The sequence below is a fragment of the Coprococcus sp. RTP21204st1_G4_RTP21204_210225 genome (assembly GCF_040915385.1).
Lineage (GTDB): Bacteria > Bacillota > Clostridia > Lachnospirales > Lachnospiraceae > Allocoprococcus > Allocoprococcus comes.
The window spans coordinates 1-57,671 of the sequence record NZ_JBCPDP010000014.1 but is presented as its reverse complement, the minus strand read 5'-3'; the positions used below and the strand labels follow the sequence as shown (position 1 = coordinate 57,671).

The 57,671-nt window shown below is 43.5% G+C and carries 56 protein-coding genes, 1 other RNA gene, 1 pseudogene, 1 riboswitch and 1 other annotated feature (1 of these 60 running past the window's edge); of the genes and pseudogenes, 6 read left to right on the top strand and 52 right to left on the bottom strand.

Translation table 11 applies throughout. The features are described 5' to 3' along the window. The 20 genes and pseudogenes from AB5213_RS12500 to AB5213_RS12405 all read right to left on the bottom strand — a co-directional run. Positions 1-78, bottom strand: partial view of a hypothetical protein gene (locus AB5213_RS12500; protein WP_180211098.1) — the 5' end (the start) only. Its footprint begins 306 nt before the window's first position; only the first 78 of its 384 coding nucleotides appear in the window; its start codon is at positions 76-78; its stop codon lies off the left edge, out of view. 291 nt (positions 79-369) lie between these two features. Next, entirely contained in the window at positions 370-3,183 is a 2,814-nt protein-coding gene (locus tag AB5213_RS12495) for a DNA methyltransferase (RefSeq protein ID WP_215634212.1), read from the bottom strand. Positions 3,184-3,438: 255 nt separating this feature from the next. After that, positions 3,439-4,047 carry a recombinase family protein gene (locus AB5213_RS12490; RefSeq protein WP_015526714.1) on the bottom strand — a complete coding sequence of 203 codons (609 nt, stop codon included), beginning with the start codon at positions 4,045-4,047 and terminating at the stop codon, positions 3,439-3,441. Positions 4,048-4,156: 109 nt separating this feature from the next. Then, entirely contained in the window at positions 4,157-4,456 is a 300-nt protein-coding gene (locus AB5213_RS12485) for a hypothetical protein (protein WP_243003885.1), read from the bottom strand. A 45-nt stretch (positions 4,457-4,501) separates the two neighbouring features. Next, positions 4,502-4,884 (bottom strand): annotated as a pseudogene (locus AB5213_RS12480) (TnpV protein). 13 nt (positions 4,885-4,897) lie between these two features. Further along, positions 4,898-5,125, bottom strand: coding sequence for an excisionase (locus AB5213_RS12475; protein ID WP_015526718.1), 228 nt, complete (start codon positions 5,123-5,125; stop codon positions 4,898-4,900). After that, complete coding sequence (locus AB5213_RS12470) at positions 5,115-5,384, bottom strand: DUF6462 family protein (RefSeq protein WP_015526719.1); 270 nt, start codon at positions 5,382-5,384, stop codon at positions 5,115-5,117. Before AB5213_RS12470 ends, AB5213_RS12475 begins: the two co-directional genes overlap by 11 nt. 245 nt (positions 5,385-5,629) lie before the next feature. Then, positions 5,630-7,561 carry a lysine--tRNA ligase gene (gene lysS, locus AB5213_RS12465; RefSeq protein ID WP_055156262.1) on the bottom strand — a complete coding sequence of 644 codons (1,932 nt, stop codon included), beginning with the start codon at positions 7,559-7,561 and terminating at the stop codon, positions 5,630-5,632. A 33-nt stretch (positions 7,562-7,594) separates the two neighbouring features. Beyond that, entirely contained in the window at positions 7,595-8,077 is a 483-nt protein-coding gene (greA, locus tag AB5213_RS12460; RefSeq protein WP_008370118.1) for a transcription elongation factor GreA, read from the bottom strand. A gap of 186 nt (positions 8,078-8,263) precedes the next feature. Continuing rightward, the gene (gene dusB, locus AB5213_RS12455; protein WP_173686186.1) at positions 8,264-9,232 is read right to left on the bottom strand and encodes a tRNA dihydrouridine synthase DusB; all 969 of its coding nucleotides are present in this window, start codon (positions 9,230-9,232) and stop codon (positions 8,264-8,266) included. Beyond that, entirely contained in the window at positions 9,229-9,567 is a 339-nt protein-coding gene (locus AB5213_RS12450; protein ID WP_008370111.1) for a DUF6145 family protein, read from the bottom strand. Before AB5213_RS12450 ends, dusB begins: the two co-directional genes overlap by 4 nt. An 11-nt stretch (positions 9,568-9,578) precedes the next feature. Further along, the gene (locus tag AB5213_RS12445; protein ID WP_055249061.1) at positions 9,579-10,559 is read right to left on the bottom strand and encodes a biotin--[acetyl-CoA-carboxylase] ligase; all 981 of its coding nucleotides are present in this window, start codon (positions 10,557-10,559) and stop codon (positions 9,579-9,581) included. A gap of 5 nt (positions 10,560-10,564) precedes the next feature. Beyond that, complete coding sequence (gene argF, locus AB5213_RS12440) at positions 10,565-12,613, bottom strand: ornithine carbamoyltransferase (RefSeq protein WP_270223529.1); 2,049 nt, start codon at positions 12,611-12,613, stop codon at positions 10,565-10,567. A 39-nt stretch (positions 12,614-12,652) separates the two neighbouring features. After that, positions 12,653-13,444, bottom strand: a complete 792-nt coding sequence (locus AB5213_RS12435) for a TrmH family RNA methyltransferase (RefSeq protein ID WP_368276790.1) — start codon at positions 13,442-13,444, stop codon at positions 12,653-12,655. Between the two features lie 31 nt (positions 13,445-13,475). Next, positions 13,476-14,165, bottom strand: coding sequence for a response regulator transcription factor (locus AB5213_RS12430; RefSeq protein ID WP_008370100.1), 690 nt, complete (start codon positions 14,163-14,165; stop codon positions 13,476-13,478). Beyond that, positions 14,158-15,315 carry a cell wall metabolism sensor histidine kinase WalK gene (locus tag AB5213_RS12425; protein WP_055156165.1) on the bottom strand — a complete coding sequence of 386 codons (1,158 nt, stop codon included), beginning with the start codon at positions 15,313-15,315 and terminating at the stop codon, positions 14,158-14,160. The genes AB5213_RS12430 and AB5213_RS12425 overlap by 8 nt, the downstream gene beginning before the upstream one ends. 169 nt (positions 15,316-15,484) lie before the next feature. Next, entirely contained in the window at positions 15,485-16,672 is a 1,188-nt protein-coding gene (metK, locus tag AB5213_RS12420; protein WP_008370096.1) for a methionine adenosyltransferase, read from the bottom strand. 139 nt (positions 16,673-16,811) lie between these two features. Beyond that, positions 16,812-16,911: riboswitch (SAM riboswitch) on the bottom strand. A gap of 102 nt (positions 16,912-17,013) precedes the next feature. After that, the gene (locus AB5213_RS12415) at positions 17,014-18,306 is read right to left on the bottom strand and encodes a UDP-N-acetylglucosamine 1-carboxyvinyltransferase (RefSeq protein ID WP_008370094.1); all 1,293 of its coding nucleotides are present in this window, start codon (positions 18,304-18,306) and stop codon (positions 17,014-17,016) included. Positions 18,307-18,574: 268 nt separating this feature from the next. Beyond that, positions 18,575-19,075 carry a shikimate kinase gene (locus AB5213_RS12410; RefSeq protein ID WP_008370092.1) on the bottom strand — a complete coding sequence of 167 codons (501 nt, stop codon included), beginning with the start codon at positions 19,073-19,075 and terminating at the stop codon, positions 18,575-18,577. Between the two features lie 66 nt (positions 19,076-19,141). Continuing rightward, entirely contained in the window at positions 19,142-19,537 is a 396-nt protein-coding gene (locus AB5213_RS12405) for a hypothetical protein (protein WP_270203718.1), read from the bottom strand. 411 nt (positions 19,538-19,948) lie between these two features. On the opposite strand from AB5213_RS12405, the gene AB5213_RS12400 reads away from it, so the two are divergent. Next, on the top strand, positions 19,949-20,188 hold the full coding sequence (locus AB5213_RS12400) for a hypothetical protein (protein ID WP_368276788.1): 240 nt from the start codon (positions 19,949-19,951) through the stop codon (positions 20,186-20,188). Between the two features lie 18 nt (positions 20,189-20,206). Continuing rightward, a complete protein-coding gene (locus AB5213_RS12395) occupies positions 20,207-20,866 on the top strand; it encodes a DUF2185 domain-containing protein (RefSeq protein ID WP_175305416.1) in 660 nt (219 codons plus the stop codon). Between the two features lie 167 nt (positions 20,867-21,033). Here AB5213_RS12395 and AB5213_RS12390 read toward each other — a convergent pair whose 3' ends face one another. The 16 genes from AB5213_RS12390 to AB5213_RS12315 all read right to left on the bottom strand — a co-directional run bounded on the left by AB5213_RS12390 (position 21,034) and on the right by AB5213_RS12315 (position 37,765). After that, positions 21,034-23,235: a DNA topoisomerase III gene (locus AB5213_RS12390; protein WP_368276787.1), complete on the bottom strand. Its 2,202-nt coding sequence runs from the start codon at positions 23,233-23,235 to the stop codon at positions 21,034-21,036. A gap of 20 nt (positions 23,236-23,255) precedes the next feature. Further along, complete coding sequence (locus AB5213_RS12385; RefSeq protein ID WP_055249044.1) at positions 23,256-25,211, bottom strand: diguanylate cyclase; 1,956 nt, start codon at positions 25,209-25,211, stop codon at positions 23,256-23,258. 233 nt (positions 25,212-25,444) lie between these two features. Beyond that, entirely contained in the window at positions 25,445-25,846 is a 402-nt protein-coding gene (gene atpC / locus AB5213_RS12380; RefSeq protein ID WP_008370075.1) for an ATP synthase F1 subunit epsilon, read from the bottom strand. Positions 25,847-25,858: 12 nt separating this feature from the next. Next, positions 25,859-27,250: a F0F1 ATP synthase subunit beta gene (gene atpD / locus AB5213_RS12375; protein WP_008370073.1), complete on the bottom strand. Its 1,392-nt coding sequence runs from the start codon at positions 27,248-27,250 to the stop codon at positions 25,859-25,861. Between the two features lie 30 nt (positions 27,251-27,280). Beyond that, positions 27,281-28,147, bottom strand: a complete 867-nt coding sequence (atpG, locus tag AB5213_RS12370; protein WP_022220234.1) for an ATP synthase F1 subunit gamma — start codon at positions 28,145-28,147, stop codon at positions 27,281-27,283. Between the two features lie 10 nt (positions 28,148-28,157). Further along, positions 28,158-29,669, bottom strand: coding sequence for a F0F1 ATP synthase subunit alpha (atpA, locus tag AB5213_RS12365; RefSeq protein ID WP_008370069.1), 1,512 nt, complete (start codon positions 29,667-29,669; stop codon positions 28,158-28,160). Between the two features lie 36 nt (positions 29,670-29,705). Further along, positions 29,706-30,251, bottom strand: coding sequence for an ATP synthase F1 subunit delta (gene atpH, locus AB5213_RS12360; protein ID WP_008370066.1), 546 nt, complete (start codon positions 30,249-30,251; stop codon positions 29,706-29,708). Continuing rightward, positions 30,239-30,754, bottom strand: a complete 516-nt coding sequence (gene atpF, locus AB5213_RS12355) for a F0F1 ATP synthase subunit B (protein ID WP_368276786.1) — start codon at positions 30,752-30,754, stop codon at positions 30,239-30,241. The genes atpH and atpF overlap by 13 nt, the downstream gene beginning before the upstream one ends. A 41-nt stretch (positions 30,755-30,795) precedes the next feature. Continuing rightward, a complete protein-coding gene (gene atpE, locus AB5213_RS12350) occupies positions 30,796-31,062 on the bottom strand; it encodes an ATP synthase F0 subunit C (protein WP_117557506.1) in 267 nt (88 codons plus the stop codon). A gap of 64 nt (positions 31,063-31,126) precedes the next feature. Beyond that, positions 31,127-31,846, bottom strand: coding sequence for a F0F1 ATP synthase subunit A (atpB, locus tag AB5213_RS12345; protein ID WP_022220233.1), 720 nt, complete (start codon positions 31,844-31,846; stop codon positions 31,127-31,129). Between the two features lie 14 nt (positions 31,847-31,860). Next, positions 31,861-32,256: an ATP synthase subunit I gene (locus AB5213_RS12340; RefSeq protein ID WP_118217401.1), complete on the bottom strand. Its 396-nt coding sequence runs from the start codon at positions 32,254-32,256 to the stop codon at positions 31,861-31,863. 20 nt (positions 32,257-32,276) lie between these two features. Next, positions 32,277-32,507 (bottom strand): AtpZ/AtpI family protein, encoded by a 231-nt coding sequence (locus AB5213_RS12335; RefSeq protein WP_022220232.1) that lies wholly within the window; start codon positions 32,505-32,507, stop codon positions 32,277-32,279. Positions 32,508-32,738: 231 nt separating this feature from the next. Continuing rightward, positions 32,739-33,236 carry a tRNA (cytidine(34)-2'-O)-methyltransferase gene (locus tag AB5213_RS12330; protein WP_117557510.1) on the bottom strand — a complete coding sequence of 166 codons (498 nt, stop codon included), beginning with the start codon at positions 33,234-33,236 and terminating at the stop codon, positions 32,739-32,741. Next, the gene (locus tag AB5213_RS12325) at positions 33,229-34,266 is read right to left on the bottom strand and encodes an AIR synthase-related protein (protein WP_368276785.1); all 1,038 of its coding nucleotides are present in this window, start codon (positions 34,264-34,266) and stop codon (positions 33,229-33,231) included. The genes AB5213_RS12330 and AB5213_RS12325 overlap by 8 nt, the downstream gene beginning before the upstream one ends. Positions 34,267-34,292: 26 nt before the next feature. Next, complete coding sequence (locus tag AB5213_RS12320; protein WP_368276784.1) at positions 34,293-35,801, bottom strand: VanW family protein; 1,509 nt, start codon at positions 35,799-35,801, stop codon at positions 34,293-34,295. Positions 35,802-36,004: 203 nt separating this feature from the next. Further along, a complete protein-coding gene (locus AB5213_RS12315; RefSeq protein ID WP_195255794.1) occupies positions 36,005-37,765 on the bottom strand; it encodes a B12-binding domain-containing radical SAM protein in 1,761 nt (586 codons plus the stop codon). A gap of 136 nt (positions 37,766-37,901) precedes the next feature. Here AB5213_RS12315 and ffs point away from each other — a divergent pair. Next, an RNA gene (gene ffs, locus AB5213_RS12310) (signal recognition particle sRNA large type) lies at positions 37,902-38,165 on the top strand. Positions 38,166-38,247: 82 nt separating this feature from the next. Here ffs and tadA read toward each other — a convergent pair. The 3 genes from tadA to AB5213_RS12295 form a co-directional block, all read right to left on the bottom strand. Then, complete coding sequence (tadA, locus tag AB5213_RS12305) at positions 38,248-38,769, bottom strand: tRNA adenosine(34) deaminase TadA (RefSeq protein ID WP_182450867.1); 522 nt, start codon at positions 38,767-38,769, stop codon at positions 38,248-38,250. Continuing rightward, positions 38,693-39,760, bottom strand: coding sequence for a hypothetical protein (locus AB5213_RS12300; protein ID WP_368276783.1), 1,068 nt, complete (start codon positions 39,758-39,760; stop codon positions 38,693-38,695). Before AB5213_RS12300 ends, tadA begins: the two co-directional genes overlap by 77 nt. Before the next feature lie 120 nt (positions 39,761-39,880). Beyond that, entirely contained in the window at positions 39,881-41,017 is a 1,137-nt protein-coding gene (locus AB5213_RS12295; RefSeq protein WP_195255796.1) for a hypothetical protein, read from the bottom strand. Positions 41,018-41,319: 302 nt separating this feature from the next. Here AB5213_RS12295 and AB5213_RS12290 point away from each other — a divergent pair, with 302 nt between their 5' ends. Together AB5213_RS12290 and AB5213_RS12285 are read left to right on the top strand one after the other, a co-directional pair. Further along, entirely contained in the window at positions 41,320-41,658 is a 339-nt protein-coding gene (locus AB5213_RS12290; RefSeq protein WP_008370035.1) for a P-II family nitrogen regulator, read from the top strand. A gap of 123 nt (positions 41,659-41,781) precedes the next feature. Then, positions 41,782-43,032: an ammonium transporter gene (locus tag AB5213_RS12285; RefSeq protein ID WP_368276782.1), complete on the top strand. Its 1,251-nt coding sequence runs from the start codon at positions 41,782-41,784 to the stop codon at positions 43,030-43,032. A gap of 282 nt (positions 43,033-43,314) precedes the next feature. Here the strand turns inward: AB5213_RS12285 and AB5213_RS12280 are convergent, their stop codons facing one another. From AB5213_RS12280 to proS, 13 genes are all read right to left on the bottom strand, one after another. Beyond that, a complete protein-coding gene (locus tag AB5213_RS12280; protein WP_195368323.1) occupies positions 43,315-45,357 on the bottom strand; it encodes a glycoside hydrolase family 13 protein in 2,043 nt (680 codons plus the stop codon). Positions 45,358-45,367: 10 nt separating this feature from the next. Beyond that, positions 45,368-47,185 carry an ATP-dependent zinc metalloprotease FtsH gene (gene ftsH / locus AB5213_RS12275; RefSeq protein WP_022220226.1) on the bottom strand — a complete coding sequence of 606 codons (1,818 nt, stop codon included), beginning with the start codon at positions 47,183-47,185 and terminating at the stop codon, positions 45,368-45,370. 19 nt (positions 47,186-47,204) lie between these two features. Then, complete coding sequence (gene hpt / locus AB5213_RS12270) at positions 47,205-47,726, bottom strand: hypoxanthine phosphoribosyltransferase (protein ID WP_044998745.1); 522 nt, start codon at positions 47,724-47,726, stop codon at positions 47,205-47,207. Beyond that, positions 47,677-49,119, bottom strand: a complete 1,443-nt coding sequence (gene tilS, locus AB5213_RS12265) for a tRNA lysidine(34) synthetase TilS (RefSeq protein WP_368276781.1) — start codon at positions 49,117-49,119, stop codon at positions 47,677-47,679. Before tilS ends, hpt begins: the two co-directional genes overlap by 50 nt. A 19-nt stretch (positions 49,120-49,138) precedes the next feature. Further along, a complete protein-coding gene (locus AB5213_RS12260) occupies positions 49,139-50,557 on the bottom strand; it encodes a SpoIIE family protein phosphatase (RefSeq protein WP_022220223.1) in 1,419 nt (472 codons plus the stop codon). A 72-nt stretch (positions 50,558-50,629) separates the two neighbouring features. Further along, positions 50,630-50,953, bottom strand: coding sequence for a septum formation initiator family protein (locus tag AB5213_RS12255; protein ID WP_008370019.1), 324 nt, complete (start codon positions 50,951-50,953; stop codon positions 50,630-50,632). 84 nt (positions 50,954-51,037) lie between these two features. Continuing rightward, entirely contained in the window at positions 51,038-51,382 is a 345-nt protein-coding gene (gene yabQ / locus AB5213_RS12250) for a spore cortex biosynthesis protein YabQ (protein WP_008370017.1), read from the bottom strand. A gap of 11 nt (positions 51,383-51,393) precedes the next feature. Continuing rightward, positions 51,394-51,684 carry a sporulation protein YabP gene (gene yabP, locus AB5213_RS12245; protein ID WP_008370015.1) on the bottom strand — a complete coding sequence of 97 codons (291 nt, stop codon included), beginning with the start codon at positions 51,682-51,684 and terminating at the stop codon, positions 51,394-51,396. Between the two features lie 121 nt (positions 51,685-51,805). Beyond that, on the bottom strand, positions 51,806-52,045 hold the full coding sequence (locus AB5213_RS12240; protein WP_022220222.1) for an RNA-binding S4 domain-containing protein: 240 nt from the start codon (positions 52,043-52,045) through the stop codon (positions 51,806-51,808). A gap of 78 nt (positions 52,046-52,123) precedes the next feature. After that, positions 52,124-52,399: an HU family DNA-binding protein gene (locus tag AB5213_RS12235; RefSeq protein WP_117557536.1), complete on the bottom strand. Its 276-nt coding sequence runs from the start codon at positions 52,397-52,399 to the stop codon at positions 52,124-52,126. Between the two features lie 172 nt (positions 52,400-52,571). Beyond that, positions 52,572-53,567 carry a CotS family spore coat protein gene (locus AB5213_RS12230; RefSeq protein ID WP_022220221.1) on the bottom strand — a complete coding sequence of 332 codons (996 nt, stop codon included), beginning with the start codon at positions 53,565-53,567 and terminating at the stop codon, positions 52,572-52,574. A gap of 77 nt (positions 53,568-53,644) precedes the next feature. Then, positions 53,645-54,973 (bottom strand): CCA tRNA nucleotidyltransferase, encoded by a 1,329-nt coding sequence (locus AB5213_RS12225; protein WP_055156192.1) that lies wholly within the window; start codon positions 54,971-54,973, stop codon positions 53,645-53,647. A gap of 12 nt (positions 54,974-54,985) precedes the next feature. Continuing rightward, a complete protein-coding gene (gene proS / locus AB5213_RS12220; protein ID WP_008370004.1) occupies positions 54,986-56,431 on the bottom strand; it encodes a proline--tRNA ligase in 1,446 nt (481 codons plus the stop codon). Between the two features lie 155 nt (positions 56,432-56,586). Further along, positions 56,587-56,788 (bottom strand) — a binding site (T-box leader). Between the two features lie 112 nt (positions 56,789-56,900). Between proS and AB5213_RS12215 the strand changes: the two genes are divergently transcribed. Then, entirely contained in the window at positions 56,901-57,599 is a 699-nt protein-coding gene (locus tag AB5213_RS12215; protein ID WP_368276795.1) for an RluA family pseudouridine synthase, read from the top strand. Positions 57,600-57,671 lie beyond the last annotated feature (72 nt).

The window sequence follows — 57,671 nt, the reverse complement described above, 5'->3', positions numbered from 1 at the left end:
AATACCATTACTTGTAATCGAAATATATGGTACACCCTCGCTAAAGTCAAACGTCTTAAAATTTGATAAATCAATCACTCTGCTCGCCTCCTTTCTGTTTTCTATATGATTATAACATATTCATCCATTCTGTTCAATCCTATTTATTTTCTTGTTTTCTTTTCGTCTTTTATTTGTTTTTTATTCATCTTTTGTTCTTCTATTATTTTATTATTTATTCACTTGTCATTTTGTACATTTGTATTAAAACTCATGCGAATACTTTTTATTTAAAAGAATTTAACTGAAAACAGATACAATTTTTATAGTATTCAAAACAAAAGGCACTAACCATTTGCGGGTAATGCCTTTTCGGTTAATCATTATTTTCTATTTTTCTTCTGTCAGCTTCTGATACATTTTCATCAATTCTGCCACACAATCGGCTTCCGACATTTTAGTGCTGAATCCATAAGCCTCCATCACAGCTCTGTTGTTTGCGTTATGTGCTTTAAGTAATTCCGGCGGCATAGTCAACGGGTCATAAAGATCTGCAAGACTGCTATTTGGATAAAGTGCTCTGGCATTTAAGATTGCCTGTGCAGTTTTCTTTATCTTTTCTTTTTGTTCATCCGTAGGTGACGACCATGGGAAATTATTGTAAACAATCGTATTAGAATAACTATAATCACTCTTTAATCTGCCACATACAACTCTTGTCCATGCCATATGAACATTCGACATCAATATACCAAACTCATAGCTTGTTGCAGATGGCATTGTAAAAAGTTTATCACCCGGAATAATTTCACCATCCAGATAATCCATTGGAATATATCTTCTGTTTTGTGATGACACCTTCGGTATCGCTATATACGGAGAATCATATTCAAGTATTGATGCAAATAATCCTGGAGTATCTGCAGCTTTTCTTGTATTATTTCTCGTGCTTGCCATTCTAAATTCACGAACTTTATCAATTCTTTCTCTAACAAGCGGACACCGTTTCAATAATGATGGATCTGCCCCAACCAGCCATATACAATATCTTGGTTTTCTATCAATAAAATCTTTTCCCATCATATAATGTCTGATGAAAGATATTGCCTGTGGCTCTTTAGATATCAATTCTTCTTTTTCTTCTTCCGTAAGTATCAAATATCCGCCATCTATTGCCTGTCCTCCTAATGAAATAGGTGGAACATCTGATAAAGGTTTCATTCTTTTTTCAATTGAAATATTATCTGCATCCAGCAGATAACCATTAATATTTTTTGCTACTATTATATCGTCCTTGGAATATATCTTCTTCTGATACTCTGCACCATTTTTTCTACTAAATCCTATAATGACACAATGTACATGTGCTTTGATTGAAGCCTCACTATCCCATATAAATGTTCTATATGCATAATCAATTTGTATTCCATCTTCAAACAGTGGTTTCCACAAAATGGAAACGCTCTCTCCCTGAGTAATTGAATTAGTCGATACAAGAGCTGCTCTGATATTTATATTTTCCTTCATGTAATCAGATGCCTTTTTATACCAGCAACTTACATAATCGAGATTACCTACACTTTTCCATCCAGCAAATATATCAGCAACATCTTCTTTTTGTTTTTCTCCCATCCACCTTGCACCAACGAAAGGTGGATTCCCCATTATATAAGATAATGACTTAGCCAAAACAACGCTGTTCCAATCTATCTTCAGTGCATTACCTTCTGCAATATTTACATACGTCTTCAACGGAAGGAAATCATCATTGAACCCATATACAATATTTTTTGTTTCCTCCATCATCTGTGATTCTGCAATCCACAAAGCTGTCTTTGCTACTGTCACGGCAAAGTCATTGATCTCAATTCCATAAAATTGTTGAATGGATACTCTGATTGGATTATGAACATCTCCCAACGTCATCTGACCACCAACTTTTTCACGAATGACTTCATTTTCTAACCGTCGAAGTGATAAATATGTTTCCGTCAGAAAATTTCCCGAACCACAAGCCGGATCTAAAAATGTCAGTAAAGCCAGTTTATTCTGAAATTCATCCAGACGTTTTACTTTTGTCCTCTGCACCTGTATTTTCAAAATCTCATGAAATTCCGTCTGCAATTTATCGAGAAACAACGGATCAATCACTTTATGTATATTGGAAATACTTGTATAGTGCATTCCACCGGATCTTCTCGTTTCTGGATTTAACGTTGACTCAAACACTGCCCCAAAAATTGTAGGGGATATATCACTCCAGTCAAAATCTTCAGAAGCTTTGGTCAAAAGTAATTCTTTGATTTCTTCTGTCAACGGCGGAATCTCAATAGTTTCATCTGAAAACAATCCACCATTCACATAGGGAAACTGTGCTAAATCTTCTTCTAAATATTCGTCTCTCTCAGAGACAGGTGTATCCAAGACTTTAAACAGTTCCAGTAATGCACGCCTACAGTCTTTCACTTCATATGCTTTCAGATAATCATGGAAAATATTCCGTTTTCCAAAAATCCCAGCATCCTCGGCATAAAGACAGAACACAATTCGAACACATAAAGCATTCAGACTTTTCAGTTTATGCTCTCTTTTCTCTTTTTGTTCAATGGTTTCCTCTTTCGCTTTTACTTCTGGAATCTTATACTGTGTAAGGAATGCTTCATAAAGCAGTCCAACAATATCTCCTGCTTTAATCGATACTTCCATCTCGTGAGAGATTTTCTGCACATCTTTCTTTATTAAAATATCAAGCAACGGATACTTACTCGGTATTTCATCCAATGATATTTTTACTGTCTCCGGTACTCTGGCATTCATATCATAAATCCATATATCAGAGAAATTGCTGGTAATGATCCAACGTGCCTTTTCATCATATGGGAGATTATCATTATATCGTTTTGCTTGATCATACGGCGTCAGTTCTATTGAACCAGAATTCATAATCTTATGGTCCAGTGCTTTACCAAGACTCTTTTGTTCAATCAATACATGCGTTTCTGGAATATACACATCAATTCTTTTTGTATTTCCATCTACCACAACTTTTTTCTCAAATTCCACACGATCTGTCACATTCTCCATTCCAAGAACGTTTGACAGAAAATCAATCCAATATGATCTTCCATCCTCATCTTCTCTTCCTCTCCCCTTCCATTTATTTGCAAATTGGCGGGCAGCTTCCCTCTGTTCTGCATCGGTCATCGTTTTTTCCCTCCTGCGTATCCGTAAGCTCTCATATTCATAATCTATTAACTCAGACAGGTAAAGTACCGATACTTATCATGTATCTGTATATCATCATTCATCTGCAAAAATGTGTACTTTTTGACAAGTGCTTTGGAGGTATCGTCAACGAACTTCTATCGTTGGAAGATAGGCTGTTTTATGATATTATGGAGTAGTAGAGAAAAAATGAGCATTTTACAGGAAAGTACACTTTCATGTAAAACACCCACCTTACAATAATTTGGCTTTTTCGTAAATTTCTGCACGATACCGAAAAGTTGATAAGGGCATATTACATTCTTTCGCAGCAGACGTTCCAGTTATTTTCCCGTTTTTCCACCGCTGATACACATCGTGAAAATTATCTGGCAATCTGCTTGGTGGTCTGCCGAACCGCACACCTCTGGCTTTTGCCGCTGCAATACCTTCTGCCTGCCTTTGCCGAATATTTGTTCTTTCGTTTTCTGCTACAAATGACAGTACCTGCAATACAATATCTGACAGAAACGTTCCCATCAAATCTTTTCCCCGGCGAGTGTCAAGTAAAGGCATATCAAGAACCACAATATCAATTCCTTTATCTTTTGTGAGAATTCTCCACTGTTCCAGTATTTCCGCATAGTTACGTCCTAAGCGATCAATACTTTTTATATAAAGAAGATCATCTTTCCGGACACGTCGAATCATTTTTCTGTATTGTGGGCGCTTGAAGTCTTTTCCAGACTGTTTATCAATAAAAATATTCTTTTCTGGGATAGCCAACTCCTTCAATGCAATCAATTGCCGATCTTCGTTCTGATCCCGACTACTGACACGTATATATCCAAATATATTTCCCATCCTTGTTTCCTCCTGCATAGTCTCTGATAGGTGAAAAGCTGTCTTCCCCAAAAGAAAGACAGCTCCCCATGTCTTCTCTGAACTTTTTCACTCTAAACTACTCTCTTATTCAGGACAATGCTTTAAGGATCTGTTTCATGCACTTTTTCAACTTCATCCCATCTTTTAATCCCAGTCGATAAAAGAATTCCTCTGTATCTGCTCCACTGTTGAATATAGCATCACAATATTTCGTAATCGCTTCTTCCTGCTCCGGCGAAAGTGAAGCTATTACTTTTTCATATTCTTCCTCGACTTTATCTGGTTCTGTATCTGTTTGCTGTTTTAATTTCCAGTCCGTATATGCCTTTCCCATGTGTTCTGTTATTGCCAGATTTAAAAATTCTTCAATTTCTTTTGTCATTTTCATAGATTCCCACCTGCTCTTTCTCAATCCTGTATCTCATTTGCCCTCCTATACATACACCAATTCGTTCAATACAATTTCCTGTGCACGATTCCTGATATTATTTGCCCTGCGAACCCATTCATAGGATTCTGTGCTTTCAAGTCCTCTGTTACGCCCTCAGCACTTCTCATCTGTGCTTCAATCAGCTCAAAGCGTTCCTGTGCCTGTTCATTCACATCTGCCAGATGACTGTCCAGCCTGGCGGTCAGAAGAAGACAGCTATACATTCCTGATTTATGTTCTTTCAGATATTCCTTCCGTAGCATCCCCCAGCAGCCAATCGGTCTGGTTTCTTCCGGTAAGGATAACACTGGCAGATAACAATCTCCTACCAGTACATAATCCAATCCATTATTATCATCATGTATCTTTTTTCTTAATTCGCTCATGTGCTTGCCTCCCTCAGATTTTCCTTTGCTCACGTAAATATGCTTCAAATATACTTCTTCGAATCAAAACTTTCTTTCCAATCTTATAGACTGCTCCAGCTTCATGTGCCATGCGAATAACAGGTTTCATTCCCAACCGGTAATACTCACACGCCATATTGTAGGTCACATAGTCATGGCTCATAAATTCCAGATCTTCATCGTCAATCTCATCTGAAAACATCCATACATTACCGCTCATCTGTCTTCTTCTCCTTATCTTTTCCTGTTGCCGGTTCATGGAAACGTTCCAGGTAATCATCAAAAATATCACGACGAATCAGTACCGTTCCATCAATTCTGTAAATAGCTCCTGCATCACTGGCAAGCTCTAAGAGTTTCTTATGAGAGATACTGTAAATAATCTCTGCCTGTTGATATCGCAGATACTGTCGGCGTAATTTTCTTAAATGTTCCGGAACTTCCTTCATACTTGTAATCGGTTTGTACTTTTCATTCATAATGCTTTCCTCCAAAATTAGATTTACTGTTTTACAGAAGTTGACTGCCGGAATATAACTTTTCCACGAAAAAAAGCACCTCTTAGATCAACTCTAAGAAGTGCTCTTGCTTCATTGCCAAACCCGTGTCTTTCCACCTGAAATTCGTCATGCTTCATAACGATTCATTATTATCCCAAATTTTGTTGTCAAATTGTTGTCAAATGCGGTCTGACATCATGGTTTTAGACATTTTATATTTAATTTTAGTACAGCTTTGCACCAGCCGGGATGTGGTTATCAACCATCAGAAGATGGAGCTTTTCTTCTCCCTCTTCCTCATGGATTGCACTGAGGAGCATTCCACAGGATTCAATTCCCATCATGGCTCTCGGTGGCAGATTAGTGATCGCAATTAAGGTCTTTCCAACCAGCTCTTCCGGCTCGTAATAAGCGTGAATACCGCTTAAAATCGTACGATCTGTGCCTGTTCCATCATCCAGAGTGAACTGTAACAGCTTCTTGGATTTCTTAACAGCTTCACACGCTTTAACCTTTACAGCTCTGAAATCTGACTTGCTGAAAGTATCGAAATCAACAAATTCCTCAAATAAAGGCTCTACCTTTACCTTGGAGAAGTCGATAACTTCTTCCTTCTCAGGTGCTGCTGTGGAAGTGCTGTTTTCTGACTTCGCAGACTTCTTGTCAGCGTCCAGGGACTTCATTGTCGGGAACAGCAGCACATCTCTGATCGCCTCAGCCCCTGTCAACAGCATACACATACGGTCGATACCGAATCCGATACCACCTGTAGGCGGCATACCAATTTCCAGTGCGTTCATGAAGTCTTCATCTGTTGTGTTGGCTTCATCATCACCCTGTGCAAGCAGTTCTTCCTGTGCTTTGAAACGTTCTCTCTGATCGATCGGGTCATTCAGCTCTGAGTATGCATTTGCCATTTCCCATCCGTTCATGAAGAACTCGAAACGTTCTACATAGTCCGGATTTTCCGGTTTCTTCTTTGTAAGTGGTGAAATCTCAACCGGATGATCCATAACGAATGTCGGCTGAAGAAGGTGTTCTTCTACATATTCTTCGAAGAACAGATTCAGAATATCACCTTTTTTATGTCTTTCTTCAAATTCAAGATTGTGTGCTTTCGCAAGTTCTCTTGCCTGTTCAAGAGTTTCTACTTCGTTCCAGTCAACACCTGCATATTTCTTAACAGCATCAACCATTGTGATACGCTCAAACGGCTTTCCGAGATCCATCTCGATTCCTTTATATACAATCTGAGTAGTTCCAAGAACTTCCTGTGCAACAAAACGGTACAGGTTCTCTGTCAGATCCATCATGCCATGATAGTCTGTGTATGCCTGGTAAAGTTCCATCAGAGTGAATTCCGGGTTATGTCTTGTATCAAGACCTTCGTTACGGAATACACGTCCAATCTCATATACTCTTTCCAGACCACCAACGATCAGTCTCTTCAGATAAAGTTCCAGAGAGATACGGAGCTTCAGGTCTTCGTTCAGGGCGTTGAAATGTGTCTCGAACGGTCTTGCAGCTGCTCCTCCGGCATTCTGTACAAGCATCGGAGTCTCTACTTCCATAAAGCCTTCATTTCCAAGATATTTACGGATTGCGGTAAGGATCTTGGAACGTTTAATAAAAGTATCCTTTACTTCCGGGTTCATGATCAGATCCACATATCTCTGACGATAACGGGTATCTGTATTTGTCAGTCCGTGGAACTTCTCCGGAAGGATCTGCAGACTCTTTGAGAGAAGCTTTACAGCAGATGCATGAATGGAAATCTCCCCTGTCTTTGTTTTGAATACTTCTCCTTCAAGACCTACGATATCACCGATATCCATCTTCTTGAATGCTTTATATTCTTCTTCTCCGATACTGTCTCTTGCTACATAAGACTGGATATTTCCCTGTAAATCCTGCACATTACAGAAAGATGCTTTTCCCATCACACGTTTGGACATCATACGTCCTGCAAGTACAACGTGTTTTCCTTCCAGTTCATCAAAGTTGTCTTTCACTTCCTGGCTGTGATGTGTTACGTCATATTTTGTGATCTCAAAAGGATTCTGTCCGTTTGCCTGCAGTTCTGCAAGTTTCTCACGGCGCACCTTTCTTAAATGATTCAAATCCTGTTCCTGTCCATTGTTCTGCTGTGTTGCCACTTTTTTCACTCCTTCTCTCTGCTGTATACCATCTTATACTGAACGATTGATCTTCAGTACTTCGTACTCAATAACTCCTGCCTGTGTCTCAACTGCTACTACGTCTCCGACTTTCTTACCGATCAGGGCTTTTCCTACCGGAGATTCATTGGAAATCTTACCTTCCAGGCTGTTTGCTTCTGTAGAACCTACCAGCTGAAATACGATTTCCTCTTCAAATTCTTTATCATATACATCTACTGTACATCCGATGTTGATGGTATCAAGATCCACGTCATCTTCTACTACAACTTCTGCATTCTTGAGGATTTTCTCAAGCTCTTCGATACGTGCCTCGATATCACGCTGCTCGTCCTTTGCTGCATCGTACTCAGCGTTCTCTGAAAGGTCTCCCTGTTCTCTGGCTTCTTTGATCTTTCCTGCTACTTCTTTTCTTTTCACAACTTTTAAATTTTCAAGCTCATCTTCCAGTTTCTTAAGTCCTGTATAGGTGAGTAATGTTTTCTTTGCTTCCATTATAATTCTCCTTACTTACCGACAAATCATTTTCTATTCAAGCCGCAGATACTGATTTTATCCGCATTTAAAGCTACTTTCACAATTTCATTATTATACATATTTCCGGCGGCTGTGTCAACAATTCTTTGCTGGTTTAATATATGCAAAAACGCATTCTCTCATGCGAAAGAACACGTTTTATGTCTATCCGATTTTTTCCATTAAAAGGTTCTCCAGTTCTTCATAACTTTCCACCTGATTGATCTCATCTCTGAGCTTCGCAGAACCCTGCATTCCCTTGGTATACCATGCCACATGCTTGCGCATTTCACGGATTCCGATATAATCTCCCTTGAACTCGATCTGCAGTCTTGCATGACGCAGCATTGTTTCCCGGATCTGGTCTGTGCCCGGTCTTTCCGGAATGGATCCGGTCTCTTCATATGCCAGTAATTCCCTGAAGATCCATGGATTTCCCTGGCAGCCTCTTCCGATCATCACACCATCACAGCCGGTCTGCTCAAACATATCCAGTGCCTTCTGTCCGCTTGTCACATCCCCATTTCCGATTACAGGAATCTTCACTGCTTCTTTCACCTTACGGATAATCTCCCAGTCTGCATTTCCGGAGTAATACTGTTCTCTGGTCCTTCCATGTACTGCGATTGCCGCTGCACCTGCTTCTTCTGCAACCTTCGCAATCTCCGGTGCATTGATACAGGTATCGTCAAATCCTTTGCGGATCTTTATCGTCACCGGTTTCTTGATTGCTCTCGCTGTCTTATATACAATATCATAGATTCGCTTCGGATCCTTCATCAACGCCGAACCTTCTCCATTGCGCACGACCTTTGGAACCGGACAGCCCATATTGATATCCAGGATCTGAAATGGAAGTTCTTCGATCCGCTTTGCCTGCTCGGAAATGATGTCCGGATCTTCCCCGAAAAGCTGAAGTGATACCGGGTATTCTCTTGGATCGATCGCAAGCAGCGCCTTGGTATTCTTATTCTTGTACTGGAGCGCCTTTGCACTGATCATTTCCATGCACAGAAGCCCTGCTCCCTGTTCCTTGCATAACAGACGAAATGGCAGGTCTGTTACCCCTGCCATCGGTGCCAGCACATAACGGTTCGGAAGCTCTACATTTCCTATCGTCAGTGTCTTTATCATTCAATCTCTTCCCCCAGAAAAAATACTTTGTAATAAAGCTGAAGCTGTGTCAGAAGCTCCTGCTTCTTCTCGTCTGTCTGAATCTCCTTGATCTTCAGACGGCTTCCGATCTCGTCAAACATCGGATCTCCCTCTGCAGAAGTCACTTCAAATTCCAGCTCCCCATTCTCCTCAAATACAAGTGTAAGGATTCCCCCGACATCATGTACATACAGCACACACATGATCTTCAATTCATCTTTGATGTGCTGTGGCAGATTATCAAAATCCGGATTCATATAAAATTTTTCTTCGTAAGAGTTGGCTCCGCATAATACGATCTTATCCTGATACATAAATTCTCCTTCTATACATACCCATAAATCCCACGTACCGAAACTTCTCCGGCAAAGACAGACTTTCTGCTGCCGTCTTCACATTCTACCTGCAATTCCCCGGTCTTGTCAATCCCCAGTGCCAGTGCATCATATTCATGTTCCGGTTCCAGTACACGCACCCGACGCCCACAGTTTACCAGCAGACGGTTATAATCTTCCATGATCGGCTCCAGACTTCCCGCCTCGCAGACCGCTTCGTAGGCTTTTTCAAAATGCTCCATGATCGCAGCGATCAGCTCAAACCTGCGAAATTCTTTGCCCGCTTCGATCCGCAGTGAAGTCGCTGTCTTTGCAATATCTTCCGGAAAGGACTCCATATTGACATTGATTCCGATTCCGATCACTACATGATTGATGTAATCGATCTCTGCGCTCATCTCCGTCAGTATCCCACTGATCTTCTTTCCACTCACGACCAGATCATTCGGCCATTTGATTCCTATATCCAACTCGGTCTTTTCACGCAAAGCTTTCGTTGCCGCATATGCCATGACAAGTGTCAGCATCGGTGCATCTGACGGATTCATTACAGGTCTTAACAGAATCGACATGGAAATACTGCTGCCCGCCGGTGATTGCCAGCATCTGCCGCGTCTTCCTTTTCCCGCCGTCTGCGTCTCCGCAACAAAAAGAGTTCCATCTGCACCTCCGGCCTCGCCAAGTGCTTTGGCCCGGTTATTAGTCGAATCGATCTCGTCATAATACTCCAGATTTTTCGCCATCCATTTTGTCTCCAGACAGCTTTTTATCGCATCCGCGGTAATCTGATCCGGAATATCCACAATGCGATAACCTTTGTTTCTCACGGCTTCAATCTCATAGCCTTCTTCTTTTAACTGATTGATTGCTTTCCACACAGCAGTCCTGGACACCTGAAAGTGGTCACAGAGCTGCTGCCCCGACAGATACCCATCGCTCTGCCGGAGCATCTTTAATATCTCCGCTTTCATGCTTATTATTCATTCTCTCCTAAAGTTGCAACCATAACTGCCTTGATTGTATGCAGACGGTTCTCAGCTTCATCAAATACTCTTGACTGTGGTCCTTCAAATACTTCTTCGGTAACTTCTTTTTCTTTGATCGCCGGCAAGCAGTGTGAGAAGATTGTAGTATCTTTTCCTGTACGTTCCATCAGAGCTGCATTTACCTGATATGGCTTTCCGAGACGCTCTCTTTCCTGCTCTTTCTTTTCTTCACCCATGGAAATCCATACGTCTGTGTAAATGACATCTGCTCCCTTTACACCATCAAGGTCATCGGTGATCTCGATAGTTGCTCCGGATTCTTTTGCATATTCGTCACATCTCTTCCACAGAGATTCCGAAGTCCAGAGTGGCTTCGGTGCAACGATTGCTACATCTACTCCGATTTTGGCGCATCCTACCAAAAGGCTGTTCGCAACGTTGTTGCGTCCATCTCCAAGGTATGCAACCTTCAGACCTTTCAGGTGTCCGAATTCTTCTTTCATGGTAAGGAGCATAGCCAGACATTGTGTCGGATGTGTAGTATCTGTCAGACCATTCCATACCGGAACTCCACTGTACTCTGCAAGTACATCTGCGTATCTCTGTTCAAATCCACGGAATTCGATTCCATCGAACATTCTTCCAAGTACACGTGCTGTATCTTCGATACTCTCTTTATCGCCTAACTGGATCTCATTACCTGCAAGGTATGTCGGGATTCCACCTTCATCCTGTGCTCCTACGGTAAATGCACATCTGGTTCTTGTAGATGGCTTTTCAAAAATAAGGGCAATGTTCTTTCCTTCCAGGCTGTGTCCTTTAATTCCTGCTTTCTTCTTTGCCTTTAATTCACCTGCCAGGTCAACGAGATATTCAATCTCTGCCGGTGTATAATCTTCCAGTTTCAAAAAACTTCTTCCTTTTAAATTCATCTTGTAGTCCTTTCTCAGCTTTGCAATCGCATGGACGAATTTCGGCAGTTTTTCTTTTCCCTCATCTGTAAGAGTCTCGTACTTTCTGCTCGTCTCATTCCACAGTTCATCTGCTGTATAAATATTATATTTTGGAATTCTCATGAGCTTCGCACTTGCCTCCAGCATTCCATAGAACAACTCTCTGTCTGAACAGCCGATCGGCAACTTGAGTTTGAAACGATATTCCGTCTTTTCAAGTTCGCTCAAAAGCTTCATTATTTCTACATAATAACACTCTTCTCGTGTTTCTTCAATATAGTAAATCGATCCAGTGAGCCCGTAAAGCGCTCTTTTTGCATCATAATAGCCAATTTTCAAATTCTGTCTGCTCCGCTTTGCCGAAAATTCAAGAATACTGCCAAGTCCTACTCTCGGTTCGATCTCCAACAGAGAGCCGTCTTCCGGAATCGTCGTCTTCGGCACTCTTCCCGGACCAAAGATCCTTACCTGGATCAGATCCTTATATCCCCTTTTTAGAAGAGACGCGGTCGGCACATTATTGACCGCACCACCATCAATATATGTCTTGCCGTGCAGCGGTTCATTTTTAAATCCAAGCAGATATGCGCTGGCAAGAAGAAAATCCTCCAGAAGACCTTCCGGTATATCTTCAATACTCAGATCCAGTTCCTTCATATCCGATACAGAAAATGTCAAAAGGCAGAATTCTTTTCCGCATTTCCTGATCTTTTCTTCGTCTACAACCTCATGGATCAATTCCTTAAGTGGTGTAATATCAATTCCACCATCTGCAAGCTTCTTCCAGAGACCTTTCAAAATCTCTCTTATGGACGCCTCTCCATCAAAGAACTGTTCCATCAACTCATCATCCACATCCATAACACGGGAAAATGCCATCTCTTTCCAGATATGTCCTGCTTTCTCCAGATCTCCCATACAAACAAGGGCGCCATTCAGGGCGCCCACAGAAGTACCCGCTACTGCACTGACCTTCACACCAGCTTCCGAAAGAGCCCGCCACGCACCGATCTGATACGCACCTCTGGCTCCTCCTCCATCGAATACCAATCCATATTCTTTATTTAAATCGATTATCGGTTTCATCAAATCACACTCTCCTTTGCGCTTGATTTCCCCTCATCACTACCGTCGCTGTCTTGCCGCCTCGAACATCAGAACCGAAGATGCAACCGCCGCATTCAGTGATTCTACCTCTCCACACATCGGAATCTTGATATAACACTCTGCTACATCTGCCACTTCATCCCGAAGTCCGTTACCCTCATTTCCAATTAAAAATGCTGTCCCTCTTGTGTAATCCTCCTGATCGTAGCTGTTCTTTCCTTTCAGATGTGCCGCATAGGAATGAATCCCGGCTTCTGCAAGTACTTCCAGAGTTTCTGGCAAATGCTCTACATACACAAACGGCATTCGGTAAACCGATCCCATCGTTGAACGGATCACCTTGGGATTGTAAATATCCACACAGTCGTGACTCATGATCACGCCGGTTACGCCTGCCGCTTCCCCCGCACGGAGAATGGTTCCCAGGTTTCCCGGATCCTGCAGATTATCCAGCACCATCAGAAGCGGTTTCCTTCCCTGCGCGTCCAGATCCAGCATCTCACATATCTCACAGCTCCTCTGCTCCATCACAAGCAGGATCCCCTGTGGCGTCTTTGTATCTGACACGTGGGAAAATACATGATCTGACAGGATTTCTATCTGTCTTCCCCTTGCCGAAAGTCCCAGCTCTTCTCCATATCGGCTGTAAAACTGCTCCGATACATAAACCTCTCTCACCTGCGCACGCGGAGCTTCCCGGTACATCCGGATCCCTTCTACGATATAGACGCCTTCTTCATCACGTGCCTTTCTCTTTTTCTGCCATGTAACAAGCTGTTTTACCCTGGCATTTCCTGTACTGGTTATCATACTGTAATCTCTTTCCTTTTATTCTTTTTCATTACATCTTGAAACGATATCCCACACCCCAGATTGTCTCAATATACTGTGGGTTTGAGGTATCATATTCAATTTTCTCACGGATTTTCTTGATGTGCACAGTTACCGTTGCGATATCTCCGATGGATTCCATATCCCAGATCTCGCTGAAAAGTTCATCCTTGGTATATACATGGTTCGGATGACTGGCAAGGAAGGTCAGCAGATCAAACTCTTTTGTTGTAAAATTCTTCTCCACTCCGTTTACCCACACTCGGCGTGCAGTGGTATCAATCTTAAGTCCACGGATCTCGATCACCTTATTCTCTTCCACGGCACTTCCGATCAGCCTCTCATAACGTGCCAGATGTGCTTTTACCCTTGCCACCAGCTCGCTTGGACTAAACGGCTTGGTCATATAGTCATCAGCCCCAAGTCCGAGTCCTCTGATCTTGTCGATATCATCTTTTTTCGCAGATACCATGATGATCGGTGTATTCTTTTCCGCACGAACCTTACGACAAATCTCAAAGCCATCCACGCCCGGAAGCATCAGATCCAGGATCACCAGATCAAAATCACCAAAAAGCGCCTTATCAAGCCCTGTCTGTCCATCATTTGCAACCTCTACTTCAAATCCACTCAGCTCCAGATAATCTTTCTCCAGATCTGCAATACTCTCTTCGTCTTCTACAATTAAAATCTTACTCACTTATCGGTACCTCCTGATATTTTCTGATTACAAAATACATCACTGTGCCAACACCTTCCCGGCTGGTCGCCCAGATTTTGCCACCGTGATCTTCAATGATCTTCTTCACGATCGAAAGACCGATTCCGCTTCCGCCCTTGGATGAATTCCTTGAAGCATCCGTCCGGTAGAACCGGTCAAATATATTCGGCAGATCTTTCGCTGCGATTCCTTTTCCGTTATCCTCAAGCTCTACCTGAATAAAATCACCTACGTCTTTTACCCGCAGATTGATCAGCCCGTGCTCTCGTTCCATGTATTTCAAAGAATTGCTGACAATGTTGTTGATCACTCTCTTTAACTGTTCCGGATCTGCAATGATCTTCTGATCACCCTCTACATAATTGAAATAACCAAACTCTACATTCTTTGAATCCAGCTCCATCTCAATATCTTCGGCACAGTCATTGAAATAATCGTTGACTGAAAGCGGTGCAAAGTTGTACGGGATCCGGTTTGTATCGATCTTCGCATATAAGGTCAGTTCGTTGATCAGCGTATCCATCTCATTCGCCTTATTATAAATGGTTCCGATATATTTTTCCATCTTCTCCGGCGTATCTGCAACCCCGTCACGGATTCCTTCCACATAGCCCTTGATCGCTGTGATCGGCGTCTTTAAGTCATGGGAAATATTGCTGATCAGTTCTTTGCTTTCCCGGTCACTCTTCAGCTTCTCCTCTGCATTATCTCTCAGACGGATCCGCATCTTTTCAAATGCCTGCATCAGCCGTCCCATCTCATCATCTTTTTCCGGCTTGATCTCAAAATTCAGATTGCCTTCTTCTACGTTCTGCGCTGCTTCCTGCAACTTGTGAATCGGACTGATGATACTTCCATAAATCCACACCATCATGATCATCGCTGTAAATGCCAGAATCAGGACTACTGCGATACATGCGCTTATAATAAACTGCTGGATCTCCGGCATATCTCCCAGCACTCTGATGGATTTTGCAAAATCTTTATATTCCTCACCGGTAATGCCATAAGTATGCTCAATGACTCCGATCTGATAACGCGCAATTCCAAATATAAATGCCGTTGTCAGGATAGTCGGTATCATGATCATCGTCACAAAAGAAATCACCAGTTTCGTCCTTAGTTTCATGCTATATTCATCCTCCATTCATCGTGCACGCCCGGTTATGAGGTCCGTATGGCGCTCACGCAAGTCTGCCTGATAACTAATAGCATATCATAAAAACGGGTGCTTCACATCAAAGCACCCGTAAAATTTTCTAAATTTTTTCTAAAACGATCAAATTCAGAACCTGTTATTAAAGATATTTCTTCAAAGTATCCACTTTATCCAACTTCTCCCATGGAAGATCCAGGTCGTTACGTCCAAAGTGTCCGTAAGCTGCTGTCTGTTTGTAGATCGGACGTCTCAGATCAAGCATCTTGATAATTCCAGCCGGACGAAGGTCAAAGTTTTCTCGAACGATTTCCACAAGCTTATCATCTGCAATCTTTCCTGTTCCGAAAGTATCTACCATGACAGATGTCGGCTGTGCAACACCGATTGCATAAGAAAGCTGGATCTCGCATTTTTTGGCAATTCCTGCTGCTACGATATTCTTAGCAACATAACGTGCTGCATAAGCTGCTGAACGGTCTACCTTTGTACAGTCTTTTCCGGAGAAAGCTCCACCGCCGTGACGCGCCATTCCCCCATAAGTATCTACGATGATCTTACGTCCGGTAAGGCCGCTGTCCCCATGTGGTCCACCGATCACAAAACGTCCGGTCGGATTGATGAAGAATTTTGTATTCTCATCTACCATATCTGCCGGAAGGATTTCATCAAAAATGTATTTTTTCACGTCTTCATGGATCTGTTCCTGTGAAACATCCGGATCATGCTGTGTAGAAAGTACTACTGCATCAAGGCGGGCCGGAACTCCATTTTCATCATATTCTACTGTTACCTGTGTTTTTCCATCCGGACGAAGATATGGAAGTGTTCCGTTCTTTCTTACCTCTGTAAGACGTCTTGCAAGTTTGTGTGCAAGAGCGATCGGATAAGGCATATATTCTTCTGTCTCATCAGATGCATATCCGAACATCATTCCCTGGTCTCCTGCACCGATTGCTTCCAATTCTTCATCTGACATCTTGTGTTCCTTTGCTTCAAGAGCTTTATCAACACCCATGGCAATATCGCTTGACTGTTCGTCAATTGCTGTCAGAACGCCACATGTGTCAGCATCAAATCCGTACTTTCCTCTTGTATAACCAATTTCGCGAACAGTATCACGAACGATTTTCTGAATATCTACATATGCATTTGTAGTAATTTCTCCCATTACCATAACAATTCCTGTAGTCGCGCATGTCTCGCAAGCTACACGGCTCATTGGATCCTGCTCCATAAGTGCATCCAGGATCGCATCGGAAATCTGGTCGCACATCTTATCCGGATGTCCTTCAGTTACTGATTCAGAAGTAAATAATAATCTCTCCATCTTTTTTCCTTTCTTTTCTTCTTTGTATCTGCCTCTCTTATCTCTGGAATAATGAAAATCGACAAACAGAATTTCTCTTCTGTCTATGCAAATTTAAAGGTCAGCCCCAAAGGACTGACCTGATATCTCATCATCAATCCTCTTATTGTTCGATTGCTCGCTCAGGTTGGCACCTTCCGGCTTACCGGGGTTGCCGTGGCTTCGCAGGTCCTTTGTACCTCCACCACTCTGAATAAGAGAAAGCGTATTTAATTGTTACCGCTACACATCATAACACTGTCCATACCTTCCGTCAATATACATTTTGGAAAATATGTTCTATCAAAACAGGAATTCCTGTCTTAACCTACTTTTAACTTGAATTTCTGGATCTCACGTTCTGTAGAAACTCTCTCGATCACTGCACCGAGACTTCTGAGCTTCTCTTCAAAACGTTCGTATCCCCTCTGGATATATACGATGTCATCTACGATCGTAATGCCATCTGCGGCCATTCCTGCAATCACAAGTGCTGCTCCTGCACGAAGATCCGGTGCGCTGACCCTTGCTCCCGAGAATTTATCTACGCCTTCGATAGTCGCTGCATTGCCTTCAACCTTGACATTTGCACCCATTCTTGCAAGTTCTGAAAGATATTTGAAACGATTCTCGAAAATACTTTCTGTAATCGTGCTTGTCCCTTTACAAAGAGCAAGTGTAACACCGATCTGCGGCTGCATATCTGTCGGGAATCCCGGATATGGAAGAGTCTTCACCTGTGTATTATGAAGATCTCCTTTGGACACAACACGCACTGCATCATCAAATTCTTCTACTTCACATCCGATCTCAACAAGCTTTGCAATCGTAGCTTCCAGATGTTTCGGAATGACATTCATAACAGTCACATCACCTCTGGTTGCTGCTGCCGCAAACATAAATGTGCCAGCTTCGATCTGATCCGGAATGATAGAATAATCTGTCTTATGAAGGCGGGATACACCGCGGATCTTGATCACGTCCGTACCTGCTCCACGAATGTTCGCTCCCATACTGTTCAGGAAGTTTGCCACATCGACAACATGAGGCTCTTTTGCCACATTCTCAAGGATCGTAAGTCCTTCTGCCATCGATGCTGCCATCATAACGTTGATCGTAGCTCCTACGCTTACCACATCAAAATAAATGTGCTTTCCGATCAGACGCTCTGCTTCTGCGATAATCTTGCCATGCTCGATATCCACATAAGCACCAAGCGCACGAAAACCTTTCAGATGCTGGTCGATCGGACGGCTTCCGATATTGCATCCTCCCGGAAGAGCGACTTCTGCTCTTTTATACTTACCAAGAAGTGCTCCGAGCAAGTAATAAGATGCACGGATCTTCTTGATGTAATCATATTCTATATCAAAATTTTCAATGTTGCTTCCGTTGATTCTGACTGTGTGCCGGTCAATACGGTCAACCTCGGCACCAATTCCACTGATTGCTTCCAGCAGAACGTTGATATCGTTGACATCCGGAAGATTATCGATAGTAACTGTCTCATCTGTCATAATCGCAGCTGCCAGAATTGCCAGTGCTGCATTCTTTGCTCCACCGATCTCGACTTCGCCGACCAGCGGATTGCCACCCTTAATAATATACTGTTCCATTTCGCACCTCAATTAACGATTTCTTTCCCTCTGAAATATATCCTGTTCTATACTTCTGTCAAACACTCTATTCATACTCTTTATTATTTCATGAATAAAAAACCTCATACTTTTTATTCTTTCCAGATCTCTCAGGATTTGTATGAAGCTTTTTGTAATAATCCTCTATATCACATATCAGTATAGCATATTTCTATATTCATTGCAAAATTATTTATCTTGCTTTCTTCATTTTCGTAAAACTTTTGTAATAATTTCTTTAAAAAATTTATTGATTTTCCAAAACTTCCATTACATTTTCAATGGTTTCTTCCAGCTCCAGTCCATCCTCTGAAACAGTAATATCTGCATATTTTTCAAATAATACTACTCTTTCGTCATATAGATCCTTCAGCGTCTGCCCGTCCCGAAGTGCTACTCCCCTTTTCTTTGCATTCTTCAGTCTGGAATTGATAACCTCAAATGACGCATGCAGATAAACAATGGTTCCGATCTCTTTGTAATGCTTCATTGCTTCTTCACAGTAAACTACGCTTCCTCCCGGGGAAATCACCGCATGTTCCGCTTCCACATCACGATTGACCTGATTCTCAATACTTAAGAATCCGTCCAGACCTTCTTCTGCGATAATCTCCCGCAAAAGTCTGTTCTCCTGCTTCTGAATCAACAGATCTGTATCAATAAACTCGTATCCAAGCCGCTTTGCGACTACCACTCCGACGGTACTTTTTCCAACTGCCGGCATTCCGATAAATATAATATTCTTCATATGTACCCTGGCCCACTCCTTACCGAAACTGTGTTTCAGATGCTGTCATTTTTATATCGGACGATATTATAGCACAAGTCCTGTGCATGAAGCAACTGTTTTTTCCTGTTGCCGCCTGCCTTTTCCTCTTCTTTCCATCAATTCCTGGTACATCAGGATTTCTACGATCTCCCGGATCTGTTCCGGAGTATAGGTCTCTTTTTCCCATTTTTCCTGTTTCATGACCTGTTCATACGCCCTACGACACATCAGGCACAGCTGGAGCTTATCCGGGTACTCATCATAGATCATGCTTCCTTCATATTCTTGGCGGTCGCATTCTTCCTGTATATATGGAAAAATCTTTTTTGCTGTTGCCGGATACATACTTTGCAGGTATTCCCGGTCGCGCTTCTGGATTTTGTCTTCGTCAAATGCGTGTGGAATCGGATACATCATATAATAAGGCAATCTCAGGTCCATGTCTGGCACTTCCATTTCTTTTTCCTATGCTTTAGTGTATGCGGTATGGGGGAGTGGGGTTCCTGGGGGTGGGTGTGGAAGGGGGACGATTTTCGGGCAATCCTGTTTCCGGGGCGGATTCGGAATGTAACAGGGAGGTAACGTTCCTGCATATGCCCTGGAAACAGGATTGCCCGAAAATCTGCGTGCTTCAAGACGGGAGGGGCGCCCCGGAACTCTACTCGCGAAGTTGAGTGTTGTTCAGGACGGGCGCCAGGCGGACGTTTGTCCTGTGGCTTGGGATATTGTGTGGGGATTTATTTTACTGGATTTTGGTTGTAAAAAGGACATATTCTATATTGAAATAATTGGGTTTATGGTATACTGAATTATAGGTATATATTTTTTCATGTTTTACGAAGGAGGATATATATGGATATAATTATCAGACCTGCGGAAACCAGTGATTTTGACAGTGTAGTACATATCCTGAATCAGGTTCAGGCTTTGCATGTGAACTGGCGGCCTGATATTTACAAAGAAAGTAAGGATTTTTTCTCTTTGGATGCTTTTCAGGATGCTTTAGGGAGAGAAACTTTTTATGTTGCCGCATATGAAATATACAAAAAATATGGCTTTACAGAAAAATCAATCAACATGGAATTATTATAAGTAGTGAGGTGCAAAGTTATGAATAATGAAATTGTGAATGCTATGGAGGAACTTGAAAACTGGTTGGCTGATCCGGCTGAGCTGGGGCGGAAACCGGCGAAGATTGAGTATACGGCTTCTTTTGAGGATGAGGATGGGATCAAATGTATGATCTTTAAATTCAAGAAATCTTTCTTTGGAAAATGGCTTCTTGGAATCGTCAGTGAATCCGGAACCTTCAGTGAGATGAAGGAATACAATTCTGCCACAGAAACAGAAAATGCAAAAGCATTGCTTCATATTTTAAAAGAATACTGGAAAAAAATGGCAGAAAAAGAGCAGGGATTTATCGAAATTCCGATTGAAAATCTGATCGAATGGGATGAGCCGAATGGGGAAGGTTGTATCGTTTCCGATAAGATCACAAAAGAAGGCTACAAAGTCGGCTACATGCTCCGCGAAGAGCCAACAGAAGGGAATCCGGACAGTGGCTGGAGATTCATGGCTGGTAATGAAGATGACGAATATATGGACAATCCGGATAATCATCATGTCTTTGCACTCAACACCATCTGCAATTACGACAGCGATATTATCCCTTATCTTCATGCCAAAATCGGATCTGCTTTCATACGTGTAGATGAGTCCCATTTTGAAAAATATCATGAATTTAAGCCTATGTTCATCCAAAAGCAATAAATAAGTAAAAATAAACTCTGTTTTTTCCACTTCACCACAACATCCCCGTCTGCCAATGCACAGGCGTGTGGAAGGTTTGACTTTCCGGTTCCGTTTTGTACTACAACCATCAAGTCAATGAGACGTACCAAAAAGCCAAACCTTCCACACACCATCCCATTCGCCACCTACAACTTAATCTTAGCCAGCGCATCCGCAAATGGATTATTCACCGGCTCATCCTTCTGCTGTCTTAAATATTTCTGCACATCCTTCTTGCTGACTCCCGCACCTTCTTTCTTCCGTCTCTCCTGGAACGATGTCAGCTTCTCCTTATGTCCGCAGACACACACAAAAATCTGTCCATCCCCTCTTCCTTTCAGCTGCATCTTCTTGTGACACACAGGACATCTCGCATTCGTTGTCCGTGATACTGTTTCGCGGTATCCGCACTCTCTGTCCTGACAAACCAGCATCTCACTGTTCTTTCCTTTCACTGCAAGCATTCTCTTACCACATCGCGGACATTTACTATTTGTCAGATTATCATGCCGGAACGTTCCAGCTCCCGCCTTAATCTCAGAAACCACCTGATCCGTATATTTATCAATATCCTTCATAAAATCCTTCCGCGAAAGCTTTCCCTTCGCAATCTGCGACAAACGCATTTCCCAGTCTGCTGTAAGTTCCGGCTGTTTTAACTCTTCCGGCACAAGTTCCAGAAGCTGCTTCGCTTTCGATGTAAGATAGATATCTTTTCCACGCTTTTCCAGCAAAAAGCTTTTAAAAAGTTTTTCAATAATATCCGCTCTTGTCGCAACCGTTCCCAATCCCCCTGTCTCACCAAGCGTTTTCGCCATCGCTTTGTCATGGCTTTCCATATAAGCCGTCGGGTTCTCCATTGCTGACAGAAGTGTTGCTTCATTAAAATGTGCCGGTGGCTTCGTTTTACCTTCTGTCAATGACAACACAAGTCCTTTAATCTCCTGTCCTTTTTCCAGTTCCGGCAGTGTCTGTCCTTTCAAACTCTTTCCAGACTCATATGCTTCTTCCTCTTCTTCATCCTCAGCCGAATAGACTTCCTCTTCATAAGCAGCCCGCCATCCCTGCGCTTTCACAATCTTTCCAGACGCAAGAAAAGTTTCACCGCCAACCTTCACCGTAACCTGTGTCTGCTCATACTCAAATGGCGGATAAAGCACAGCAAGAAAACGCCGCACAACCAGATCATAAATCTTCCGCTCTTCATTTGTCATATGACTCAGATCCACAAACTGCTCCGTTGGGATGATCGCATGATGATCCGATACCTTCGCATCATTTACAAAAGCGAGCTTTCCGCTCAGATCCTTTTTCTTCGCTGTCATTGCAAGCTTACGGTACGGTCCTGTACCACATGCCTCCAGACGGTCCTTGATCGTCGGAACAATGTCTTTGCTCAGATATCTGGAATCCGTTCTCGGATAGGTCAGCACCTTATGATTCTCATACAGTCTCTGCATGATATTCAGCGTCTCTTTCGCCGAATATCCAAACCGCTGATTGGCTTCTCTCTGCAGCTCTGTCAGATCATACAAAAGCGGTGCATACGTTTTTTTCGGTGTTTTTTTAATCTCTTCCACTACCGCTTTCTGTCCATCCAGCTTTTTCATCAGTCCGGTCATTTTCTCTTTATCGAATGAGCGATAACTCTTTGACTTCTGATCCTGCCAGGTCAGCATAATATTTTGTCCTTTTGCAGTCATTCCATAATAACCTTCCGGAATAAAACTACGGATCTTTTCTTCTCTCTTTACAATCATTGCAAGCGTTGGTGTCTGCACACGTCCACAGGAAAGCTGCGCATTATATTTACAGGTCAGTGCCCTTGTTGCATTGATTCCAACCAGCCAGTCTGCCTCGGCACGGCACATTGCAGCATCATAAAGCGCATCATACTCATGCCCGTTCTTCAACTTTGCAAAACCTTCTCTGATTGCTTTATCTGTTACAGATGAGATCCACAGCCTCTTGATCGGCTTTTTGCTTCCTGCTTTTTCCAGAATCAGCCTTGCTACCAGCTCTCCTTCTCGTCCTGCATCCGTAGCAATGATAATTTCATTCACATCCTTGCGGTGAATCTGTGTTTTCACCGCTGCGAACTGTTTTCCGGTCTGCTTTATTACTTCAAGCTTAAATGGAGCCGGCTTCATCGGAAGCACATCAATTTTCCACTCTTTATATTTTTTATCGTAATCTTCCGGATCTGCCAGGGTAACCAGATGACCAAGTCCCCAGGTTACAATATAACGCTCTCCTTCAATTGCTCCATTTATCTTTTTCCCACATCTAAGTACACGCGCAATATCACGCGCAACAGAAGGTTTTTCTGCAATTACAAGTGCCTTCATTCTGTCTTTTCTACTCCTTTTTATTCTTTTTCTGCTACTTCCATCATTGTCTTTAATTTATCCTGTGCTTCGGTCATACACTGGAGTAACAGTGGGTTAAATGTACCGCATTCACCATTTTGGATCATTTCCAGTGCTTTTTCATGCGAAAATGCCTTCTTGTAAACCCGTTCACTCACCAGGGCGTCATACACATCCGCCAGCGATACTACTTGTGCCGAAATCGGAATTTCTTCTCCGACAAGTCCGTCCGGATATCCCTTTCCATCATATCTTTCATGATGCCAGCGGCAAATCTCATGTGCAAGCTTGAGCAGCTTTTCATTCCGGTACATATCCAGATTATCCAGCATTTGTGCACCGATTAAGGTATGTGTCTTCATAATCTCAAATTCCTCTTTGGTAAGCTTTCCCGGTTTGTTCAGAATTTTCTCGTCAATTCCAATCTTTCCGATATCATGCAAAGCCGATGCTGTTGCAATCAATAATCTATCTTCCCATGAGAGCTGATATTTTCCTGTCTTTTTCACCAGTTGTTCCAGCAAAAGCTGTGTGATCAGATTGATATGGATCACATGCAGACCACTTTCTCCGTTTCTGAACTCAACAATCTGGCTCAGGATACCGATCATCATCCGGTTATTTCTCTCTTTTTCGTAAATCTGCCTGGTCACCAGATGGATCAGTCTCCTCTGTTTTGCATATAGCTTGATCATGTTCAGGACGCGTTGATATACGATTTTCGCATCAAACGGGCGGCTGATGTAATCTGAAACACCCATCTCATATGCCCGTCTGATATAGCTATCTGAATCTTCACTGGAAATCATGATTACCGGAATATCTTCAATCCAATGATTCTGGTTCATCGCAGCAAGGACTTCAAATCCATCCATTTCCGGCATCACAATATCGAGCAGCACCAGTGAGATCCCTGTTCCAGACCGTTCCAGTTGTTCCAGACATTCTTCTCCATTAGCCGCCTCCAAAATCCGGTAGTCCTCTTTCAGAATCTCTTTCAGAATCTCGCGGTTTATTTCCGAATCATCCACGATAAGGATCTGCTGTTTCAGTTTTTCTGATGCAGAATTTTCTTCCTTTTTCTTTCCATTTTCATCCCATTCTGTGACAACCATATTTTTATAATTTTTAGCTATATACATCTGTCTGTCAGCACTGGCAATAGCATCTTCAATATTGCCTTCGCGGAATATAGCTCCGCCGATGCTGACCGAAAGCTGCATTTTCTCATACTTCGGCACAACCGTATCGTGGATTTTTTCCCGGATCAGTTTTAGCTTATCTTCAAAAATATGTTTCTTAATCGAAGGAAGGATCAGTAAAAATTCATCTCCACCATACCGGATCAGAATATCCGTCTTCCGGATATATTTTTTGATAATGTTCGCAGTCGTTATAAGTGCCGCATCTCCCGCACTATGTCCATAAGTATCGTTATGAAGCTTAAAATCATCCAGATCGATCACTGCAATTCCAGCTTCATCCTCCATGTTTTTGATCTTTTCTTCAAAAAAACGCCGATTATATATCCCAGTCAGTACATCCGTATATAGCTTTTCATTATATCCTGACAGTTTACTGATCAGCTTATCATACCCCTCCTGATCAATCTGAATACTCTCATCAAGATTCTGAATCATTTCCATAACATAAGGTCTGCCATCAATCTCAACATAACGCGAGATCACCTGAAATACCTGCAAATCCAGAAATTCAAATTTTATCTTCTGCGTCTGTTCTTTCAGTGCCAGAAGAGAGCTACAGTTCTCGCATTCCTTGTCTTTTTTCCAGAAACTGTAACACTGACACGTTTCAGATAAATCTCCTGCATTTATCCGTTTTTCCCGATCCATCAGCATTTTCCCGTCTACCAGTCTGACAACCTGAAACACTTCCCTCAAAGATTCCATCTTTCTTTCCGCTTCCTGCATTGTCATTTGGTCCTGTTTGTTCATCCCTTTATCCTCTCAATTTTATCCTGCCATTCATACTCTTTTTTACGCTATATAATGATATAATGTTGGGGTCAAAAATCCTCTTGCAAGCAAGCTTGCATCGGCTTTCTGACCTTTTGACCCTGGTATCATCATATAATAAAATTATTATAGGCAAATTCCTCCTTATTGTCCAGTTTTCCTTCATTAAAAAAAACCGAAAATCCAACAAAGGATTCTCGGTTTTTAATGCTTTATGACTGAGCTGCTCCAATTCGGGCAACTGCTCTTTTCAGTGCCGCCTCTGCACGGCGCATATCTGTGCCTTCCTGCTTCGCAGCAATTCTGTCCTCAGCGCGTTTCTTCGCCGCTTCGGCACGTGCCACATCAATTTCATCCGGCCACTGTGCATCTTCTGCAAGCACCGTTACCCTCTCCTGCAGGATTTCTACAAATCCTCCGAGAATTGCCGCTTTCTTAATCTCCCCGTCATTGTGGATTCGCATCACGCATGGTTCAAGAATCGTCGTCAGCGGAATATGCTTTGCATAGATACCAAGTTCTCCTTCAGTACTTACAAATTCAAGGAATTCGCAGTCACCCTCCAGAAACTTCTTTTCCGGCGAAATAATGTTAAGTTTAAATTTATCTGCCATAGGACGTCCCTCCTATTTCACACGGGCAAGCACGTCATCGATATTACCTGCATTCAGGAAATATCCCTCCGGAATATCATCATGCTTTCCTTCGAGGATCTCTTTAAATCCCTGAATTGTCTCGCCAATTGGAACATAACGTCCTTCCAGACCTGTAAACTGTGTCGCAACGTGGAATGGCTGGGAAAGGAATCTCTGGATCTTTCTTGCTCTGGATACGACCAGCTTATCTTCCTCGGAAAGTTCATCCATACCAAGAATTGCAATGATATCCTGCAGTTCTTTGTATTTCTGAAGAATTTCCTGTACTCCACGGGCTACTTTATAGTGTTCTTCTCCGACAATGTGTGGATCCAGAATACGTGAAGTAGATTCCAGTGGATCTACAGCCGGGTAAATACCAAGCTCTGTGATCGCACGGGAAAGTACGGTCGTTGCATCCAGATGGGCAAATGTTGTTGCCGGAGCCGGGTCAGTAAGGTCATCGGCTGGCACATATACTGCCTGCACGGATGTGATGGATCCGTTCTTCGTGGATGTGATACGCTCCTGCAGCGCACCCATTTCTGTCTGCAGTGTCGGCTGATAACCTACCGCTGAAGGCATACGTCCAAGAAGCGCTGATACTTCGGAACCTGCCTGTGTAAAACGGAAAATGTTATCAATGAAAAGAAGTACATCCTTTCCACCTTTATCACGGAAATATTCTGCAAGAGTCAGTCCTGTAAGTCCGACTCTCATACGTGCTCCAGGTGGTTCATTCATCTGACCGAATACCATCGCTGTCTTTTTGATAACTCCGGATTCTGTCATCTCATAGTAAAGGTCATTTCCTTCACGGGTACGTTCTCCTACACCAGTGAATACAGAATAGCCGCCATGCTCCGTTGCAATATTGGTAATCAGTTCCTGGATAAGAACGGTCTTTCCTACACCGGCTCCACCGAACAGACCGATTTTTCCACCTTTCTGATATGGGCACAGAAGGTCAACAACCTTGATACCTGTCTCCAGCATCTCTGTCTGTGTTGCCTGCTCTTCAAAGCTTGGAGCTTTTCTGTGAATCGGTGCGTATTCAACATCCTTCGGAGCCTCTTTTTCATCAATCGGCTCACCCAGTACGTTGAAGATACGTCCGAGTGTTGCTTCGCCAACCGGAACTGAAATCGGTCCCCCGGTTGCTACGGCGTCCATGCCTCGCACCAGTCCGTCTGTCGGTCCCATGGCGATACATCTTACGATATCATCACCCAGATGCTGTGCAACTTCTACCACAAGTTTTCCTCCGTCCTTGCGCGTAATCTCAACCGCATCGTTGATCTCCGGCAAGTATCCTTCCGAAAACTTAAGGTCAAGAACGGCACCGATAACCTGGGTAATCTTCCCTATATTTTTATCTGCCATTTTCTCCTCCTTACATACAGAAACCTGTATTTATCCGATCGCCTCTGCTCCGGCAATGATCTCGGTAAGTTCCTGTGTGATCGCACCCTGACGTGCTCTGTTATATTTCAATTCCAAATCATCTATCATCTCTTCCGCATTGCTGGTTGCCGAATCCATCGCCTGCATACGTGCACCGTTCTCACTGGCAACTGCTTCCACAAATGCGCCATACAGAATGCTGCTGATATATTTCGGAACAAGAAGGCTGATTGCCTCTTCCGCTTCCGGTTCAAAGTTCATCGGTGTAAGCTGCGCCTTTGCATCCTCTTCTCCCGCTTCTTCCTGCACCTCTGCCGGAAGGACTTTGATCATCGTCGGAATGTGACTTACCGTATTTTTGAAAAATGTGTAGATCAGATAGATCTCACCAATCTCACCATTTTCAAAATCTGTCAGAAGTCTTTTTGTAATACTCTTCGCATCATCATAGGACGGTTCTTCGATCATCTCTGAATAATCAGCGACAATATCATATCCTTTGTGTTTCAGAAGTTCCAGTCCTTTTCCTCCAATTGCATAGATCCGGATATTCTCCTTCGTAAAGGCTTCGTTTTCAGTCACCATCTTCACTACATTGGAGTTATATCCACCTGCCAGTCCACGATTGGATGTTACAACAATGACTGCTTTCTTCTTCGAATCATCTGCTTTCAGATATGGATGATTGATATTCCCTGCCTTTGCAAGCAGAGAGGTCATTGTTGCATACATACAGTCAAAATACGGCTTTGATTCTTCTGCCCGGGTTCTTGCTTTCTGCAGCTTTACGGTAGAGACAAGTTTCATGGCTTTTGTAATCTGCTGCGTGCTCTGTACACTGGTACGGCGACGCTTGATATCTCTCATAGATGCCACTTTGTATCACCTACCTTGCCTGAAATTGTTCTTTATATTCTCCAATTGCTTTTCTGAGAGCTTCTTCTACTTCTTCTTTCAGCACTTTGTCATTCTTGATAGATTCCGGAATTTCCGGATATTTTGTCTTAATATAATCAAAAAGTCCGCTTTCAAAAGCCAGAATATCTTCTACCGCAATATCAAGAAGAAGCTTCTTAACTGCTGCATAAATGATAATAATCTGGTATTCTACCGGCATCGGCTGGTACTGCGGCTGTTTCAGGATCTCTTTGATCCGGACTCCCTGTGCCAGACGTTCGGAAGTCTCTGCATCCAGTTCCGATCCGAACTGTGCAAAGGATGCCAGCTCACGGTACTGTGCAAGATCAATACGGATTGTACCAGCGATCTTCTTCATCGCCTTGATCTGTGCCGATCCACCTACACGGGATACAGAAAGTCCGGCATTAACGGCCGGTCTGAAACCAGAGTTGAACATCTCTGTTTCCAGATAAATCTGTCCGTCTGTGATGGAAATAACGTTGGTAGGAATGTATGCTGATACGTCACCTGCCTGTGTCTCGATAATCGGAAGTGCAGTAAGTGAACCTCCGCCAAGTTCATCTGAAAGACGGGCTGCTCTTTCAAGAAGTCTTGAATGCAGATAGAATACATCTCCCGGATAAGCCTCACGTCCAGGTGGACGTTTCAGAAGTAAGGAAAGGGTACGGTATGCAGTTGCATGTTTGGACAGGTCATCATAAACGATCAGTACATCATCTCCGTTCTCCATCCATTCTTCTCCCATCGCACATCCTGAATACGGTGCGATGTACTGCAGTGGTGCAAGCTCACTGGCTGTTGACACAACTACAGTTGTATAATCCATTGCCCCAAAGGTCTCCAGAGTCTTAACAAGGGAAGCTACGGTCGAAGCTTTCTGACCGATTGCTACATAAATACACTTTACGCCCTGCCCTTTCTGGTTGATGATCGTATCGATCGCGATCGCTGTCTTACCGGTCTGTCTGTCACCGATGATCAGCTCTCTCTGTCCACGACCAATCGGAACCATGGAGTCGATCGCTTTAATACCTGTCTGAAGCGGTGTATCTACTGACTTACGGGAAATAACCCCCGGTGCCACACGCTCGATCTGACGATGCCTGGTTGCCTGGATTGGTCCTTTTCCATCGATTGGCTGTCCAAGTGCATTAACTACACGGCCAAGCATACAGTCGCCTACCGGAACCTCTACAACTCGTCCGGTTGTCTTTACAGTATCACCTTCATTGATATTCTTATGATCTCCCAGAAGAACAGCACCTACGTTGTCCTCTTCCAGGTTCAGAACCATTCCGTATACTTCTGAAGGGAACTCCAAAAGTTCACCCTGCATTGCATTTTCAAGGCCGTGGACACGCGCAATACCATCTGCCACCTGAATAACCGTTCCGACATCCGATACGTTCAGCTCAGAGGAATATCTTTCAATCTGTTCTTTGATCACAGAACTTATTTCTTCTGGTCTTAAATTCATGGAGCGAATCCACCTTCTTTCTACTAATTCTAACTGCTATACCTGAATTTTCTTCAGGCTCTTTGACAGTTCATACAGCTTTGTCTTAATACTTGTATCCACAACTCTGTCACCGATACGGATCACCATTCCGCCGATCAGAGAAGCATCTACCTGATAATTCATCTCAAAGGATTCATATTTTGTCGTCTGAAGAAGCCGCTGCATGACTGCTTCTTTCTGTGCCTCGCTCAGTTCTACTGCTGTAGCGATATATGCAATCCCGATTTTCTTTTCTTCTTTTACAAGTCCGATAAAATATTCAAATACAGAATCTATCTTGCTGTAGCGCCCTTTTTCGATCATCAGCTTCATCAGCTCTACAATCTCATTTGAAACACGTCCGCGGAAAATCGTCTCGATCATCTGCTCTTTGTCTTCACGCATAACTCTCGGATTTCCGAGAATCTTCTGAAGCTCTGCATTTTCTTCGAGGATCACTCCGATACTCTGTACTTCCTCGAATATCTCATCCATTTTTCCGCAGTCACGGGCAGCTTCAAACAGGGCGTCACCATATACCTTTGATACTAGCTTAGCCATGTCTGTTCTCCCATTTCTTTTAATGTCTCTTCGATCAGTTCATCCTGTACACTGGTATCGATCGAAGCTGCTACTACTTTACCTACCATTGCTGATGCAATGGAGATCATCTCCTGCTTCATATCATCAAGCGCACGCTTCCGTTCCAGTTCGATCTCATTATTGGCACGTGTGATGATCCTTGCTGCTTCTTCTTTTGCTTCTGCAACAATTTCATTTTCGGTCTTCATCGCTTTTTTCCGTGCTTCACTGAGAATAGCCTGCGCCTCTTTATCGATTTCTTTTAATTTCTGTTCGTATTCTTCTTTGTAAACGGCTGCCTCTTTCCGGTCATTCTTTGCTGACTCCTGTTCATCAGCAACTCTCTGCTTTCTGTCCTCCAGAAGTTTTCTTACCGGTTTGAAAAGCAGATATGACAGAAACGTGAACATGACAAGCATACTGAGTGCCATGACACAGGCATCAAAAAGAAGCTGCGCATCCAGATTAAACAAACGTTCCAAGGCGTTGCCTCCTTTCTCTTATTTTACAGGCAAAACCTTTTTTACAGCTTTCCAAGAAGCGGGTTTGCGAACAAGAGAATAAGTGCAATAACCAAACTGTACAGACCTGTTGTCTCTGCTACTGCCTGTCCTAAAAGCATTGTAGACGTGATGTCTGATCTTGCTCCCGGGTTACGTCCTACTGCAGACGCACCATGACCTGCCGCAATACCCTGTCCTACACCAGGACCAATACCTGCGATCATCGCAAGTCCTGCGCCGATTGCTGAACACGCTAAAACTAAAGCTTCATTTGAAATATTACCCATAATAATTTTCCTCCTTAATCACTGCAAACCTGATACTGTCTGAACTTAGATCCCAGTTTGCTTTTTACTCCGCTGACGGCATCTTGTCATTGATATATACCATCGTCAGCATGCAAAATACATATGCCTGAATTGCTCCCGAGAACACATCGAAATAGATGTGTAGAAATCCCGGCCATGCCCATGCGATCTTATACAGAAGACCATAGATAAGTCCCATGATTACAGTACCGGACAGCACATTTCCAAACAGACGAAGTGAGATGGAAAATGGTGCTGCGATCTCCCCGATCAGATTGATTGGGAACAAGAACGGCAATGGTTTGAACAGGCCTGTAAATGCCTCAATTTTGTTGTATTTGATGTTATTGAACTGAATCAGCACAAATGTGATAAGTCCAAGTGGAAGTGTTACACCATAATCTGCAGTTGGTGGCCGAAGCCCCAAAAGTCCCGAAAGGTTTGCCACAATCAAAAACAAAAACAAAGACCCGATATAATTCCGGAACGCCAGTCCGTTTTTCCCCATGCTTCCTTTTACCATATTGTCAAGCATCTCAACGATAAGCTCGGCAATATTCTGCAGGGTTCCGGGTTTGCCTTCGGCATCGCTCAGCTTAGCTCGGACAACCAACGCAAAAATCAGCAGTAATAACGCTACGATCAATATGCTGACATGTGTAGTGGTGAGCCATAACTCCTGCCCAAATAACTGGAATTTAACGAGACCGTGAATTTGAAAATCCGGCTCCTTAGCTGCCAGCATTCCTAAGCTGTTCCCCACGCGCTCTACCTCCTTTACTTAGATTTTTTGAATTTAGCGAAAAGCTTATGCATAATTGGCTGCAAATATGCCGCAAGCTTTAAACTCATAATTCCTGCAAACAGTGTAAGTACATTCACAATCCGAAGCCAGCTGACGGCTATAAATACTACAACTACAACCAGATATCTTATCGCGTAAGATTTCTGCATGTATCTCTGTGCTTCCTGTTCTCCATAAAGTACCGCCTCATCCAACGAGTTTTTCATATGGATTACCATGAAAACACCTGCAGCCACCCCGATCCAAAGCCCTGCTGTCATTCTCAGATGATCCCCTGGGATAATCAGACATACAATCTGTACGATTATTCCATACAAAAGCATAGTGATGATCATATCCTTCAGTACGGTATTGTCTGTCTTACTCATGTTGTTTCATTCCTCCCTGTTCAATTTTTGTTTTTGTCTTCCGGATCTTCATTCGCATGTCTCGCAAGTACCCATGCATTGCGCAGACCTGCCAATACACCCACTATCACCAAAGGGATAAAAACTGGAAAAGAAACCTTCTTTTCCAGCCATGTACCAAAAAAAGTGCATAGCAAAATGGGAACCAGTATACTGATGCCTAACTGACTGATGAGTGCAAAGGTTTTATATACGCTTTGTTTATATTTCATGATACTTATCTCCATTCTCTATATCACTCTCCGTTTATTATATCCTTTTTTATGAAATATGTCCACTGATTTACACACGATTGTATTTTTTCTTATACAATTTCCAAATATTGTCATCACTTTTACCAATAAATGCCATTAAATGCGTTGATTATTTAAAATATTTTATATAGTCATTTTTTTCACAATAGTAAAAGTGCTGCAAAGCGTTTTTAGCCTTGCAGCACTTTTTTATTCATCCCATTCCAGTCTGTGAAGATGTCCTTCTGTATTCATTCCGGCAAACCCATTCTGCCGGAGCGCTTCATATAACACGATCGCAACCGAATTTCCAAGATTCAGTGAACGGATATCTCCGATCATCGGAATCCGGATACTGTCTTCCTTGTGGTGACAGAGGATTTCTTCCGGAATCCCTGCGCTTTCTTTTCCGAACATGATATAACAGTCCGGTTCATATTTAACATCCGTATAAAGATTCGGTGATTTTGTAGTTGCCATATAGATCTTCGCTCCCGGATTTTTTTCCATAAAATCCCGGTAATCAATATAAGTCGTCACATCCAGATGTTCCCAGTAATCCATCCCTGCCCGTTTCAGGTTCTTTTCATTTAACCGGAAACCAAGTGGCTCGATCAGATGAAGTCTGGTATTCGTCGCCACACAGGTCCTTCCGATATTTCCAGTATTTGCCGGGATTTCCGGTTCAAAAAGTACAATATTAAGCATTTACATTCTCCTTCATTTCGTAAATTCGTGCCAGTTCGTCCGGCGCCGATCTGTCGAGAAATCTTTTTTCTCCCCCACTCCAGATGATTCTCTCGTTTCCTTCTGTTGTGTGTCCGATGATCTCTGCCGGAATACCTTCCCTTTTCAGTCTTTCCTTTAGTTCTTCACCCTTCGGTGTCACCATAAGAACCGCTCCTGTACTGGTAAGCTGGTAAGGATTCAGATGAAATACTTCACAGACTTCAATCGTTTCCTGACGTACCGTCATTTTCTTCATCTCTACCGAAAGACCAATTCCTGCACCTTCTGCCATATCCCAAAGTGCTGCAAGAATCCCTCCTTCTCCGATCGGATGCATTGCTGACACCCCGTTCCGGCCAGCAATCTCCATTGCCCTGTCACTGAAAATTTCATCTCTCATATCTTCCAACTTATTTAAGAATCCCGGCGCAAACCGCTCTGCCAGAGCCGCCCCTTCTTCCCGTATGATCCGTAAGGTTCCTTCCATACCAATCCATTTAACCAGGACAATCTCTTCGCCTGCTTTTGCCGATCTGCTTGCAAGCAGTTGTTCTTTTTTTGCCTCACCGTGTGCTGTTACATGAACAATACTCGTCTGGATCCCATTTACACTTTGCGCATCTGCAAAGAAAACCCTGAGACCTTTTTCTTTACATATCTCCGAAATCTCCACCATCATCGCTTTCAATCTGGACTCATAGGCAAACGTCGGGAGCATGATCCGGACACTGATTCCATATGCCCGCGCTCCTCTGGAAGCCAGCTGATCCACTGCCTGCGCTATGGCAAATACTCCAAGATCTTTTTCATTTCCGGCTAATGAAACATCCGTTGCGATTGTGATCCGCTCTTCACTTTCATTTGCTATATAACAGGTTTCCTCCTGTGACGGTCTTAAAAAATCTATACCTTCTATATTATTCTGTATCTGTTTTAAAACCGAACGCCGATAGACGGTCTGTGACACTCTTCCTGCTTTCATACTTTTATCCTCTTTCTGTTCTGCCATTCTTTCCAACAGCCGCCTGCTTTTTATTACTTAAGTGCAGATGCCTTGCTGATCGCCACATTAATCTTCTCCTGATCCTGGGTTGCAATTGCTTCCTCCACCAGCTTAGTTGCCTCTGCATTATCTGATTTTGTCCCGACTTTCACGGTAACATCAGAAGTCTGATAGGTGCTGTTATTGATTACTTCCCGGCTGACCTCTTCTCCGTTTTCATAGGTAATTTTCCAGAGCCGTGCCGTGCTTCCATCCATTCCGGCTCCCTCTGTTTCCTGTGAGCCAACCGCACTTTCCGTATCTTCTACATACTTTTTCGTATACTCTGTTGTCTCCAGAGTCTCACTTTCAAATTCCACGGAATGTCCTGCAGCTCTGGTATCTTTTCCGTAAATATAAAAACCAAGCTGGTTATTGCCATCAATATATCCTTCGATCAGGATCGGTGTATCGTAATTATTGACAAATTTAAAATCACTGATTCCTTCCGCTATCATTGCATCCCTTGATGGTTCTACATAGCTGACACTCATGGAATGCGGTGCACGCCGGGTGACCTCCAGTTCCGCATAAAGAACCGCATTATAAAGCGTCGTAGATACCTGACACAGGCCACCTCCGATACTCTCTACAATCTGTCCGTTCTCATAGGCACTTCCTGCCACATAGCCATTCTCTTCTGTGTAAGGAAGTGTGGCCTGTTCCACTGAAAATTCTTCTCCCGGCATAACAACAGTTCCGTTGATCAGCTCCGTTGCACGCCTGATGTTCTGCACGCGGTCCCCCCATCCGGCGTTTGTCGTATAAGAGCCAAGCTCATCCTGCAGGGATTCCAGATCTGTCTTTTTGATTGTCGGCGCTTCCGTATCCAGCTTTAACTCTACTTCTGCGTCCACGTAATTCCATTTTTTGTTCATGAAATTCTTAATCTTCTTCACAGATTTATCTACATCAACCGTATAACCTTCTGCTTCATCTGTCAGATCGAATCCGCTTCCGTTATAGGATGCCGATGCATTGACCGCTTTCTGTTCCAGCGGAACCGCACGTTCCTGAATCAGCTCTCTGAGTTTTGCTTCCTCAACTTTAAAGCTTTCATCTATGACATATTTCTTCTTATCTAAATTATGTATCTTCTGATAGCGGCTCCAGATGCTTCCATTTTTTCCGTATCCGACCGCCTTTTCTGCAAGCTTATCAATATTTTCTACTTCCGCTCCCATTTCCTCGATTGACACATCTGCGCCCTGATCTTTTACCTTCAGTACAAGTTGCTTGTTCCGATAATCTCCAAGTGTATTGTTTACCGCTTTCACTGCTTCTTCCTTGGTCATTCCGGATACATCTGTCTTCCCTATAAAAACATTTTTGCAGATATGCTCCTCATCCACCTTGCTCACATACCGCCATAATGTGAACTGAATCACGGAGAAAATAATCACGATGGCTGCAATAACCGTAATCCCTACATGCAGATTTCTCTGCCGGATACGCTTTTGTGCCTTTTCACTTAACTCTCTCTTTTTCTTTCGTGCCGCCATCAAAAAAATCCTCCTGATTTTATATGATATATGGAATAATTGATGTTGCTACCATTGCAACAATAACAACAAGAATAATCACTGCCGCTATCTTTCGTGTCTGTTTTGGATTAAACACTTTTTTTCACCTCAAATCACACATTTGTTTTCATTCTATACTCTTTCATTTCTTTTTTCAAGATATCCATTACTACTGTCAGATGTTACTGTTTGCATAATTCCCGGATTTCTTCTGTAACACAAAATACCTTTGCCTGATGATCCAGTGGGTTCCGGTTCTGGTAGTCAAACAGAAGCACACATTCTTCCTCTTTCATATCCCCCAGAACATCATAAGAAAACCTCTCGATGTGCGTCATTTTTCTAAGCTGCCGCTTCTCCATATTTTCATAATTTTCCAGATAACGCCTCTCTTCATCCTCACGGTCATAGAACAGGCGGAACTCTTCTTTTGAAATCCGCTCATCGCCTGCAAATAACGGACGGCTTTTTGCATTCTCCCTCAGATAAAAGTCCAGTGTCAGAAGCTGCTTATACGCCTCACATCTTTCTGCATCATAAAATCTTGCAAAATCATACAGGATCTCATATCTTGCCGTGCGTGCATGACTTAAAGTATCCAGTCCATTTTCTTCATAATACTCTGCCAGCTTTTCAAAAAGCGTAAATGGTCTTTTAAAGTGTCGGATCAGATAAGGAAGCGTGTAACAGAACTGCCTGCTGTTATAGTAGGTCTCCACCATTTCCTCGATCCCTTTCAGGCGCAGGGTATCCTCATATGGAAGCCACTTTGTATACAAAACTTCATACGGTGGCATTCCTTTATAAACCAGTCCGTAATCGTCTTTCTTCTCTTCCATATAAGAACCCTTCAGTACTTTCAGAAAACCAAGCTGCAGCTGCTCCGGTTCCAGTGCATAAACATCATCAAAGGATTTTCCAAAGCTTTCATAATCTTCATACGGCAATCCTGCGATCAGATCCAGGTGCTGATGTACATTACCATAAGAATTGATTCTCCTTACCACTTCTGCAACCTGTTCAAATTTCATTGTCCGGTGAATCTCACGTATCGTATCCAGGTTGGTAGACTGCACACCGATTTCCAGCTGGATCAGCCCTGGCCGCATGGTTTTTATCAATTCCATTTCTTCTTCATTCAAAAGGTCTGCCGCAACCTCAAAATGGAAATTGGTAATGCCGTTATCATGCTCTTTGATATAACGCCAGACTGTCATGGCGTGATCATGTTTGCAGTTAAATGTACGGTCTACAAATTTAACCTGAGGTACTTTATGATCGATAAAAAATTGCAGTTCTTTTTTTACCAGTTCCAGATCACGGAACCGCAGACACTTATCTATAGAAGAAAGACAATAACTGCACGAAAATGGACATCCACGGCTTGTCTCATAATAAATAATCTTATGTTCAAAAAGCTCCATGTTCTCATATACAAACGGAACCTTACTCAGATCCATGGTCTTGCGCCATTCATTTTCCACAATCTGCCCGGTCTGTTCCCGGTATACGATTCCTTTCATATTCTGAAGTCCGTCCACTGTCTTGTCCTGATAAAAGTGTAAAAGATCGCAGAAAGTCTGCTCCCCTTCTCCTTTCATGACGCCATCCACTTCTGGCAGACGCTCCAGCACCTTTACTCCATCATAAGATACCTCCGGTCCGCCTATCCAGATGATGATCTGCGGCATCACTTTCTTGATCTCCCTGCAGATCTCTTCAACATAAGTAAGATTCCAGATATAGCAGGACAGACAGAGCATGTCCGGCTTCCTTTTGTAGATATCCCGCAGAATCTCATCGAGCTGCTGATTGATCGTATATTCTCCAATACTGATCTCATCTGATGTATCACCATACTTTTCCGCATATGCTTTCAGACAGTAGACTGCCAGATTGGAATGTATATATTTCGCATTGACTGCACCTAAAAGTACTTTCATATCGTTTCCTTTCCGTTTCCAAAAAGTTTTATCTTTAGTATCATACTCCATTTTCAGATTGGCGTAAACCAAAATGATAAAATAAAATCTCCTCAGATACATTGACATTTTTACAAAAACACGGTAAAATAATGTTCTGTGCAGCCGGGGTGCTAGCGGTACCCTGTACCTACAATCCGCTATAGTGGGGGTGATGCTGTGCCGAGGGCTTTACTTGTCAAAGCTGCCTCTGGTTTGTGGCGTTGAGATTTGGGTCTTACGCGGCGGGACTCTGTGAACCGTGTCAGGTCGGGAACGAAGCAGCACTAAGCAGAACCTCTCGGGTGCCGTAAGGTAGCCTGGGTTGAGTTTACAGCCAGAGTAACGTTTGGTAGGCTTTAGTTCGACGCACAGCGCACAGAAAAAAGAAATTATAAAAGCTACGGATTTTGCTTCCGTAGCTTTTTTCATGCAAAAAAGCCTGCCTTTGACAGGTTCTTCGATTAAGGATTTTCTTCCGGCATATTTGCTGATTCCTGTTCTTTCTTTTTCATCTTCTGCTTCTTGCGCAGTTCCTTGAAAAAGCTCTTCATCATCTGTGAGCATTCTTCTTCCAGAATTCCTGTCGTAAGCTCTGCCTGATGATTAAACGCTTCCACCTGTAGAAGATTCAGGATGGAACCGGCGCATCCGGCTTTCGGATTCATACATCCAACAACCACTCGTGGAATCCTTGCCTGTACAATGGCTCCGGAACACATCTGACATGGTTCCAGCGTTACATATAAGGTGCATTCTTCCAGCCGCCAGTCACCCATTACCTTACTTGCCTTTTTGATTGCAGAAATTTCTGCATGTGCAAGGGGATTCTTATCCGTTGTCCGCCTGTTGTATCCTCGTCCGATAATTTTCCCCTGATATACGATCACACAACCAATCGGTACTTCCTCAATCTTCCATGCTTTTTTCGCCTGACGGATCGCTTCCTTCATGTATTTTTCGTCTTCGGTCAATATCTGCCGCATCTTCCTTCTCCTTTACTTCTTTTCGAATCACTGCCCCTACCGGTCTGCACCAGTAACCGAAATGTTCCTCATCTTCAATCTCATATTCTTCCAGATCCAGTTCACCATCAGACGGCTTCATGAACTGACTGAATCCAAATGCTCCTGCCGCCCGCTGCTCGCCCGAAAAATAAAGTCCCGGAACCCCAATCCAGCATTTCCCTTCTTTTTCAAATGATACCAGATGATGGTAATTATAATATCCATGGAGCAGAAAATGATTATTCGCAAGCTTCCATTCCTTTCGCGGAAGTCCGGCAAGCTCCTGACGGGTGATCTTATAGATGATATCCTTTGTGGTTTTTGGTGGTAAATCTGAATTTGCGTTCTGAGAGTTTCTTTCTTCCGGCACATTTGGGTTGCTTTTCGATTTCCTAACTGCATCTGTGTTTTTAGATTGTTCTGAGGTCTCCTGTTCTTCTATATTCTCAGATTTTCTCTGGCTTGTTTTCTCCTCAAGTATTTTCTCATTTCCTGGCTTCTCGTATTTTTCATTGCTTAGCACGTCTCCGCCATTTGCAATTTTTTTATTTTTCCCCGATTTGTTTAGCTTCCATTCTTCTTCCGTAATCATCCTGCTAACATCTACCGGTCTCGCCTCATCCCAGACTGCTCCATAATATCCTGCATCCGCTCCGTTTCCAGCCCGAAGGATCATTCCACCAATCCTGCCAAACTGTCCATCTCCTCCCACATCGTCTGTCGTATAACTCAGCTTGTAGCCAAATGCCGCCTGTGCGCCTCTGATCTCTCCCATCCGGATTCCAATACACTTGCCATCCTCTTCATAAAAGAGATATATTTCCAGTGTACGTCCTCCTGCCACCGGAAATCCTCTCCCATAAATCTGGATTTCCGCTGTATCTGTCTGTTCAAGAACCTTCACAAATCCTGTATTTCTTGTCCTTTTTCCATTCTGATATTCATATAAGTACCGGATAAATCTTTTCATAATCTAGCACCTGCACCTTCCTTCTAACTGCCTGTTCTAAACTATTCTGACTTTCCGGTAAAAATTACCATTTTTAAAAAATCAGAGCGGAATCTTCCGCTCTGACAAATAACTCATTGATTAATCCAGATAAATCGGTGGCTCGTAGTCTTTTCCCATCGTAGCTTTCTTTCGCTCTTCCACTCCAAGGAACGCCCACTCTGTCATGTCTGTCCACTTGTGATCTTTTCGGTCATATACCTGTACATAACCGATTCTGTGTGGATGCATACGCACACTGTTTGTCCGATACTCATGTCCGGTATATGGGTTCACATCTCCATTTACCAGATCTTCATCAATATCCTCCCGACGCTTGATCGGCTGGAAATCTTGCGGCCATCCGGAAGATTTCTTTTCTTTTTTCGGAGTAATCAGCTTTGTAAGTTTTGAAAATGGCGAATTTTTCTCCTCATGAACATCTTCAGTTTCCGCCTCTTCTACTACAGGATTTTCCTCTTTCTGACAGGTTTCCGGCTGATTCTCTTCATAAGCCGGCTGTTCCTGGTACGCTTCTTCCTGCGGTTCTGCCTCTTCCTGGTAAACAGCTTCAGAAGTTTCCTCCGGAATCTCCTCAGCCCCGGCTTCTTCAACCACTTCCGCTTCTATTTCCTGTTCGGGCTCCTGTAATTCTTCCTCAATCTGTTCTGCGTCTTCTGCAGATACTTCCACATCATCTTCTGCCGGTTCTGTGTACGGCTCTGTTTCTTCTTCAGTCAGAATATCCTCTTCCAAAGTATCTGAATCCGCAATGCTTTCCGTCTCCTTGGCAGCATGTTCTTCTGCATCAAGATCCAGTTCCATCTGTACAGCTTCTTCCTCCGGTTCTGCTGTGGTCTCTTCAAGTATATCTACAATCTCTCCAACTGTAATATCACGTTCTACATTCTTTTTTGCTTCTTCTCTTGCTGCCTTTCTTTCTTTTTTCGCGGTAAGCTTCTCAAGTTCTCTTCCCGTCGGCATCTCTTCTTCATCCAAAGCTTCCTTTTCCGAATCCGCATTACCCAGAATGCTGAGCTGGAACGGGCATCCAAGAATGTCTGCGATCATACGCATATCCTGCTCCTGAAAATTATCTCTGCCAAGCCGCTGTGTCAGATTCTGACGGGACATCTTTTTCCCGGTTCTTGCTTCGATTTCTTCTGCAAGCTCTTTAATCGTCATATCTTTTCTGCTTAAAACAATTTTTACCTGCTCTCCGAATGTGAGACTAATCATTTATTTTTCCTCCTTTTCTCCCCGTATAAATATATCTTCTTTTTAAATACAGACTTATTGCTTTGTTAACTTAAAACTTTCTTGATAAAGGAATCTTTTTCACTTATCTTTTATTCTAGCAAATGACATTTTATCCGTCAACACCTAATAAATGCACGAATTTTTTGTATTTTTTTTAAAAATAATTTGACAAATCAAAATCAGTCGCTATAATAAAGCGTATCAAGAACGACGGCGTTCCCTATTATCCGGGGAACGCCTTTTTTGTTCTTTTTTTTAAATCGAGAAGGAGGGACTCAGTTATGAAAAAACTAGAAATCATTATCCAGCCGGAAAAACTGGAAGCCCTGAAAGCAATCCTGGATGCTTCCAATGTCAGCGGTATTATGATCAGTAACATTATGGGATATGGTAATCAGAAAGGACACAAACAATTTTATCGCGGTGCTGAATACAGCGTAAATCTTCTTCCTAAGATCAAAGTAGAAACCGTTGTTGAACCGGAAGTTGCAGAACCTCTGATCCGAAAAATTGTCGAAGAGATCAAAACCGGTGCATACGGCGATGGTAAAATTTTTGTTTACGAAGTACAGGATGCTGTAAGAATCCGTACCGGTGAACGTGGCTCTGCTGCTCTTTAGCTAAAAATATATGTGAATTAGAATAGTGTTGAATATCGTTATCAAAGAGGATAACTACAAATGAACTGCCTGTAGATCATTCATTGTAGCTATCCTTTTTATTTGAAATGGAGGATGTTAAATATGGGATTATCTGATTTAATTGCGGGCGGAATGGATGCAACCGCTGCCACTGAACTACTGCTTAATGTTGTCTGGACAATTGTCGGTGCAACTCTTGTTTACTTTATGCAGGCTGGATTTGCAATGTGTGAAGCCGGATTTACCAGAGCAAAAAATACTGGAAATATACTGATGAAAAATATGATGGACTTTGTACTTGGAAGTTTGTTCTTTTTCATCTTCGGATTTGCGATCATGCACGGAACCGACTGGAATGGTATCATCGGTATAAAAGGGTTCTTCAATCCTACAACACTTGCCGATGCCGACGGACTTTTCAACGGACTGCCAATCGGAGTCTTCCTTATTTTCCATACAGTATTCTGCGCCACATCCGCTACTATCGTATCCGGTTCTATGGCAGAACGTACAAAATTCCTTGCTTACTTATTATATAGTGCAGCAATCAGTATTTTTATTTACCCGGTAACCGGCCACTGGATCTGGGGCGGTGGATGGCTCGCTCAGATGGGATTCCACGATTTTGCAGGTTCCACAGCAGTCCATATGGTCGGCGGTATCTGTGCACTTGTTGGTGCCAAAATCCTCGGACCTCGTATTGGAAAATATGATAAAGAAGGGAATGCCCGTGCGATTCCCGGACACAACCTTTCCATTGCAGCTCTTGGCGTATTTATTCTCTGGTTCTGCTGGTTCGGTTTCAACTGCGGCTCTACCACAGCAGCTTCCACAAACCTCGGTGATATCGCAATGACAACCAATCTTGCCGCTGCTGCCGCAACACTTGCAACCCTTGTTGTAACCTGGATCCGCTATGGAAAACCAGATGTATCCATGACATTCAACGGTTCCCTCGCCGGACTCGTAGCAATCACCGCCGGATGCGACACCGTCAGCAACTACTCTGCAATCATCATCGGACTGATCGCTGGTATCCTCGTCGTATTCTCTGTAGAATTCTTCGACAAAGTAGCCAAGATCGATGACCCGGTAGGTGCGATCAGTGTCCATGGCGTATGCGGTTTCACAGGCAGTATCCTCGTCGGAGTCTTCTCCCCGGAATACACCCTCAAAACCCAGGTGATCGGTGTCCTTTCAACCGTAGCCTACGTCCTCGTAATGGCAATCATCGTATTCACCACCATCGATAAAACCGTAGGTCTCCGCGTCACCAAAGGAGAAGAACTCGACGGTCTCGATATCCACGAACACGGCTGCTCAGCATATGCAGACTTTAACTTCCGTTTATAGCCGGGCGAAGTAAAATAAAAAGATACAGCCTCTGGGATGCTTGCATTTCAGAGGCTGTATCTTTTTATTTTAATGAGCGGCTACGCGACTGAGGAAAGTTGCCAGACTTTCCGAGGTTCGCCCGGCGGACGTCTCGAACTACCTTTATCATTCTACAACCTCTGGGATGCTTGCATTTCAGAGGCTGTATCTTTTTATTTTAATGAGCGGCTACGCGACTGAGGAAAGTCGCCAGACTTTCCGAGGTTCGCCCGGCGGATGGCTTGTACTACCTTTATCATTCTACCACTTCTTATTCTTCAGCACGATCGCCGATTTCTTACCCATCATCAGTGAAATATTTCCCTCTTTCACGATATACTCTTCGAATTCTCCAATATACCCATCTTCATAAGAATACATCACTCGCGCCATATTATGTCCTTCGGCAACTTCTGCCTGCCATACCGGAACCCTTACTTCCTTCAGATGATCGGAATTATTGATAATAACCACGATCTGCTCATTCCCCCAGAATCTTCCATAGGCCAGAAGATCCGGTTCTGCTTTCAGCATCTTGATTGACCCCTTTCTGAGAGCCAGAGACTTTCTGTGGATTTGGATCATCTCACGGTAGAAATTGATCAGATCCCGTTTTTCTCTTCCCCACGGATAAGTTCTCCGGTTATCCGGATCCGTGAAACCACAAAGTCCTGCTTCGTCTCCATAATAAAGGGTCGGTGCTCCCGGCCAGGTCATCTGCATGATGATCGCTTCCCGCATAACTGCAAGGCTTACCCCTTCTTCTGCCGCACGCGACCCAAGCTGTCCCACACGGCCAACCTTGTGGTTGGTACGCGTCAGGAAACGGGAATGGTCATGGTTTGACAACTGGTTCATCGCCGTCTGAAGTGACGGTGTCATCATATTTGCCATATGATGCTTCATCGCATTCATAAAATGGTCTGCATTTCCGAGAAGATCGCCGCGATATTCATCACTGTGTTTCTCCATCCCGGTCAGAAACCAGGTGACCGGCTCCATAAATGCATCGTAATTCATAACGCTGTCCCATTCATCGCCCTGCAGCCAGTCACTCGGATCTCCATAGTGCTCGGCAAGGATCAGTGCATGTGGATTTGCTTCTTTTACTGCCTTACGAAATTTCTTCCAAAATTCATGATTGTACTCATTGCTTCTTCCAAGGTCTGCCGCAACATCCAGTCTCCATCCGTCTACATTATACGGCGGTGAAACCCATTTCTTTGCGATACCAAGAACATACTCTTCCAGTTCTTTTGAATCTTCATAATTCAGCTTTGGCAGCGTATCGTGTCCCCACCAGCCGTCATAGCTTCCATTGCCCGGCCATTCATTCTCCCCGGTACGGTGGAATAGAAAATAATTCCGGTACGGACTCTTCGGTGACACAAAAGCACCTACTTCGTAACCATCGGCGCTCTCGTAGATCAGCTCTCTGTCCAGCCATTTATTGAAAGAACCACAATGGTTGAAGACGCCGTCAATGATGATTCGCATTCCCCTCTTATGGAGTTCTTCTACCAGCTTGATGAACAGCCGGTTACTTGCTTCCAGATTCTCTTTTCTGGTAGTTCTTGTCCGGTAACGGTCCGCATGGATATTGTTATTTTCTCCCGGATCTAGAAGCCTTCCTTCATCGACTTCAATTTTACCGACATGCGGATCAATATAATCGTAATCCTGTGTGTCATATTTATGATTAGATGGTGATACAAATAGTGGATTACAATAGACAACTTCTACTCCAAGTCCATGCAGGTAATCCAGTTTATCAATGATCCCCTGGATATCTCCTCCGTAAAATTCCCGTACATCCATCGGCTGCGGATCCCGGTACCAGTCATCTACATGCTGAACCTGTTCTCCAATATAAAAGTACTCTCCCGTCTGTACATCATTATCCGGGTCGCCGTTACAGAAGCGGTCTGTATAAATCTGATACATGACCGCTCCTTTTGCCCAATCCGGTGCCGTAAAGCCCGGCACGATTTTAAAATCATAATAATCCACAAGTTTGCTCTCTGCTCCCCATTTGTTATAGTAGCAGATCTCATTTCCTGATCTGATCTTAAAATGATACCGGAATGGTTTATCTTCTAATTTGTATTTCACTTCATAAAAGTCAAATGCCTTATTTGAGATTACTTTGTTCATTGGAATGCATAGTTCGCGGTTTTCCAGATAGACTTCATCTACGTCGTGAGCTGCTGTACGGAACCACAACTGAAGTTCATCTCCTGCCTCCGGTTCCGGCGGACTCACATACGCCTCTGTTCCATCACAAAACAATGCTTCTTTTTTCATAGTCTAGCCTCTATTCTTCAAATAATGCTTCAAATTCTTCTCTTGTAATCTTCTCTTTTTCAAGAAGCAGATCTGCACATTTATAAAGAACAGCTTCATGCTCTTTAATAATGGTCTTTGCACGGTCATAACATTCGTCAATGATCCGCTTCACTTCACTGTCGATCGTTGTGGCAACCTGTTCACCATAACCTCTGGAGGTATGACCAAAATCTCTTCCGATAAATACTTCATCATTATCATCTCCATAGCTTACAAGACCAAGTGCTTCCGACATACCGAACTTCGTTACCATGGATTTGGCGTATGCTGTTGCCTGCTTGATATCCTGGGATGCCCCGGTTGTAATATCATCAAAGATCAGCTCTTCTGCCACACGTCCACCTAGTGATACGGTAATATCCTGCAACATCTTTCCTTTGGTATTGAACATCTCATCCTTTTCAGGAAGCGGCATCGTATATCCGGCTGCCCCTACACCGGTAGGAATGATCGACACGCTGTACACCGGTCCTACATCCGGAAGTACATGGAATAAGATGGCATGTCCTGCTTCATGGAATGCAGTGATCTTCTTCTCTTTATCAGAAATTACACGACTCTTCTTCTCTGCACCGATTCCGACTTTTACAAATGCTCTGCGGATATCCTCCTGTTGCAGATACACTCTTCCATCCTTTGCTGCAAGGATCGCAGCCTCATTCAGAAGATTTTCCAGATCAGCTCCGGTAAATCCTGCCGTTGTTCTCGCAACCTGTTCCAGATCCACATCATCCCCAAGCGGTTTGCCCTTGGCATGAACCTGAAGGATTTCCAGGCGTCCCTTTACATCCGGTCTGCCGACCATGACTTTACGGTCAAAACGTCCCGGTCTTAAGATCGCCGGATCAAGAATATCGACACGGTTGGTTGCTGCAAGTACGATGATTCCTTCATTCGCGCCAAAACCATCCATCTCTACGAGGAGTTGGTTCAGCGTCTGCTCTCTCTCATCATGTCCGCCGCCCATACCGGTTCCACGACGTCTTGCCACGGCATCGATCTCATCGATAAAAATAATACAAGGTGCATTTTTCTTGGCATCCTCGAAAAGATCTCTTACACGGGATGCTCCGACACCGACAAACATCTCCACAAAATCAGAGCCTGAAATGGTAAAGAACGGGACACCTGCTTCTCCCGCAATTGCTCTTGCAAGAAGCGTCTTACCTGTTCCCGGAGGTCCTTCAAGAAGGACACCTTTCGGGATTCTGGCTCCTACCTGCGTATACTTCCCGGGGCTCTTGAGGAAATCCACGATCTCCGCAAGCTCTTCCTTTTCTTCCTGCAGTCCGGCAACCTGCGCAAACGTCACATGGTTTTCTTCCTGCGTGCTCATCTTTGCCCTGCTCTTTCCGAAGTTCATCGCTTTTGCATTCGATCCGCCCTGACGATTCATCATCATCACAACAAATACCATGATACCTGCCATCAATATGATCGGAACCAGTGTTGTTGACATCCAGCTGTCTTGCGGGACATTGTCCACACTGTAGGAAATGTCATAAGATTCAAGCAGATCCTCTGCACTGTTGACATCGGATACATGAAGCTGTTCGATATCATCATTCTTCAGCCGGATCTTCAGTGTCCCGGTCGGTGCGACTTTGTTCTGCTTGACCTCTACACTTTCTACCTTCTCTTTTTTCAGATCTTTCTGAAAATCCTGATACGTGTATGCTGTCTGCTGCACACCCGACTGGCTCATAAACCAGTACACACCTGCCAGCACCAGAACACAGAGTAGAATCGAAAGACCACTGATTCCTCTTGTCTTATTATTATTCAAAACCTGCTCCTTCCACCTGTTACATCTCTACACTTCCGATGTACGGTAAGTTTCTATATTTTTGTGCATAATCCAGACCGAATCCTACCACAAATTCATCCGGGATATTAAATCCGACATAATCTACATGTACATCGCGCACACGACGATCCGGTTTATCAAGAAGTGTACAAAGCTTCATGCTCTTCGGTCCTCTCTTCCGAAGGATGTCAAGCAGATAATAAAGAGTACGTCCTGAATCTACGATATCCTCAACAACAATTACGTCTTTTCCTTCCAGAGACTCATCCAGATCTTTTGCAATCTTAACGATTCCACTGGACTGGGTTCCGTCACCATAGCTGCTGACACTCATAAAGTCCATTGTTACCGGCACTGTAATCCTTTTTGCCAGTTCACACATAAAGAACACTCCACCCTTTAAAACACAGATCAGATGAACCTGCTTTCCCGCATATTCTTCACTGATTTTTTTTCCAAGTTCTTCAATTCTAGCATTTACTTCTTCTTCCGGAATTAACATTTTCACTTTCTCGGCCATTTAAAGTTCCTCCATTTATCGTAATTTCTAATATTTTCGTTGTCTGCTCTGTCACCTGGTATGCCTTGCTCTGCCGGCAGCCCACAATCCATAAAATCTCGCTTCCCTCTGCAATCAGAGGAATTCCGGCACGTTCTGCCACTGGTATTTTTTTATTGATAAAATAGGATTTCAGCTTCTGCCTTCCTCCGCTTTCATCAATTACAATAAAATCGCCAGCCCTTCTGGTGCGTACAGCGACACTCTGTTTTATTATATCATAATCAAACCATTTCGTGTACGTTTTTTTCGGGATCTGGCATCTGCATTCTTCTTTTTCAAAAATACGGTAGGAAATTTCCCATTTCCCGTAAGATATCTTTCCCGAAACCTGCTTCAGATCCAGATTTTTCTCTTCTTCTGCCAATTCCGTGTCCTTCTTTTTCCGCTTCAGTTCAATCCCTTCATAGGTTCTGCATGCACAGACCCCATAAGGAAGATCCAGTCTTTTTCCAACCTGCTTTTCAAACAGTCCCTCCAGCTTTTCTACATGAACCTGCTCCAGATCTTTTTCATGTTCTGCCACCAATGCCAATGCTTTCCGGAGAATCATTTTCCGGATCAGCCGTTCCTGTCGGTGATATGCATCTGCATGGATGCAGATTTTTTCTCCATTTTGGTCAGTACAAATCTGATATGCACTTTCTGTCTGCCGTTCCATATAATCCCAGATCTCCCTAAGCTGATCCATAGACCGGTTCATATGCTCCACGGTTTTTTCATTGATATTTTCTTTAAAATACGGAATCACATGGTTACGGATGCGGTTTCGCATATATGCGTCTTCCATATTTGTCGCATCAATGCAGTAAGACATCTCCCGTCCCTTCAAATAATCCTCGATTTCTTTTCTCCCCACGCAAAGAAGCGGCCGTATATACATCCCATTTACCGGATATATACCGCCGAGTCCCCGAAGTCCGCTGCCGCGGGCCAGATGCAGGAAAAAAGTCTCTGCATTGTCATCCTGATGATGTGCCAGTGCGATCCTTGTTCCTCCCCATTCTTCCGCTGCCTGCTCAAATATTTCCCTTCGTGCAGTCCTTCCCGCCTCTTCTTCTGACATCCTGTATTCCGCTGCCATTTTCGGAATATCCACCGAAACACTCCTGCATGGGATTTCTTTTTTCTCACACAGTGTCTTTACAAATTCTTCATCAGCTTTTGCCTCTTCCCCACGGATCCCGTGATTCACGTGTACCGCAAGGATCTCAAATCCGATCTTTTTTCGCAGCTCTTCCAGTATCAGAAAAAGGCATACAGAATCTGCCCCTCCAGAAAGACCAACGACAACTTTATCTCCTTTTTCAAGCATCTTCCACTGCCTGATATAGTTCTCTACTTTTTCTAACATGGTAAATTCCTCTCGTCTTTTATCTACTGTAACACATCTTCCAGATTCCCGCCACAAGGACTGTCATATCATCTCCTGCTTTTCCGGCCGCCAGCTCCAGCACCTTATCCAGAATATAATTCGCCAGTTCCTCCGGATTCTCCAGCGGACTTCCCCCAATCATCAGATCCAGTAAATGCTCCTGCTCTCCTGCCGGAAGCGCATCCAGGATCCCGTCCGATACCATGACCACCACATCTCCGGATTCCAACTGTCTGGTTTCCTTTTCACTTTGCTGTCTCTGGATTACCCCCAGCGGAAGACTTTCCGAACGGATATGCTCCACCCCGTCTTTAGTCCGCAGAAATGTCACTGCCGCTCCTGCTTTTACAAACTCACATTTTCCATTATAGAGATCAAAAATGCTCATATCAACCGTAGAAAAGCGAACCTCTTCCCGTCCCATAACAAGAGCCGTATTGATCATGGAAAGTGCAGTTTCCACAGGAAATCCTGCTCCAAGAAGCTCTTCCAGCATTTCTACCAGCATCCCGCTTTCCTGTAGCGCTCTCTCACCAGATCCCATTCCGTCTGACAAAATTGCCGCCTCTTTTCCACCTGGAAGTGTCTTCATAAGAAAACTGTCACCAGATATCTTTTGTCCGTTTTTTCCCATTTTTGCCACACCCTGCAGCACATAATATCCCGGTCCTTCCACACATACAATAGTTTCATACTCCTGTCCCAGAACCTGCCTCTCGTTCTGAGCCGGGCACATCCTTCTCTTAGTACATACTGATAAAAGCTCTGCCGCTTTTCTGGTTGGGATACAGTTTCCCTTCTCACTTTTTACCGTTACATGAATTTCATATCTGCCATGCTCATCCACAAAAAAAACGGAACTCAGCATCCGGATCCCTGCCTTTTTGAAATGCTGCGCAACCTTTTTTGCAAGCGGCGGATCCGTAAAAATACTCGCATCCAGATCTCTCGTCACATGGCAGAGCATGTCCGCAAAAGAATCCAGCTGTGCCGCACATCCCTCACGGCTCTGTACCATCTTATTATTCCACACCAGAATCCTTTTTGCCTCCTGGAAAGTTTCCAGTGATTCTCGTAAAAACCGTGGTGCCTGAATACACTCCCTCTGAAGATGCTGTTTCATCTCTTTATTCAGTTCTGCACCATATCCTTCAATCGTACACAAAAGATCATAAAAAAGCTGCCAGTGTTCTGCCTTCTTTCTCTCCAGACACTCTGATTTCCTGCTGCATCCTCTGCACACCTTTTCCGTAATCCGATCATACATTTCTGTCATTTCTTCGGGTGTAAAACACTGCTTTTTCGGCTCCATTTTCAGAAACCTGTCTGCCAGATGCCGAAGCGACACTGCCATTTTATCTGCCTGCGTTACATATGGACTTGTGATCACTTGCTCCTCTCTGTATTTAACCTCCATTTGCCACCACCCTCTAAATTTCTATGAATGAAAAAAGCTTCGGGATATTTTCTTCCCAAAGCTTTTCTTACGTTACTGCTGTGCGCGGAACAGAATCTCATTCTCCTTTACAAGTCCCAGCTTCTCTCTGGCGACTTCCTCGATGTATTCATCTGTTCCTACATATTTTTTCAGTTTATTAATTTCTTCTGAGCGTTCTTTTTCCGCATCGATCTGTGTCTGCAGTTCTTCTTCCTGCACCTTATATGCATCATTGCTCTTTTTGAGCGCCATCCCATGTACAATAACCATGCCGCATAATAATATAATAACTGCGGTAATCGCAACAATACTTCTTTTGTGCTTCTGAAGCCCGCTCCCCGGACGCTTTTTCCGGTTCTTCTTTAAGCTTCCCATCTAATCTATTCACCTTTCGCTATCAGTTGATCTTGTATAGCTTCTTACTACCAAACCCATTTAGTCTTCTACAGTGTACCGTTTTTAATCAGATTTATCAACTCTTTTTACTCTTTTTTCACAAATTCGTGTAGAAATCTTTTTGTAAGCTCTTACAAAGACAGCTGAAAGCAACGCCATCCCGATTGATCCGAGCGCAATCCCCAGTCCGATATACCACCGCAGAACACCATCACTCGTATGATAGATCTGCACAAAAGTATAAACGGAAATTCCTGCCCAGTAACAGGCATCCTCCAGATTGATCAGCCACAGTCTGTGAGCAACCAGTCTGCGCAAAACCCTGATCCACAGATAGACTGCCACAATCAGGACACCGGTCAGGATTGCGTAGCAGAAAACCCTGATCTCAGTTCCGATACCAGACATTTTTTCTCCTCCTACCGAAACAATTTTGACAACAGATTTTCTCCGGCTTTTGCTCCCGAATGGATATCCGAATAAGAAATATTGTCAATATTGCCTGCCAGGTCGACCTCCCCTTTTTCAAGATTCAGCCGGTTTACATGCATGTCCGTACCTTTTACCATCAGCATTCCCTGCTCTGTCTCAAGCAGGATTTCATTTAAATCAAAAGAAAGAACGTCCAGCACTCCCGTTACTGTACCTGTCTTCCGGTTATTGATAACCAGCCTGTGATTCTGAGGTTTTACCAGCTGTCTCTCTTCCATACAAATCCCAACCTTTCCTATACTGTCTTTCTAGTTATTGTATGAATAATATCTGGTAAATATGCCTCGGATCCGCTGCCGGAACAATCTCAAACCACATCTTTTCAGATGTTCCGGAACTTTAAAGATAACGAAATAAATCTGCTGCCTCTTCTTTTTTAGTCGTATCTCGCAGATCCAGAACCTCTGCCTTTACAGTCTTGGTTCCAAACTGGATCTCAATGATATCACCTTTTTTTACTTTCGTGGAAGCCTTCGCCACCGCCCCATTGATCAGGACTCTTCCTGCATCACAGGCTTCATTTGCAACGGTACGCCGTTTGATCAGGCGGGACACCTTTAAAAATTTATCAAGTCTCATTTTGATTTTCCCTTCCCGTAATATGAATAAAGCGCAGCCCTTTTCAGACTGCGCCATTTTTCAAAAATGTTCTACAAATTATGCATTAACAGCATCTTTTAAAGCTTTTCCTGCTTTGAATTTCGGAGCCTTGCAAGCTTCGATCTTCATAGTTTTTCCAGTCTGTGGATTTCTTCCTTCTCTTGCAGCTCTTTCGCTTACTTCGAAAGTTCCGAATCCTACTAACTGAACTTTTTCACCTTTTTTCATTTCTTCTGTAACAACATCAACAAATGCTTTTAATGCTTTTTCTGCATCTTTCTTTGAAATATCTGCCTGTTCTGCAACTGCAGCTACTAATTCTGTCTTATTCATGACTTACGTCCTCCTGTAAAATATACTCCCGGAACACCCCGGCATTTTGTCTTTTTGCTAGGTTTATTCTGCGTATCCACGCGGTCTGACACGCCCCTTACCCTACATATGTTATACAGGTTTTTACCTTCTTTGTCAAGTCTAAACCCTTAAAATCTAAGAAAACCGAACGCTATATCTGAAACGCAAACAGATTCCGCAAAAACCGCTTTTTTTCTTCTGTCTGTGCGACAGAAAGTGAAAGTTTTTCGACATTTTTTGCAGGAATCCATGCCTTTCCTGAGTGGTAATACGAATTGGTGATCTTCCAGAATTTTTCCGGATAAGCAAGACGGATTGCAAGGTAATCCCGTTCTTTTTTCCCAAGATTATTCACCGAATCATACGCTCTCATCATCCGATATCCAAGCCGTTCATCATAATGATGCTTTTCCATACATTTGCGCAGGAAATAATACAGATCTTCCATCTGAACATCCCGGTGTGCATGTTCAAATCCAGTCACCGCCATGCCCTCCTGACAGACCAGAAGATTATGATAATTATAGTCTCCGTGGACCATATGATTTTCTGCCTCCGCTTCTTTAAAAACACTGTCCAGATCCATATTTTCCAGTATTTTCAGCACTCTGTCTGCCCAAAAATACATCTGGTCGTATCCCTTTAAAAATGCGATCTCAAACGGGCTTTTCACACTTCTTCTGCAGACAAATTCCCGAACCTTTCTGAGTTCTCTGTTATGCCTTGCATACTCCTTGATCACCGGATTTTCTTCTCTTCCTGCAAATCCGTTTTCTTCCCCAGCCAGACGCATGCATAGATGGATCCGGGCAAGATTTTCCGCACCGGCGATCAGTTCATTTTCACGTCTGACATCACACTCACGTCCCTGAAACCATTTCTTTAAGATATAGCCTGTTCCATCCTCGGCTTTACTGACATAAGCATCCTCTTTATTAAGCAGAGGCGTATCTACCCATTCAAATCCATTCGCATTTAACTGCTCATATATTTTTGCAAGCGCGCAGATCCGACTCTCCTCCATGCGCGTCTCCTTCAAGAGGAGCAGCCCCTTATCTGTATCGCATAAAATAGCACCCCTTACTTTATGGGTGCCGAATACTTCCATCTGATATTGTGTCAATACACTGATTCCATAATCTTTCATGGCTTCCCCCTGCCGCTTTGTTTTACCGGTCTTTCTAATGTATGCAGGGGGAGACTTAAGTCATGCATGATTTTTGATTATTCCAGTTCTTTTATTCTGGCAAGTAAATATTCCCGTGTATTTTTCTCCGGTTCCTCGATCACTTCCTGTAAAAGTGTCTGGAGTGTCTGACCAATTTTCGGTCCTTTTTCAATACCTGCCGCGATCAGATCCTGACCGTTTACTTTCAGTTCTTTTAAAGAAACACATTGCTTTTTCTCCAGAATCTCCTGGTAGCACTTCTCGATACCAGCCAGATTTTCCAGCTTCTTATCACGCTGATAATCACTCTGTGCCAACGTATCAGCCATCCGTACCTTCATATAATACGGGAACAGTTCCGCACTGATCCGGTTCATTGCGCGGCGTACATGCTTCATCGTTGCAGGCATCCGGTCATCATGATACAGCACCAGCTTTGACACCTTACGCAGCGTATCATTATCGAATTTCAAGCGATGCATGATCGACTTTGTGAGTTCTTCGCTGACGTATGCATGCCCTTTAAAATGTGCCGTCCCATCCGGATCGACCGTCTTTCGTGCCGGTTTCCCCGTATCGTGAAACAGCATTGTAAGACGCAGCACTTTATCTGCCGGAATATTCATCAGCGCATGGATCGTATGCTCACCTACATTATAACAGTGATGCAAAGTTTCCTGTGTTGTTTCCATCATTGCGTCGAATTCCGGGAGGATCACCTTTGTGATCCCAAGCTCATATGCATCCTGGATCTTTTCCGGATGATCGGAGACCAGAAGCTTTACAAGCTCTGTCTGGATACGTTCTGCACTGATATAGGAAAGATTTGGTGCAAGTTTTCGGATTGCCTGTCTGGTCTCTTTCTCAATCTCAAATCCAAGCTGCGCCGAAAAACGGATCGCCCTCAAAATCCGCAGGGCATCCTCCGAAAAACGTGCCTCAGCATTTCCCACACAACGGATCACACCTTTTTTCAGATCCTCCATCCCATGAAACAGATCTACCAGTCCGTCCTGTTCATTGTACGCCATCGCATTGATCGTAAAATCCCTGCGCAGCAGATCCTCTGACAGACTTCTGGTAAACTGCACTTTACTCGGATGCCGGTTGTCTTCGTATTTCCCGTCAATCCGGTATGTCGTCACTTCAAATCCTTCTCCATTTAAAAGCACCGTAATCGTTCCATGCTCGATTCCGGTGTCAAAAGTTCTGGCAAATAATGACTTTGTCTCTTCCGGCGCTGCCGATGTTGTGATATCCCAGTCACCCGGCACACGTCCGAGAAAAGAATCCCGGACGCAGCCGCCGACTGCATATGCCTCAAAGCCATGTTTTTGTAATGTAGTTATAATTCGATTCACCTTTTCAGGTAACTGAATTTTCATATACATTCGCTCCTAGTATGCTTTTCCAAAATAAACAACATGTTTAGCCTGTTTGCCACAGAAAATACAGGTATCTCCGTCTTTTACCTGATCCTCTTTGCAGATACAGCGGGTGGTTGCTCCACCTGTTGCTGCCTTGATCTCATCTTCACATTCTGCGCTTCCACACCATTTTGCTTTGATGAATCCACGTTTGGTGTTGAATTTTTCATTCATTTCATCCATGGTTTCAGCAAAATCAATATGGCTGTCAAGGAATGCTTTTGCACGGTCATACATATCCTTCTGGATTGTTTCAAGGATCTCGCCAAGTTTTGTCTCGATCTCATCTAAAGAAACAACGATCTTTTCTCTTGTATCACGACGTACAACAACAACCTGGTTCTGTTCGATATCCTTTGGTCCGATCTCGATACGTGTCGGGATACCAAGCATTTCCTGTTCACTGAATTTCCATCCAGGGCTCTTCTCAGAATCGTCGATCTTCACGCTGTAGCCAGCTTTTTTCAGTCTCTCTGTCAGTTCATTTGCTTTTTCAAGAACGCCTTCTTTGTGCTGTGCGATCGGAATGACTCTTGTTTGAACCGGTGCGATTCTCGGTGGAAGAACAAGTCCGCTGTCATCACCGTGAACCATGATCAGGGCTCCGATGATACGTGTAGACAGTCCCCATGAAGTCTCATATACGCTGTGAAGTTCATTGTTCTTATCCAGATATTTGATGTCAAATGCATCCGGGAACGCATTTCCGAAGAAATGGCTGGTTGCAGACTGAAGTGCTTTTCCGTCATGCATCAGAGCTTCTACGGTGTAAGTGTCCTGTGCACCTGCGAACTTCTCGCTCTCTGTCTTCGGACCTGATACGAACGGGATTGCAAGGGAATCACGGATCAGTTCCTGATATACACGAAGCATGGTCAGTGTTCTCTGTTCTGCTTCTTCATAAGTTGCATGAATGGTATGTCCTTCCTGCCATAAGAATTCTCTGGAACGAAGGAACGGTCTGGTTGTCTTCTCCCAGCGAAGTACCGAACACCACTGATTCCATACTTTCGGAAGGTCACGGTAAGACTGTACGGTTCTTGCCCACAGGTCGCAGAACAGAGTCTCCGATGTCGGACGGATGCACATTGGCTCCTGAAGAGTCTCAAGACCACCTTTTGTTACCCATGCAACTTCCGGTGCAAATCCTTCGATATGATCACTTTCCTTCTGGAGAAGGTTCTCCGGGATCAGCATTGGCAGATATACGTTTTCAACACCTGTCTCTTTAAATCTCTTGTCAAGGTCTGCCTGGATCTTCTCCCAGATTGCATATCCATTTGGAAGATAATTAAGACATCCTTTTACACTTGAATAATCACAAAGCTTTGCTTCTCTTACAACGTCGGTATACCACTGTGCGAAATCTTCATCACGAGAGGTAATCGCCTGTACAAATTTCTTTTCCTTAGCCATTGATAAAGTTCTCCTTCTCTTCATTTTTGATTTTATAAATAAGGTTATCATAAAACCAGAAGATGCTGCTCTCTGCAGCCTCTGCCGGATGCAGGGGATTCAGATCAGACATGCTTTGCCCGTAAAATAAAAAACACCAAATCTTCATGCCCCTGACAAGGGACCGAAAATTCGGCGGTACCACCCTAATTAATCGTATTACGATTCACTTCATTACCCGTTAACGCCAGGCATACGCCACACTTTTCATGCGGAACTCCAAGGTCGGTTCTATAATTTCCATGCAGCTTCCTCCCACCAGCCAGAAGCCTCTCTGTGCCACTTTCATCATATACTAGTCCTCTTCATCGTCAAATCTCTTCGATTTACTATAGAGTTTAATTGAGATTTTCGGATTTGTCAACCCAATTGACAAGCCCTTTCCGTTATGTTTTAATCAAAGAAACAAAATTTTCGCATATGGGGAGGAATTATTTTGCAAACACCTGAAATTCTATATGAAGACGACCAGATTCTGGTCTGCCACAAACCTGCCGGTGTTCCCGTGCAGACAAAAAAGATCGGTACACAGGACATGGAGAGCATTCTGAAAAATTATCTGTTCATCCATTCTTCACATCATGCCGGACATAAGCCACCTTATCTTGCCGTGATCCACAGACTGGATCAACCGGTTTCCGGCATCCTGGTTTTTGCCCGCACACCTGCGGCTGCGAAAAATCTGAACCAGCAGTTACAGAACGATCAATTCGAAAAATACTACCAGGCTGTAGTATGTGGATCCCTTCCGGACTCTGGCACTCTGACCGATTATCTGGTAAAGGACGGCCGCACCAACACCTCCCGCATCTGCAGTAAAAATACACCCGGTGCCAAAAAAGCTGTCCTTTCGTATAAAATACTGGAAACTTCCGAAGTGACTGGCTTATCCGTTGTTCAGATCCATCTCGGAACCGGACGCCATCACCAGATCCGTGTCCAGATGGCAGGTGCAGGCGCACCACTCTGGGGTGACAACAAATATAACCCGGAATTTGTAAATAAAAGAGGATATTTCCCGATTGCACTGCGGGCTTTCCGGCTTTCTTTCTGCCATCCGACCACCGGAAAACGCATGGAATTTGAAGTCCCATGTAACTGGGAACAGTTGGAAACAAAAGCAGATTAGCCTGCAAATAAAAAGTCAAGGCTAAATTTAAGAACATTGAAAATTTTATACAGGTTGAAAATTTGGTATCAA

Coding starts and splice junctions, on each gene's coding strand:
- AB5213_RS12495 (WP_215634212.1), bottom strand. CDS start 3,183: ATGACCGATGCAGAACAGAGGGAAGCTGCCCGCCAATTTGCAAATAAA.
- AB5213_RS12490 (WP_015526714.1), bottom strand. CDS start 4,047: ATGGGAAATATATTTGGATATATACGTGTCAGTAGTCGGGATCAGAAC.
- AB5213_RS12485 (WP_243003885.1), bottom strand. CDS start 4,456: ATGAAAATGACAAAAGAAATTGAAGAATTTTTAAATCTGGCAATAACA.
- AB5213_RS12475 (WP_015526718.1), bottom strand. CDS start 5,125: ATGAGCGGTAATGTATGGATGTTTTCAGATGAGATTGACGATGAAGAT.
- AB5213_RS12470 (WP_015526719.1), bottom strand. CDS start 5,384: ATGAATGAAAAGTACAAACCGATTACAAGTATGAAGGAAGTTCCGGAA.
- greA (WP_008370118.1), bottom strand. CDS start 8,077: ATGGAAGCAAAGAAAACATTACTCACCTATACAGGACTTAAGAAACTG.
- dusB (WP_173686186.1), bottom strand. CDS start 9,232: ATGATAAAGACACTGACGATAGGAAATGTAGAGCTTCCGAACCGTTAT.
- AB5213_RS12450 (WP_008370111.1), bottom strand. CDS start 9,567: ATGTATCAGGATAAGATCGTATTATGCGGAGCCAACTCTTACGAAGAA.
- AB5213_RS12445 (WP_055249061.1), bottom strand. CDS start 10,559: ATGAAAGCGGAGATATTAAAGATGCTCCGGCAGAGCGATGGGTATCTG.
- argF (WP_270223529.1), bottom strand. CDS start 12,613: ATGAAACCGATAATCGATTTAAATAAAGAATATGGATTGGTATTCGAT.
- AB5213_RS12435 (WP_368276790.1), bottom strand. CDS start 13,444: ATGATAACCAGTACAGGAAATGCCAGGGTAAAACAGCTTGTTACATGG.
- AB5213_RS12425 (WP_055156165.1), bottom strand. CDS start 15,315: ATGAAACTAAGGACGAAACTGGTGATTTCTTTTGTGACGATGATCATG.
- metK (WP_008370096.1), bottom strand. CDS start 16,672: ATGGAGAGATTATTATTTACTTCTGAATCAGTAACTGAAGGACATCCG.
- AB5213_RS12415 (WP_008370094.1), bottom strand. CDS start 18,306: ATGGAACAGTATATTATTAAGGGTGGCAATCCGCTGGTCGGCGAAGTC.
- AB5213_RS12410 (WP_008370092.1), bottom strand. CDS start 19,075: ATGAAGAATATTATATTTATCGGAATGCCGGCAGTTGGAAAAAGTACC.
- AB5213_RS12405 (WP_270203718.1), bottom strand. CDS start 19,537: ATGGACCTGAGATTGCCTTATTATATGATGTATCCGATTCCACACGCA.
- AB5213_RS12400 (WP_368276788.1), top strand. CDS start 19,949: ATGGATATAATTATCAGACCTGCGGAAACCAGTGATTTTGACAGTGTA.
- AB5213_RS12395 (WP_175305416.1), top strand. CDS start 20,207: ATGAATAATGAAATTGTGAATGCTATGGAGGAACTTGAAAACTGGTTG.
- AB5213_RS12390 (WP_368276787.1), bottom strand. CDS start 23,235: ATGAAGGCACTTGTAATTGCAGAAAAACCTTCTGTTGCGCGTGATATT.
- AB5213_RS12385 (WP_055249044.1), bottom strand. CDS start 25,211: ATGAACAAACAGGACCAAATGACAATGCAGGAAGCGGAAAGAAAGATG.
- atpC (WP_008370075.1), bottom strand. CDS start 25,846: ATGGCAGATAAATTTAAACTTAACATTATTTCGCCGGAAAAGAAGTTT.
- atpD (WP_008370073.1), bottom strand. CDS start 27,250: ATGGCAGATAAAAATATAGGGAAGATTACCCAGGTTATCGGTGCCGTT.
- atpA (WP_008370069.1), bottom strand. CDS start 29,669: ATGAATTTAAGACCAGAAGAAATAAGTTCTGTGATCAAAGAACAGATT.
- atpH (WP_008370066.1), bottom strand. CDS start 30,251: ATGGCTAAGCTAGTATCAAAGGTATATGGTGACGCCCTGTTTGAAGCT.
- atpE (WP_117557506.1), bottom strand. CDS start 31,062: ATGGGTAATATTTCAAATGAAGCTTTAGTTTTAGCGTGTTCAGCAATC.
- AB5213_RS12340 (WP_118217401.1), bottom strand. CDS start 32,256: ATGAGTAAGACAGACAATACCGTACTGAAGGATATGATCATCACTATG.
- AB5213_RS12335 (WP_022220232.1), bottom strand. CDS start 32,507: ATGAAATATAAACAAAGCGTATATAAAACCTTTGCACTCATCAGTCAG.
- AB5213_RS12330 (WP_117557510.1), bottom strand. CDS start 33,236: ATGCTTAATATTGTACTTTTTGAACCGGAAATCCCGGCAAATACTGGA.
- AB5213_RS12325 (WP_368276785.1), bottom strand. CDS start 34,266: ATGGCAGAACAGAAAGAGGATAAAAGTATGAAAGCAGGAAGAGTGTCA.
- AB5213_RS12320 (WP_368276784.1), bottom strand. CDS start 35,801: ATGGCGGCACGAAAGAAAAAGAGAGAGTTAAGTGAAAAGGCACAAAAG.
- AB5213_RS12315 (WP_195255794.1), bottom strand. CDS start 37,765: ATGAAAGTACTTTTAGGTGCAGTCAATGCGAAATATATACATTCCAAT.
- tadA (WP_182450867.1), bottom strand. CDS start 38,769: ATGCGGCAGATATTGACCGAAGACGAAAAATACATGAAGGAAGCGATC.
- AB5213_RS12300 (WP_368276783.1), bottom strand. CDS start 39,760: ATGAAAAGATTTATCCGGTACTTATATGAATATCAGAATGGAAAAAGG.
- AB5213_RS12295 (WP_195255796.1), bottom strand. CDS start 41,017: ATGATTAGTCTCACATTCGGAGAGCAGGTAAAAATTGTTTTAAGCAGA.
- AB5213_RS12290 (WP_008370035.1), top strand. CDS start 41,320: ATGAAAAAACTAGAAATCATTATCCAGCCGGAAAAACTGGAAGCCCTG.
- AB5213_RS12285 (WP_368276782.1), top strand. CDS start 41,782: ATGGGATTATCTGATTTAATTGCGGGCGGAATGGATGCAACCGCTGCC.
- AB5213_RS12280 (WP_195368323.1), bottom strand. CDS start 45,357: ATGAAAAAAGAAGCATTGTTTTGTGATGGAACAGAGGCGTATGTGAGT.
- hpt (WP_044998745.1), bottom strand. CDS start 47,726: ATGGCCGAGAAAGTGAAAATGTTAATTCCGGAAGAAGAAGTAAATGCT.
- tilS (WP_368276781.1), bottom strand. CDS start 49,119: ATGTTAGAAAAAGTAGAGAACTATATCAGGCAGTGGAAGATGCTTGAA.
- AB5213_RS12260 (WP_022220223.1), bottom strand. CDS start 50,557: ATGGAGGTTAAATACAGAGAGGAGCAAGTGATCACAAGTCCATATGTA.
- AB5213_RS12255 (WP_008370019.1), bottom strand. CDS start 50,953: ATGGGAAGCTTAAAGAAGAACCGGAAAAAGCGTCCGGGGAGCGGGCTT.
- yabQ (WP_008370017.1), bottom strand. CDS start 51,382: ATGTCTGGTATCGGAACTGAGATCAGGGTTTTCTGCTACGCAATCCTG.
- yabP (WP_008370015.1), bottom strand. CDS start 51,684: ATGGAAGAGAGACAGCTGGTAAAACCTCAGAATCACAGGCTGGTTATC.
- AB5213_RS12240 (WP_022220222.1), bottom strand. CDS start 52,045: ATGAGACTTGATAAATTTTTAAAGGTGTCCCGCCTGATCAAACGGCGT.
- AB5213_RS12235 (WP_117557536.1), bottom strand. CDS start 52,399: ATGAATAAGACAGAATTAGTAGCTGCAGTTGCAGAACAGGCAGATATT.
- AB5213_RS12230 (WP_022220221.1), bottom strand. CDS start 53,567: ATGAAAGATTATGGAATCAGTGTATTGACACAATATCAGATGGAAGTA.
- AB5213_RS12225 (WP_055156192.1), bottom strand. CDS start 54,973: ATGAAAATTCAGTTACCTGAAAAGGTGAATCGAATTATAACTACATTA.
- proS (WP_008370004.1), bottom strand. CDS start 56,431: ATGGCTAAGGAAAAGAAATTTGTACAGGCGATTACCTCTCGTGATGAA.